The 57,671-nt window shown below is 56.0% G+C and carries 48 protein-coding genes and 2 riboswitches (2 of these 50 running past the window's edge); of the genes, 27 read left to right on the forward strand and 21 right to left on the reverse strand.

What is annotated here, in order from left to right; translation table 11 throughout:
- From LARV_RS12870 to LARV_RS12885, 4 genes are all read right to left on the reverse strand, one after another.
- Positions 1-941, reverse strand: partial view of a branched-chain amino acid ABC transporter substrate-binding protein gene (locus LARV_RS12870; protein ID WP_075074015.1) — the 5' portion only. 316 nt of this gene lie to the left of the window's left edge; the window shows 941 of its 1,257 coding nt (coding positions 1-941); its start codon is at positions 939-941; the stop codon falls past the left edge of the window.
- Between the two features lie 364 nt (positions 942-1,305).
- Positions 1,306-1,806, reverse strand: a complete 501-nt coding sequence (locus LARV_RS12875; protein WP_075074016.1) for an acetyl-CoA carboxylase biotin carboxyl carrier protein subunit — start codon at positions 1,804-1,806, stop codon at positions 1,306-1,308.
- A gap of 9 nt (positions 1,807-1,815) precedes the next feature.
- On the reverse strand, positions 1,816-3,330 hold the full coding sequence (locus tag LARV_RS12880; protein WP_075074017.1) for an acetyl-CoA carboxylase biotin carboxylase subunit: 1,515 nt from the start codon (positions 3,328-3,330) through the stop codon (positions 1,816-1,818).
- Positions 3,327-4,868: an acyl-CoA carboxylase subunit beta gene (locus LARV_RS12885; RefSeq protein WP_075075232.1), complete on the reverse strand. Its 1,542-nt coding sequence runs from the start codon at positions 4,866-4,868 to the stop codon at positions 3,327-3,329. The genes LARV_RS12880 and LARV_RS12885 overlap by 4 nt, the downstream gene beginning before the upstream one ends.
- A 278-nt stretch (positions 4,869-5,146) precedes the next feature.
- Here LARV_RS12885 and LARV_RS12890 point away from each other — a divergent pair, with 278 nt between their 5' ends.
- A complete protein-coding gene (locus LARV_RS12890) occupies positions 5,147-7,621 on the forward strand; it encodes a beta-glucosidase (RefSeq protein ID WP_075074018.1) in 2,475 nt (824 codons plus the stop codon).
- A gap of 25 nt (positions 7,622-7,646) precedes the next feature.
- On the opposite strand, the gene LARV_RS12895 is transcribed toward LARV_RS12890, so the two are convergent.
- The 3 genes from LARV_RS12895 to LARV_RS12905 form a co-directional block, all read right to left on the reverse strand.
- Positions 7,647-7,859 carry a heavy-metal-associated domain-containing protein gene (locus tag LARV_RS12895; RefSeq protein ID WP_075074019.1) on the reverse strand — a complete coding sequence of 71 codons (213 nt, stop codon included), beginning with the start codon at positions 7,857-7,859 and terminating at the stop codon, positions 7,647-7,649.
- A 10-nt stretch (positions 7,860-7,869) separates the two neighbouring features.
- A complete protein-coding gene (locus LARV_RS12900) occupies positions 7,870-8,940 on the reverse strand; it encodes an urease accessory protein UreH domain-containing protein (protein WP_083522545.1) in 1,071 nt (356 codons plus the stop codon).
- A gap of 157 nt (positions 8,941-9,097) precedes the next feature.
- Entirely contained in the window at positions 9,098-9,550 is a 453-nt protein-coding gene (locus tag LARV_RS12905; RefSeq protein WP_075074021.1) for a response regulator, read from the reverse strand.
- Between the two features lie 324 nt (positions 9,551-9,874).
- On the opposite strand from LARV_RS12905, the gene abc-f reads away from it, so the two are divergent.
- The 3 genes from abc-f to LARV_RS12925 all read left to right on the forward strand — a co-directional run bounded on the left by abc-f (position 9,875) and on the right by LARV_RS12925 (position 13,732).
- Entirely contained in the window at positions 9,875-11,515 is a 1,641-nt protein-coding gene (gene abc-f / locus LARV_RS12910) for a ribosomal protection-like ABC-F family protein (RefSeq protein ID WP_075074022.1), read from the forward strand.
- A 46-nt stretch (positions 11,516-11,561) separates the two neighbouring features.
- The gene (locus tag LARV_RS12915) at positions 11,562-12,536 is read left to right on the forward strand and encodes a tRNA dihydrouridine synthase (protein ID WP_075074023.1); all 975 of its coding nucleotides are present in this window, start codon (positions 11,562-11,564) and stop codon (positions 12,534-12,536) included.
- Positions 12,537-12,838: 302 nt separating this feature from the next.
- Positions 12,839-13,732: a fructosamine kinase family protein gene (locus LARV_RS12925; RefSeq protein WP_075074025.1), complete on the forward strand. Its 894-nt coding sequence runs from the start codon at positions 12,839-12,841 to the stop codon at positions 13,730-13,732.
- On the opposite strand, the gene LARV_RS12930 is transcribed toward LARV_RS12925, so the two are convergent.
- Entirely contained in the window at positions 13,729-14,103 is a 375-nt protein-coding gene (locus LARV_RS12930; RefSeq protein ID WP_075074026.1) for a carboxymuconolactone decarboxylase family protein, read from the reverse strand. The genes LARV_RS12925 and LARV_RS12930 overlap by 4 nt on opposite strands.
- Before the next feature lie 124 nt (positions 14,104-14,227).
- Complete coding sequence (locus LARV_RS12935; RefSeq protein ID WP_075074027.1) at positions 14,228-15,397, reverse strand: DUF362 domain-containing protein; 1,170 nt, start codon at positions 15,395-15,397, stop codon at positions 14,228-14,230.
- 111 nt (positions 15,398-15,508) lie between these two features.
- On the opposite strand from LARV_RS12935, the gene recD2 reads away from it, so the two are divergent.
- Positions 15,509-17,719 carry an SF1B family DNA helicase RecD2 gene (recD2, locus tag LARV_RS12940; protein ID WP_075074028.1) on the forward strand — a complete coding sequence of 737 codons (2,211 nt, stop codon included), beginning with the start codon at positions 15,509-15,511 and terminating at the stop codon, positions 17,717-17,719.
- Positions 17,720-17,726: 7 nt separating this feature from the next.
- A complete protein-coding gene (locus LARV_RS12945) occupies positions 17,727-18,650 on the forward strand; it encodes a carbohydrate kinase family protein (protein WP_075074029.1) in 924 nt (307 codons plus the stop codon).
- Here the strand turns inward: LARV_RS12945 and LARV_RS12950 are convergent, their stop codons facing one another.
- Together LARV_RS12950 and pcp are read right to left on the reverse strand one after the other, a co-directional pair.
- Positions 18,651-19,445: a YdcF family protein gene (locus tag LARV_RS12950; RefSeq protein WP_075074030.1), complete on the reverse strand. Its 795-nt coding sequence runs from the start codon at positions 19,443-19,445 to the stop codon at positions 18,651-18,653.
- Positions 19,446-19,451: 6 nt separating this feature from the next.
- The gene (pcp, locus tag LARV_RS12955) at positions 19,452-20,069 is read right to left on the reverse strand and encodes a pyroglutamyl-peptidase I (RefSeq protein ID WP_075074031.1); all 618 of its coding nucleotides are present in this window, start codon (positions 20,067-20,069) and stop codon (positions 19,452-19,454) included.
- Between the two features lie 114 nt (positions 20,070-20,183).
- On the opposite strand from pcp, the gene LARV_RS12960 reads away from it, so the two are divergent.
- The 3 genes from LARV_RS12960 to LARV_RS12970 all read left to right on the forward strand — a co-directional run bounded on the left by LARV_RS12960 (position 20,184) and on the right by LARV_RS12970 (position 22,176).
- The gene (locus LARV_RS12960; protein ID WP_075074032.1) at positions 20,184-20,528 is read left to right on the forward strand and encodes a PAS domain-containing protein; all 345 of its coding nucleotides are present in this window, start codon (positions 20,184-20,186) and stop codon (positions 20,526-20,528) included.
- Positions 20,529-20,542: 14 nt separating this feature from the next.
- Positions 20,543-21,034 (forward strand): peptidylprolyl isomerase, encoded by a 492-nt coding sequence (locus tag LARV_RS12965; protein WP_075074033.1) that lies wholly within the window; start codon positions 20,543-20,545, stop codon positions 21,032-21,034.
- Positions 21,035-21,171: 137 nt separating this feature from the next.
- On the forward strand, positions 21,172-22,176 hold the full coding sequence (locus LARV_RS12970) for an NAD-dependent epimerase/dehydratase family protein (protein WP_075074034.1): 1,005 nt from the start codon (positions 21,172-21,174) through the stop codon (positions 22,174-22,176).
- 52 nt (positions 22,177-22,228) lie between these two features.
- On the opposite strand, the gene LARV_RS12975 is transcribed toward LARV_RS12970, so the two are convergent.
- Positions 22,229-22,459 (reverse strand): PspC domain-containing protein, encoded by a 231-nt coding sequence (locus LARV_RS12975; RefSeq protein ID WP_075074035.1) that lies wholly within the window; start codon positions 22,457-22,459, stop codon positions 22,229-22,231.
- Between the two features lie 127 nt (positions 22,460-22,586).
- Here LARV_RS12975 and LARV_RS12980 point away from each other — a divergent pair, with 127 nt between their 5' ends.
- From LARV_RS12980 to LARV_RS12990, 3 genes are all read left to right on the forward strand, one after another.
- On the forward strand, positions 22,587-23,291 hold the full coding sequence (locus tag LARV_RS12980; RefSeq protein ID WP_075074036.1) for a sensor domain-containing protein: 705 nt from the start codon (positions 22,587-22,589) through the stop codon (positions 23,289-23,291).
- 140 nt (positions 23,292-23,431) lie between these two features.
- Complete coding sequence (locus tag LARV_RS12985) at positions 23,432-24,079, forward strand: sterol desaturase family protein (RefSeq protein ID WP_075074037.1); 648 nt, start codon at positions 23,432-23,434, stop codon at positions 24,077-24,079.
- Between the two features lie 35 nt (positions 24,080-24,114).
- Complete coding sequence (locus LARV_RS12990; RefSeq protein ID WP_075074038.1) at positions 24,115-24,411, forward strand: YciI family protein; 297 nt, start codon at positions 24,115-24,117, stop codon at positions 24,409-24,411.
- A 23-nt stretch (positions 24,412-24,434) separates the two neighbouring features.
- Here LARV_RS12990 and LARV_RS12995 read toward each other — a convergent pair whose 3' ends face one another.
- Positions 24,435-25,535, reverse strand: coding sequence for a glycosyltransferase family protein (locus LARV_RS12995; protein WP_152031793.1), 1,101 nt, complete (start codon positions 25,533-25,535; stop codon positions 24,435-24,437).
- A 65-nt stretch (positions 25,536-25,600) separates the two neighbouring features.
- Here LARV_RS12995 and LARV_RS13000 point away from each other — a divergent pair, with 65 nt between their 5' ends.
- Positions 25,601-26,737: a hypothetical protein gene (locus tag LARV_RS13000; RefSeq protein ID WP_075074039.1), complete on the forward strand. Its 1,137-nt coding sequence runs from the start codon at positions 25,601-25,603 to the stop codon at positions 26,735-26,737.
- Here LARV_RS13000 and LARV_RS13005 read toward each other — a convergent pair.
- Positions 26,652-27,350: a YigZ family protein gene (locus LARV_RS13005; protein ID WP_152031794.1), complete on the reverse strand. Its 699-nt coding sequence runs from the start codon at positions 27,348-27,350 to the stop codon at positions 26,652-26,654. The two genes, LARV_RS13000 and LARV_RS13005, sit on opposite strands and share 86 nt — an antisense overlap.
- 137 nt (positions 27,351-27,487) lie before the next feature.
- Here LARV_RS13005 and LARV_RS13010 point away from each other — a divergent pair, with 137 nt between their 5' ends.
- The 13 genes from LARV_RS13010 (at position 27,488) to LARV_RS13070 (ending at position 40,921) form a co-directional block, all read left to right on the forward strand.
- Positions 27,488-29,398, forward strand: coding sequence for a diguanylate cyclase (locus LARV_RS13010; protein ID WP_075074041.1), 1,911 nt, complete (start codon positions 27,488-27,490; stop codon positions 29,396-29,398).
- Positions 29,399-29,411: 13 nt separating this feature from the next.
- Entirely contained in the window at positions 29,412-30,338 is a 927-nt protein-coding gene (locus LARV_RS13015; RefSeq protein WP_083522549.1) for a DUF1028 domain-containing protein, read from the forward strand.
- 21 nt (positions 30,339-30,359) lie between these two features.
- Complete coding sequence (locus LARV_RS13020) at positions 30,360-31,556, forward strand: ATP-binding protein (protein ID WP_152031795.1); 1,197 nt, start codon at positions 30,360-30,362, stop codon at positions 31,554-31,556.
- A 35-nt stretch (positions 31,557-31,591) separates the two neighbouring features.
- A complete protein-coding gene (locus LARV_RS13025; RefSeq protein ID WP_075074044.1) occupies positions 31,592-31,879 on the forward strand; it encodes a DUF4342 domain-containing protein in 288 nt (95 codons plus the stop codon).
- A 78-nt stretch (positions 31,880-31,957) separates the two neighbouring features.
- Positions 31,958-33,109, forward strand: coding sequence for a radical SAM protein (locus tag LARV_RS13030; RefSeq protein WP_075075234.1), 1,152 nt, complete (start codon positions 31,958-31,960; stop codon positions 33,107-33,109).
- Between the two features lie 9 nt (positions 33,110-33,118).
- The gene (locus tag LARV_RS13035) at positions 33,119-33,601 is read left to right on the forward strand and encodes an aminoacyl-tRNA deacylase (protein ID WP_075074045.1); all 483 of its coding nucleotides are present in this window, start codon (positions 33,119-33,121) and stop codon (positions 33,599-33,601) included.
- Positions 33,602-33,667: 66 nt separating this feature from the next.
- Positions 33,668-34,036 (forward strand): rhodanese-like domain-containing protein, encoded by a 369-nt coding sequence (locus tag LARV_RS13040; RefSeq protein WP_075074046.1) that lies wholly within the window; start codon positions 33,668-33,670, stop codon positions 34,034-34,036.
- A 255-nt stretch (positions 34,037-34,291) separates the two neighbouring features.
- Positions 34,292-34,397: riboswitch (glycine riboswitch) on the forward strand.
- A 3-nt stretch (positions 34,398-34,400) separates the two neighbouring features.
- Positions 34,401-34,467, forward strand: a riboswitch (glycine riboswitch).
- Between the two features lie 59 nt (positions 34,468-34,526).
- A complete protein-coding gene (gene gcvH, locus LARV_RS13045; RefSeq protein WP_075074047.1) occupies positions 34,527-34,910 on the forward strand; it encodes a glycine cleavage system protein GcvH in 384 nt (127 codons plus the stop codon).
- 9 nt (positions 34,911-34,919) lie between these two features.
- Positions 34,920-36,266: an aminomethyl-transferring glycine dehydrogenase subunit GcvPA gene (gene gcvPA / locus LARV_RS13050; RefSeq protein WP_075074048.1), complete on the forward strand. Its 1,347-nt coding sequence runs from the start codon at positions 34,920-34,922 to the stop codon at positions 36,264-36,266.
- Entirely contained in the window at positions 36,259-37,722 is a 1,464-nt protein-coding gene (gcvPB, locus tag LARV_RS13055; RefSeq protein ID WP_075074049.1) for an aminomethyl-transferring glycine dehydrogenase subunit GcvPB, read from the forward strand. The genes gcvPA and gcvPB overlap by 8 nt, the downstream gene beginning before the upstream one ends.
- Before the next feature lie 146 nt (positions 37,723-37,868).
- The gene (locus tag LARV_RS20715) at positions 37,869-38,015 is read left to right on the forward strand and encodes a Flp family type IVb pilin (protein WP_075074050.1); all 147 of its coding nucleotides are present in this window, start codon (positions 37,869-37,871) and stop codon (positions 38,013-38,015) included.
- 293 nt (positions 38,016-38,308) lie between these two features.
- Positions 38,309-39,454, forward strand: a complete 1,146-nt coding sequence (locus LARV_RS13065) for a metallophosphoesterase (RefSeq protein WP_075074051.1) — start codon at positions 38,309-38,311, stop codon at positions 39,452-39,454.
- Between the two features lie 33 nt (positions 39,455-39,487).
- Positions 39,488-40,921 carry a leucyl aminopeptidase family protein gene (locus tag LARV_RS13070; protein ID WP_075074052.1) on the forward strand — a complete coding sequence of 478 codons (1,434 nt, stop codon included), beginning with the start codon at positions 39,488-39,490 and terminating at the stop codon, positions 40,919-40,921.
- 70 nt (positions 40,922-40,991) lie between these two features.
- On the opposite strand, the gene alaS is transcribed toward LARV_RS13070, so the two are convergent.
- The 7 genes from alaS to LARV_RS13105 all read right to left on the reverse strand — a co-directional run bounded on the left by alaS (position 40,992) and on the right by LARV_RS13105 (position 56,911).
- Complete coding sequence (gene alaS, locus LARV_RS13075; RefSeq protein ID WP_075074053.1) at positions 40,992-43,730, reverse strand: alanine--tRNA ligase; 2,739 nt, start codon at positions 43,728-43,730, stop codon at positions 40,992-40,994.
- 168 nt (positions 43,731-43,898) lie between these two features.
- Complete coding sequence (locus LARV_RS13080; protein ID WP_075074054.1) at positions 43,899-46,517, reverse strand: C25 family cysteine peptidase; 2,619 nt, start codon at positions 46,515-46,517, stop codon at positions 43,899-43,901.
- On the reverse strand, positions 46,508-51,934 hold the full coding sequence (locus LARV_RS13085; protein ID WP_075074055.1) for a tetratricopeptide repeat protein: 5,427 nt from the start codon (positions 51,932-51,934) through the stop codon (positions 46,508-46,510). The genes LARV_RS13080 and LARV_RS13085 overlap by 10 nt, the downstream gene beginning before the upstream one ends.
- 35 nt (positions 51,935-51,969) lie before the next feature.
- Positions 51,970-52,296: a hypothetical protein gene (locus tag LARV_RS13090; protein ID WP_075074056.1), complete on the reverse strand. Its 327-nt coding sequence runs from the start codon at positions 52,294-52,296 to the stop codon at positions 51,970-51,972.
- Positions 52,297-52,358: 62 nt separating this feature from the next.
- Entirely contained in the window at positions 52,359-53,540 is a 1,182-nt protein-coding gene (locus LARV_RS13095) for a sigma-54-dependent transcriptional regulator (protein ID WP_075074057.1), read from the reverse strand.
- Between the two features lie 2 nt (positions 53,541-53,542).
- Positions 53,543-55,498: a two-component system sensor histidine kinase NtrB gene (locus tag LARV_RS13100; protein ID WP_075074058.1), complete on the reverse strand. Its 1,956-nt coding sequence runs from the start codon at positions 55,496-55,498 to the stop codon at positions 53,543-53,545.
- Positions 55,499-55,513: 15 nt separating this feature from the next.
- On the reverse strand, positions 55,514-56,911 hold the full coding sequence (locus LARV_RS13105; protein ID WP_083522552.1) for an RNA polymerase factor sigma-54: 1,398 nt from the start codon (positions 56,909-56,911) through the stop codon (positions 55,514-55,516).
- A 113-nt stretch (positions 56,912-57,024) separates the two neighbouring features.
- Here LARV_RS13105 and trmFO point away from each other — a divergent pair, with 113 nt between their 5' ends.
- Positions 57,025-57,671: the beginning of a methylenetetrahydrofolate--tRNA-(uracil(54)-C(5))-methyltransferase (FADH(2)-oxidizing) TrmFO gene (gene trmFO, locus LARV_RS13110; RefSeq protein WP_075074060.1), read on the forward strand. Its footprint extends 709 nt past the window's final position; the window shows 647 of its 1,356 coding nt (coding positions 1-647); it begins with the start codon at positions 57,025-57,027; the stop codon falls past the right edge of the window.

Genomic DNA, 57,671 nt, shown 5'->3' on the forward strand with positions numbered 1-57,671 from the left:
TCAGCAGGCGCCAACGAAACGGCATAGGCGCCTTCGCCATTCGCACCGGTGCGATCCAGGAAATCCTGGCCATAGGTGCCGTCGCAACCAAAGAAGACTGCATTTTCCAACCCGGTCTGTTTCATCTGGTTGGCAATAATGGCGCCTTCCTGGGTATATCCACCGAAATATAACGCTTCTGGTTTGGTTGCTGCTACAGCCGCGAGCGGAGCGGTGTAATCAGTTTCCTTGGGCGTAATCGCAGAGAAGGATACAATCTCGCCGCCCAGGCCGGTAAACGTATCGCGAACGATTTCCGCCAGGCCCTTGCCATAATCGGAGCCATCATGCATGACGGCTAATTTTCGGATTCCAATTTTATCGTACAGGTATGTAGCAGCAGCTTTACCCTGAGTAGAATCCGTAAAGGCGATCCGGTTGAAGACCTTCGAGCCCATTTCGGTCAAAGGGGGATTGGTCGCCGAAGGCGATAGCATGGGCAAACCAATCTTTTCATAGATTGGCATTGCCGAGGCAGTGGCGCCAGAGTAAATGTGTCCTGCGATCGCCACCACGGTCGGGTCAGCCACCAGCTTGTTGGCAACCGCAGCTCCGCCTTCCGCGGTCCCGCCGTCATCCTCCGCAATGAGTTCGAACTTGAAGCCATTCAACTCACCGGCATCCGTGATCGCAATTTGCCCACCCTGCGAAATGTCGATGCCGAAGCTGGCATCGCCGCCGGTCATCGGGGCGCCCATGCCAATTTTGATCGTCTGGCCGGCCGGGATTTTGGCGCAGCCATAGGCATCCGTTGAACATTCGGCCGGTTCAGCGCTGGAACCGCTGGCCGCCGGTTGAGTGGATGTCGTTCCGGATGATGGATTGGAAATTGCCGCCGGGCTGCAACTGGCAATCAGCAGTACAAAAATCACCGCCGCAAAAACAAAAATTCGTTTCTTCATTCTCTCCTCCAATGGTTGTAGATCTTAAAATTACCAGATACAAGTAAGACCACATCGACCGATAAATTAAACATTTATCGAAGCACACCACCTCCTTCAAGAACAAATACAAAAAGACCGTCCTCTTTGGACGGCTTTTTTGTTTTTACCCTCGGTGTAAAGCTTGCTTGCTTTGCACTTTGACTTCCAACTGCCATCCAGCCTGAAATCGGTTCGCATAATACATGCGGAACCAAACCAGGAGAATGAAATTCGCACAAAGTGAAAGCAACATGTTCAGTTATCTACTTTCTGGGAATTCGTATGATTTTACTCAAATCATCTCATCTGTCAATAGAATATCATGATTTTGGGTAAATAGCAATTATTTCACAATTAATACCGGCAATATGGACATCATCCGATGGCCTTTTTCAACCTGGGTATTATCCTGGACGAAAACCGCCTCCACGACCCCGCTGAAGGGCGCCTTGATGTCCATTTGCATCTTCATCGACTCGAGCAGCAGAACGGTTTGCCCGGCCTTCACCTGTTCGCCGGGTTGCACGCATACCCGGATGACTTTGGCCGGCATGGGCGCTTTGATATCGCCCTGGTTCGCCGGAACAGCCTTGCGTGGGTTGCGCTGGTTTCGTTCGACCTGAATGCTGAAATACCGGCTGGCCATGGTTGCCAAAAATGCATCCTGCCCGCTGGCGCGGATATGCACCTCGCGCTGCGCCGAATCGGTTTGCAGCATGAAGTGGCCATTTTGATTGATCGGAGTGAGGCGGGCTTTGAACGGACGGCCGTTCACCCGAATCTGTTCACCCGCGACATCCACCTGATATTCTCGTTCACTGACTCTTACCAGATAAGTCGTCATTGCTACCTCCTAAGTTGGGTTGCCCATCTGTTCGCGCCATGCGGCGTATTTCCAATAATTCATGGATCCTGGATGATCCGCAGATTGCGTCTGGTTCCGGCCTTCCTGACTGGCTAGAATGGCGACAGCCATGGCCACATCCTGTTCGATGAATTCATTTTCGACGTTATGCGGGGGCGTGAAATGATCGAGATAGGTCGTATCGGTGCGACCGGATTTGAAACTGCTGCTGTCGACGATCTGCTGCAGGAATTCAAGATCGGTGGGCACGCCGCCGATTTGAAATTCGCTCAATGCGCGTTTCATCCGTGTGACCGCCCGGCTGCGGTTTTCATCCCAGACGATGACCTTTGCCAGCAGCGAGTCGTAATCCGCCGTGACCGGCATACCCAGATACAGGCTGGAATCCACGCGTACACCTTGCCCGGCCGGTAATAACAGATGCGAAACCTCGCCGGTGGCTGGCAGAAAACTCTGGGAAGCATCCTCGGCCAATACCCGGGCCTCGATGGCGCTGCCGCGAATCATCAGGCCGGAAGATGAAAGAGTCATCTTGCCGCTGGCCGCCAACAGCAGTTGCTCGCGCACCAGATCCACGCCCGTGACCATTTCCGTGACCGGATGTTCGACCTGAACCCGTGGATTGACTTCGATGAAATAGAATTCACCGTTCTTATCCAGCAAAAACTCCACCGTCCCCAATCCACGGTAATTCAACCGCCTGACCATCTTCAGGGCATTTTCATGAAACGCAAGGCGCAAGTTTTCAGGCAGGCGCGGCGCCGGGGCCTCCTCGATCAATTTCTGTCGGCGGCGCTGAATGGAACACTCGCGCTCCCCCAGGCAAACCACGTTTCCGGCGCCGTCCCCCAGGATTTGCACCTCGATATGTCGCGCGCCCTGGACAAGCGGCTCGAGGTATACAGCATCATTACCAAAAGCCGCCTGAGCTTCCATGCGCGCGGCCGCGATCATCGATTCAAGCTCGGTGGGGTTGTTGGCCAGTCGAATGCCGCGCCCACCGCCGCCGGCCACGGCCTTGATGAGCACCGGAAACACAACCTGACTGGCCATCTGGGGTTCGATCGGGCCGTGATCCAGGGGTTGGTCCGGACCTGGCAACACCGGCAAGCCGGCTTCGCGAGCAATCCGGCGAGCCGCCAGTTTGTCTCCGGTCAGGGCCACGGTCTCGGGTCGGGGTCCGATGAAAATCATGCCGGCGTCTTCGACGGCCCTGGCAAATTCGGAATTCTCAGACAGGAACCCATAACCCGGGTGAATGGCGCGCGCGCCGGTTTTCTTTGCGGCGGTCAGGACCGCGTCCATGTTCAAGTAACTGCTGGCGGCATCCGCCGGTCCGATGCAAACCGCCTCATCCGCATACCGGCTGTGGAGCGCCTGTTCGTCGGCCTCGCTGTACACCGCCACCGATGGCATGCCCAGTTCGCGGCAACTCCGCAGGACACGCAGGGCAATTTCGCCCCGATTGGCAACCAGGACTTTGAAATTCGCGGTTTCGTTCATAGCGGGATGTTCCCATGCTTGCGCTGCGGAACGCTCTGGCGTTTGGTTTGCAGCGATTCCAGGCCGGCCAGCAGACGAATCCGCGTTTCTTCAGGCAGGATGACATCATCCAGGTAACCGCGCGAGGCTGCCACGTACGGGTTGGCCAGTTCATCGCGATAAAGCCGGGTCTTTTCCAGGCGCGTGGCTTCGGGATTCTCGGCTGCCTCGATTTCTTTGCGGAACACAATCTGAACCGCGCCTTCTGGCCCCATGACGGCAATTTCGGCATTCGGCCAGGCAAAGTTGAGGTCGCTGCGCAGGTGTTTGGAGCTCATCACGATATAAGCGCCGCCGTAAGCCTTGCGCATGATCAGGGCCAGCTTCGGCACCGTGGCTTCGGCGTAAGCATAAATCATCTTCGCCCCGTGCCGGATGATACCGTTGTGCTCTTGCTCGGTGCCGGGCAGGAATCCGGGCGTATCGATCAGGGTGATCAGCGGAATATGATAAGCATCGCAAAAGCGAATAAAGCGCGCCCCCTTGTCGGAGGCATTGATATCCAGCACCCCCGCCAGAACGGCCGGCTGGTTGGCAACGATACCCACCGGAGCGCCGTTCAAGCGGGCGAAACCGACCACCAGGTTTCCGGCGTATTCCGGCTGCACTTCCAGGAAAGTCTCGCGGTCAAAGACCACATCGATCACATCGTGGATGTCATAGGGGCGGTTGGGCTCCTCGGGAACGATGTGTTCGATTTCCACCGTCAGGCGATTTGGATCGTCCTGAGTCTGCACCACGGGCGGCTGTTCCAAATTGTTGGAGGGCAGATACGATAGCAGCCAGCGCACCTGCTGTAAAAGCTGTTCTTCGTCCGGCGCGGTGAAATGGGCCACGCCGCTCTTGGAGTGGTGAACCGCCGCGCTGCCCAGCGTGTCGAAATCGACGTCTTCATGGGTCACCGCCCGCACCACCTCGGGCCCGGTGATGAACATGTACGCGTTTTTCTCGGTCATGAAGACGAAGTCTGTGATGCCCGGCGAATAGACGGCGCCGCCGGCGCAGGGTCCCAGGATCACGGATATCTGCGGGATCACGCCGCTGGCGCGGGTATTTCGGTAAAAAATTTCACCATACGCCGCCAGAGAATCGACGCCCTCCTGGATGCGCGCTCCGCCCGAATCGTTCATGCCGATCAGCGGCGCGCCGTTCTGGATGGCCAGGTCCATGACCTTGGTGATCTTCCGGCCGTGGCTTTCGCCGAGTGAACCGCCCAGAACCGTAAAATCCTGGGCATAGACATACACCAGCCGCCCATCGACTTTTCCCCAACCGGTGACCACCCCGTCGCCCAACGGATGGGATTTATCCATTCCCAGACCGGTTGCCCGGTGGGTCACAAAAACGTCCATCTCCTGAAACGTTCCCGGATCCAGGAGCAGATCGATTCGTTCTCGGGCGGTTTTCTTCCCACGCGAGTGTTGTTTTTCGATTTGAGCTTCACCGCCGCCCAATTTGGCTGCCTTACGTTTTGCTTCGAGGATGTTTTTTGCGCTCATTTTCCAATGGTCAATTCTGGGATCAACGAATAAGCGGTTCAGGATACCCATTTCCATGTTTTGATTCACCTACGCCGATCTTTCTGGTTCCTGAATGGCCGCTGTGATGTATAACACGCTGATCCCGTGATCGTTACAGGTCAATACCTGAAATCCCAACTGGATTCCAATACCAATAGTAAAATTTAATCGAATAGACCGTCAAAGACTCTCAACAATATTGAGATCGTCTATCATTTTCGATCAAGAAACTACTCCGCAGGTAAAGGACACCAATTATGAGTGACACGCCCACAAATAACGACCCGGATATCGAGGTCGAACGGCTATTACAGGCTTTGACGATGCAGGAAAAAATCCTCCTACTCTCCGGCCGGGATGCCTGGCGCACCGCCGCCATCCCTCGCCTGGGGATCGAATCGCTGACCATGACGGACGGGCCGCACGGGGTTCGGTCTGACCTCCCCGAAGCCGGACGGAAGGCAGGTTTTACGACGGTGTTTCCAACCGGCGTGTCGATGGCAGCTTCCTGGAATCCAGATTTGATCGAGGAAGTCGGCGTTGTTTTGGGCGAAGAAACCCTGGCCATGGACTGTGATATTTTGTTGGGACCCTGCGTGAACATCGTTCGCCATCCGCTGGCCGGTCGGAATTTCGAGTCCTATTCCGAAGACCCCTACCTGTCCGGAGAAATCGGGGTTGCCTACGTGAAGGGTGTTCAAAGCCAGGGCGCGGGCGTTTCGCTCAAGCATTTTGCCGCCAATAATCAGGAAATCGAACGCATGCGCGGCAATTCGATCGTCGACGAACGAACCCTGCGCGAAATCTACCTGCCCCAATTCGAGAGTGTTGTCAAAAAGGCCCAACCCTGGACGGTGATGTGTTCCTATAACCGCCTGAACGGCGAATATGCCAGTCAGAACCGGCATCTGCTGAGCGATATCTTGAAAGGGGAATGGGGTTATCCGGGACCGGTGATTTCGGATTGGGGTGCGGTGCACGCCACGGCTGCGCCGCTCAATGCCGGCCTGGACCTGGAGATGCCCGGTCCGGCAAAATGGTTGGGCGCACTCCTGTCCGAAGCCGTGGTTACCTGGCAGGTGGATGAAAAGGCCATCGATCAGGCCGTTCGCCGCATCCTGCGGCTGGTCGTCAAACGCCGGGCTAATCCCAGGGCAAAATCCGCCGCCAACACCCCCGAGCATCAAGCCGTCGCCCGTCGCCTCGCCGAAGAAGCCGCCACCCTGCTGAAGAACGACCGGGCGCTGCTGCCGCTGGATCGCAATCGCATCCATCGCCTGGCCGTGATCGGGCCGAATGCGGCCGAATGCCGCATCGGCGGCGGCGGGAGCTCGTTCGCCATTCCACCCTACCGGGTCAGCCCGCTGGAAGGGTTGAAGAACCTTTTGGGCGATTCGGTGGAGATCCTTTACGAAAAAGGCTGCGACAACGCCATCGCCATCCCGGTGGTTCTGCCGGATTATCTGCACACCCCGGATGGCAGCTCGACCGGTTTGTTGGGTGAGTTCTTCACCAACCTGGACCTGAAAGGCGCGCCGGCCCTTTCGCGTCCTTATCCGCTGGCCTCATTCTGGTGGTACGGTTCATCACCCGCTGAAAACATTCCATTGGAGCGTTTTGCCGTGCGGTGGACCGGAACCTTAAGCGTTCCGGAAGGCGGTCATTATCGAATCCAACTCTATAACTCGGCCAGAGCGCGCCTGTACATCGATGAACGGCTGATCCTCGAGACGCACGCGGACGAATTCGACCTGCTGACCAATGCCTTCGCCAGCCAGACTGCAAGTCTTGATCTGGTCGCAGGCCAGAAGTCCAACCTGCGCATCGAATTCATCAAAGACAGCCGCGAGCCGTTCGCAAACGTGCAACTGCGCCTGGCGCGTTACTACCGGCCCGATGAAGACCAGCGCATGACCAAAGCAGTCACATTGGCGCGCCAGTGCGACGCGGCTGTCATTTTTGCAGGCTATCCCGAGCAGCATGAGCAGGAAGGCGGCGACCGCCCCGATCTGGAATTGACCGGCCCGCAAACCGAGCTGATCCGCACCGTTGCCGCGGCTAACCCGAACACAGTGGTCGTGCTCAACAGCGGCTCGCCGGTTACCATGCTCTGGCTGGATGATGTTTCGGCCGTACTTCAGGCCTATTATCCCGGCATGGAGGGCGGAAATGCTGTTGCCAGGATTCTCTTTGGCGATGTCAATCCATCCGGGAAGCTCAGCGTCACCTACCCCCGACGGCTGGAAGATACGCCGGCTTACGATAATTACCCGGGCAGGCGTGAGGTCCGCTACGGAGAAGGCATCTTCGTCGGTTACCGGTATTACGACCAACGCGACATCGAACCCCTATTCCCCTTCGGGCACGGCCTGTCTTATACCGAATTCGAATATCTGGATGCCAATATTGACTATACGAAGGGTCGGTTCCCGATATCCGTCCGCGCAACCATCAAGAACATCGGCAAATGCGCCGGCAAGGAGGTCGTGCAGGTCTACGTGGCCGATCTTCAGGCTTCGCTGCCCCGGCCGCCCAAGGAACTTAAGGGATTTCGCAAAATCGAATTGCAGCCCGGACAAACCCGCGCGGTGGAATTCGAACTCGATGAGCGCGCCTTCTCGTTCTACGATCCGGTGCAAAAGCAGTGGCGCTGGGAACCCGGTGAATTCGAAATTCTCCTCGGCTCCTCGTCGCGAGATATTCGCCAACGGTGTCGCCTGACACTGGAATGATCGACCCGCCGGTCGACCGGTATTTTCAGGCTGGCGCCAACGGATACCCCAGGTCTTTTGCCGCCTGGAGGATCCGGGCTTCGCTTACCAGGCGTTCGTCGAATTCGATTTCCAGGGTCTGCTGGTGATAACTGGCATAGATCTGTTGAATCCCGGATAAATCGTCCTCCAGCCCTTCCAGGACCATTTTGCAATTCGGGCAGTGCATGTCCGGAACGCGATATTTTCTCTTCTCCATGGAAAATCCTTTATTGAAAAACGATCTCACCCGTATACATGCCCATCGAGCAGGTAAAAGTCAATTTACCCGCTTTTTGGGGTGGAATTTCCACGATCTCCGTGCCCGACGCCGGCAGAAGCTTGGCGATCTCCAAAGCCGGGATGGTGAACGCGCGCGCACAACTGTGGACGTCATCGGTCACCAGCTCCAATCGAATGGGCACTCCCGCCTGGGCGTAGATGATGTTGGGTGAATAGCGCGAATTTTCCACATGAATTTGCACCACCGCGCTCTCATTCCCCCCGACCAGACTGGCCTGTTGGGCCGAATTCGGCGAGATCAAACGCGTGATCGAGACCGGGGAACCAAGCAGGTTCAACCCGCTGTCCATCGATATCAATCCCAGGGCCAGCACCAAAACAGCCGTCAGAGTGAGGAAACCGCGCTCCAACCGGGTTCCCAGCCGGGTGAATAGATAAGCCAGGACGAAGAACACCGGGGATGTGCCCAGGGTAAAGGCGAACATCAGCAGCGCGCCCTGCACCGGATGCCCCGCGCCCAACGCCAGGGCCATGATCGCCTGAGTGACGCCGCAGGGGATGAAAACCGTCAAAAGGCCCAGAAAAGCCGGGGTGACGAAATCGTCCCGGCTGTTGCGCGCCGTTCGCCGGATGAAACGCGTGATGAAAGAGGGCGGTTCGAAAGAAAAATAGCGGAAGATCGGATGGACGTTCAACATGCGCAGCGCATTGCCCAGCATGAAAGCGCCAATTGCCAGTTGAAACCAGCCGCGCACCGTCGGGGTCAACTGGAATGCTGAACCAACCCACCCCAGCAGAAAACCGACGCCCGTGTACACTGCCAGTTTGGCAAGCAGAAAAATCAGGATGGCCGCCGCGGACCGCCCGTTTTGGATCGATCCATCCCGAGCGCCCTCCGTCTGGCGTCCTTTTTTGCCAGCCTTGCTTGCGATCGAGCGCTCGACGTCCTTTTCCACCTGACGAGCAATGGAGGAAGTCAATAATCCACCCTGCACGGCCAGGCAACTCAATCCGCCGGTTGTCAAACCCGTAATAAACGCAGCCAAATAGTCAACCACACTGTCCTCTGGATAGCAATAATTTGACTATGTTACTCGAATTACGAATCAAATACAAGGGATGATGATCATTCCTTTGTAATCCGATTCTGAGTCTGCATATTACGAAACTTCTACCGGGCTAATTTTGGAAAAATCTGGGTTTTGAGTCTAGAGTCTATGAATTGGGTTCGATGGGAATGTTGGGTAATTTTGACCAGGGCGGCGTGCCCTCTCCGGCCAATTCCTGCTCGAGTTTCTTGATAGCGGCCAATAACTGTTGCGGGGGTTCGCTCTTGCACATAAAAGCATCCGCTCCGGCTCGGAGCGCAGCGGATTTTACTTCCGGCGAGGTGCTAAGGACCATGACTTTTGCCTTTGGGGCAATGGCTTTCAATGCGACCATGACCTTATCCAGGCGTTGATGATCGGTGCTCATCGGGGTAATCCGCATGCCTGGCAGACCCCAATCCACCAGGATGACCCTGGGGTTAGCCGATCGAGCCCGGTTGATCAATTCGATGGCGCTGGCGGCTTCAGCCACAACGATCCAGGTCGTTGAATCTTCTTCGAGAAGCAAACGTAGAGCCGCTCGAACCTCGGGATGAGAATCTGCTATCATGATGCGCATAGGTTCTACCAGTATATCAGGATTTGATTTTCCGACCCTCGCAAACGAGGGGTTATATAGGATAAATATTACCCCATCCAATTCGAAAATTGCAATGAACCGGAATCATTTTTTCGCTACCCTTCAAATCTGATTGAAAATCCTCGAAGAACTTTGCTCCGGGTAATAATTATGGTAAGATTGCGGCAAGTAATCAGAGATCGGAAATTCGATGACAGATAACACTCTCTAATTTTCACGTTTTTGGGAAACAGCAAGCCTGTTTTGATTCTTCAGGCCGAGGGCTGTCGCCCTCGGTTTTCGTTTTTTTCCATTAGAGGTGTTATGCTTTCAATTCACCATATTTCGAAATCCTTTGGGATCGAAAAGATCCTCGATGACATCACTTTCAATATAAACGCCGGCGAGTGTTGGGGCCTGATCGGGCCGAACGGCTGCGGAAAATCGACGCTCCTGCGCATTCTGGCGGCGGAAGAGAAAGCCGACCAGGGCAGCTTTGCCTTTTCACCCCTTTCGCTGCGGGTGGGTTACCTTTCACAGAGTCTGAAATTCGAAGCCGGCGATACGTTGCAAAATTTCCTGACGCGCATGCAAGGCGATCTTCCCCGGCTCGAGGCATGTCTGGAAGAAGTTGCCGCCGCCTTGGCGGCCGCCCCTTCCGACCGCCATCTGCAGGAAACCTACGATCGAACGCTGGCCGACCTTTCGCGCGCATCCCGGAACGCCGGCAAAAGCCAGGCCGCACTGGCTGCCCTGGGATTGGACGAGCTGCCGTTCGATCTGCCCCTCTCCGCACTCAGCGGCGGGCAAAAGACGCGCCTCGCGCTGGCGGGCATTCTGATCTCCAATCCGCAGTTGCTCCTGCTGGATGAACCCACCAATCATCTGGACCTGGATATGCTTGCCTGGTTGGAGAACTGGTTGAGCGAGTTTACCGGCGGCGTGCTGATCGTTTCACACGATCGCGCCTTCCTGGACCAGGTCGCCAGCGGAATCCTGGAGATGGACCCAACCAGCCATCACCTCAAAGCGTATCCGGGAAATTACAGCGCTTACCTGGACCAAAAAGCCAGTGAAATCGACCACCAGTGGCAGGAGTATGCCGACCAGCAGACCGAAATCACTCGCCTGAAGCAAAGCGCGGCTCACATGCGCGGGATCGCGAAATTCCGCAAAGGCGGCAAAGCCGACTCGGGAGACAAATTCGCAAAAGGGTTCTTTGCCAACCGCGGCCTGGAAACCGTCCGCCGCGCGAAGAGCATTGAGGCGCGTATCGAAAAATTGCTGACCGAGGACCGGGTCGATAAACCGGCCCGCACCTGGCAGATGAAAATCGATTTCGAGAGCGCGCCGTCCAGCGGCCGGCACGTGCTTGCCATCGAAGAGGCCAGGATCGGTTATCCGGGCAACACCCTACTCGAAGGGCTCAACCTGCACATTCGGTTTGGCGAACGGGTCGCGCTGGTGGGGCCGAACGGCTCGGGGAAAACCACGCTGATGCGCGTCATCACCGGCAAACTCGAGCCCTTGAGCGGGACCGTCCGCCTGGGCAGCAATGTGCGTCTGGGGTACATGGCCCAGGAACAGGAGGAACTCGATCGGGAAAAGAACGCGCTCGAAATCCTAGATGAAACCACGCACTGGAACCAGACCGAGATCCGATCGTTCCTTTCCAAGTACCTCCTGAAAGGCGACGATGTCTACATCCCGGCTGGTCGGCTGTCGTTCGGCGAGCGCTCACGCCTTTCGTTGGCCTGTCTGGTGGCGCAGGGCAATAATTTCTTATTGCTGGATGAACCCCTCAACCATCTGGATATCCCATCCCGGGCCAGGTTCGAGGAGGCGCTTTCGTCTTTCGAGGGCACCATTTTGACCGTCGCTCACGATCGTTATTTCATCGAGGGTTATGCCACGAAGATCTGGGAGATGGTTCCACCCGGCATCCGCGAGACCGACTTGCGTTGATCTCAGGACCTTTGCGGATGGCGCAGGCTTATGTTAAGATAGTCCTATGACCTTATTGGAACGAACGGCGGAAAACAAAACCGCCTTCACCATCCGGGATATCCCCGTGCACGGCGACCTGGTGCTTTCGCCCATGGACGGCGTTTCAGATGCGCCTTTCCGAGAGTTGACCCGGTCGCTGGGTTCGGCGCTGAGTTATACCGAGTTCATCAACGCCATCGACATTCTGAACGGTTACCCCTACCTGGAGGAACACCTGTATTTCTCCGAACAGGAGCGCCCGGTAGTCTACCAGATCTTCGATGACGACCCGGAACGGCTGGTGAAGGCAGCTCACCGTCTGCGCGAGCGCTGCCCGGATATCATCGATGTCAATATGGGCTGTTCGGCGCGCTGCGTCTCCGGGCGCGGTGCCGGAGCAGCCCTGCTGCGCACGCCCGAAAAGATCGCGCGTATCTTCTCCACGCTGACGCGTGAACTGGATATCCCCATTACCGGAAAGATCCGGTTGGGTTGGGATGCAACCAGCCGCAATTATCTGGAGATCGCCCACATCATCGAGGACAACGGCGGCGCGTTGATCGCCGTTCACGCCCGCACCAAAGAACAGGGCTATAACGGTGAAGTGGATTGGGATGCGATCGGCGAGATCAAGCAGGCCATCCGCATCCCGGTGCTGGGCAACGGGGACGTGAAAACCGTCGCGGATATCGAACGCATCCAGGCTCAAACCGGCTGCGATGGCGTGATGATCGGGCGGGCAGCCATCGGCAATCCCTGGATTTTTTCACGGCTGGAACGCAACCAGGTGCCGCCTGCCCTGGTTCGAACCACCCTGCGCCGCCACCTGGACGCCAATATCGAGTTCTACGGCGTCGATCGCGGCCTGACCCTGTTTCGCAAGCATCTGAAACGCTATCTGGCGCCCTATGATGTTCCGCGATCTGTCCTGGGCGCAATGTTGACCTCGACAGACCCCGCCATGGTCTGGTCCCTGCTGGATCAGATCCTGCCCGGTTAAATCATCGTCTGTACGAGCGGCTGTTCCATAACCAGCCTGAACCAATCGGTTCCGAAAATGATCGATAACGCCAGGATGATAAAAATCACGAACAGGACCAACCCGCAGCCGCAGCCCAAGCAGGATCCGCTTTTAAGTCCAAAAGTCCTTTGTAGCCAATCGAAAATCCAGTTTAAAAGGGTCAATTTCAATAAACCGCTCAAACACCCAGGCCGTTCATCCATGTGTCGCTCCTTGGTGACTTATTTTTCTATATATTTATTTACGCGAAATCCGGGAGTTTGTTGCGAAGGTAACACCTGATGACCCAGCCCACACTGCCCATCCTGGTCGATGTGCTCAATTTGCTCTCCCAAATCGGGGACGCAACCCGGATCACCGGAATATCGCCGCTCAGCGGAGGTTGCATCCACCGCGTGTATCGGATCGCGACCGAAAAACGCGCTTACCTGGTCAAATGGAACCCCAATCCGTTGCCGGATATCTTCGAAGTCGAGGCCCAGGGATTGGGACTCCTCGCGGGCACCGGTGCGGTTCGCGTCCCGCAGGTTCTGGCCGTTCACCATCAGCCGGATTTCATTTTATTGGAATGGATTCAATCCGATATGGATCCTCCGGAATGGGATCAGGAACAGCTCGGCAGTCAGCTAGCCATGCTGCACCGCCATCCGGCCGGGGAATCCTACGGTCTGGATCGCGACAACTACATCGGTGCCAACATGCAGGTCAACGCCTGGCGAACAAGTTGGCGGGCATTTTTCCGCGACTGCCGGCTTGTTCCGCAGATGAAAATGGCCGTGAAAACCGGCGCCCTGTCCGGTGCGCCGCTTCACAAGCTCGAATGGCTCATCGATCACCTCGATCGCTGGATCGACGATCGGGCCTGCCGGCCTTCACTGTTGCATGGCGACCTGTGGTCCGGCAACGTCATTCCCGGTCCGGGCGGGCAACCCGTGTTGATCGATCCGGCGGTTTATTACGGCGAACGGGAAGCCGAACTGGCATTTACCGAACTGTTCGGCGGTTTTTCCCGCCGTTTCTACCAGGCATATCACAGCATCTGGCCGATCGACCCTGCTTATTCGGCACGTCGCGACCTGTACAACCTCTATCACCTGCTCAATCATCTGAACTTATTCGGCCCGGCCTATGCCGGATCGGTCCGGGCGACCATCGAGCATTATTCTGACCGCTAGTCCGGCTGCCGGACGCTTCCACCATTCTTTTCGGCGCGGGCCAGGTCCAGCGATTCGACGGCATGGCGCAGGTGCGGGACCACAATGCTCCCGCCCACAATCAGGCCGACATTGAGAGCATCGTAGATCTCTTCGTCTTTCCAGCCCGCGTCCACGCACTGCACGATATGGTAATCAATGCAATCGTTACAGCGCAGAACCGTCGAAGCCACCAGCCCCAACAACTCCTTCGTTTTTGCATCCAGTGCGCCATTCTCATAGGCCCGGGTATCCAGGTTGAAAAAGCGCTTGATGCCCAGGTGATCGATTTTAGCGATGCGGTCATTCATACGCAGCCGATAAGATTTGAACTCTTCCAGCCGGTTTGCCATTTCTCCTCCAGGTTTTGCACTGCAAAGCACATGAACGTTTATATTTCATGACTATGCGCAGTTTTAAATTGAAAAAAGCTGCTCGCCTGGCCCTATTTGAAGGGATCGAGCAGCTTCGATCGGGCTAATTGCTCTTGGCGCTGATGTAACCCAGCGACGCGGGCGCGATCTTTTCGACCGGAAGTACATCCACCAGCTCATACTCCCGGCTGCCCAGGCCCAGGGCTGCGCCGTATTCGACGACCTTGTAGGGATCCTTGAGCGTGCCGTGCAGCCACTGCAAAGGATGGCCTTCGTGCGAATAGATTTCCATTGAGGTGGGCACATTCTCTTCGATCAGCGGCGTTTTAGCGGTCACATCCAACACAGCCTGATCGAGCGCCACGATATCGTCCGAACCGAAAATGCCCGCGTCCGGCAGGACCGGCATGCTGGTAAAGCCAAAGCAATCGCACACCGGCGTGATTTGGGTTGCCAGAACCAGATGGACCATCTTTTCCGGCGCGAAGGTCGACATCGTTATCGAGGTGCTGATCGCCATGGCTTCCTGGAAGGCATCGAAGTTTACCGCATCGATCTTCAGGCTGCCCTCGGGCGCCACCTGCAGACAACGCCCGCAATTGTTACACTCATCGAAATGCAAATGCAGTTCTGTGGGGTCGAATTTATCCTCGACGATGCCGTTGTGCGGGCAGGCTTCCAGGATGCGTTTGCGCGTGTCCGAATCCGGGCAGCGCTCCGCAAACCAGTAGCGGTCGAAGTGCACGGTATCGTGCATCTGGCCTCGCGTCTCGCCGACCATGCACCCCAGCGCCAGATTCTTGAAGGCGCCGCCGTACGAACACGCCGGATGGCCTTTGGCGTGCGCGAAATTAACCAGGAAAGACGCCTCTTCGATCAACCCGGCCACTTTCCAGGTTTTGATATTCTTGAATGGATGTTCATGGGCATAAAAATGGCGTTCGGACAGCCCGGCAGACGGGTATATCGGACAACCCAACACTTCGGTAGTATAGCCTCGGGTTTCGGCGCCGGCCACGTCCCAGTCCACGTCCACGGCGAACGGTTTTCCACCGCCCTCCCGGATAGCCTGGACGACCTTTCGCAGGAAAACCGGATGAATCATCGAGTACCCGATATGGTTACCGGTGTGAATCTTTAATGCAACCGTTTCACCTTTGACGCGTTCGCGCAAATGGAGCCGGTCGATGATCAAATCCAGTTTCGCCGGCAAGGTCTCTTCTGCAACCAGGCGCGCCTGCCTGGCGGAGCCAAAATATACGCTGCTGCTCATCCATCACCTCTTTCAGAATCTTTATCCTCTATGGGTAATTTCATAATTATATACCCCGACCTTGTCTCTTCTGGAGAACCATCGAGATTGTCATCAGGTATAATCCCTAAAGTGAACAACGAATCCGCCCTCCAGCCCAACCTTCCATACGAAACGCTCGCCGGAATTTTGGAAAGAATCACATTCCAAAACGACGAAACCGGCTACACGATCGCCCGGCTCAGGCAGCCCGGCCAGAATGGGGAGATCACGGTAGTCGGCAATCTGCTCGGCATGAACGTCGGCGAATCAGTCAACCTGCACGGCCTGTGGACGCTGCACCCACAATACGGGCGCCAATTCGAGGTGCGCTATTTCACCATCGAGGCGCCCACAACCCTGGATGGCATTCGCCGCTACCTGGGCAGTGGACTGATTCGCGGTGTGGGCTCATCCACCGCGGCCCTCATCGTGAATGCCTTTGGCCTGGAGTCGCTCAAGGTGTTGGATGAGACTCCGGAACGCCTGCGGGAATTACCCGGCGTCGGCAAGAAGCGCGCGGCTCAAATTCTGGCCGGTTGGGAAGAACAGCGCCAGATCAAGGCCATCATGTTCTTTTTACAATCCCAGGGAGTCAGCGCCAGCCTGGCCGGAAAGATCTACAAAGCCTACGGCGACGCCGCCATCGGCATCGTGCGCGCCAATCCCTACCAGCTCATGACCGATATTTACGGCATCGGTTTCAAAACCGCCGACCAGATCGCCCGCCAGACCGGTGTTCCCACCAATTCGGCTCAAAGAATCCGCGCGGGGCTGCTATACGCGTTGGATACGCTATCCAACGCAGGTCATTGTTTCGCGCTTCGCGAACAGCTCACCGCGGAGACCGCCCGCCTGCTCGATCTCGAGCCTGCTCTTTGCCAGGCGCAGATCCAAGCCCTCCTCGACCGCGATGAACTTGTCCAGGATGGCGATGCGCTCTACCTGAAGTCGCTTTATCAGGCCGAGAGCCGCGTGGCCTGGCAGTTGGCGCGCCTGGCGGGTACGCCGGCCGACCGGTTGAGCAACTTCGCCAGCGCCGATTGGTCCGCCATCGACGCCGCCATGGACGAATATTCCTCGATTCACCTATCGCAGGAACAAAAGAACGCCGTTCGAATGGCGTTGATGCAAAAAGTGAGCATCATCACCGGCGGACCCGGCACCGGGAAGAGCACCATCACCCGCAACATCATCGAACTGGCCCTGGCTGCCAGACTCAGCGTGCTTCTGGCGGCGCCAACCGGCCGGGCCGCAAAACGCCTGAGCGAAACCACCGGTCTCGAAGCCCGTACCATCCACCGTTTGTTGGAATACACGCCGGCTGCGGGAAATCAATTCTCGCGAAATGCACAAAACCCGCTGGACGCCGATCTGATCATCGTCGACGAAATGTCGATGGTGGATATCGCACTGATGCGCCACCTTGTGGACGCCATCGGCGAAGGGACCCACCTGGTCCTTGTCGGTGACGTCGACCAGTTGCCCTCGGTTGGGCCTGGAAACGTGTTACGAGATTGCATCCATTCCGGCGTCCTGCCGGTCAGCCGCCTGACCACGATCTATCGTCAGGCGGACGACAGCTACATCATCGTCAACGCCCACCACATCAACCAGGGCGAGGCGCCTGAGTTTTCGAAAAAATCCAGCGATTTCTTTCTGTTCGCCGAAGAAGATCCCAAAAAGGCCGCCGACTGGGTAATCGACCTCGTCTCGGAACGCATCGCAAAGAATTTTGGCTTCGATGCGAACAGGGATATCCAGGTGCTCACGCCTATGCACCGCGGCGAAGCCGGCGTGACCGAACTCAACCAGCGCCTGCAGGCAACCCTCAACCCACCCGCCGCTCGCAAAATCGAACTGAAGCACGGCGCGCGCGTCTTTCGTGAAGGCGATCGCGTCATGCAGATTCACAACGATTACGACCGCCAGGTTTTCAACGGCGATATCGGCCAATTGCAGAAAATCGATCTGGTCGGCCCGACGCTGAGCGTCAATTTCGACGGGCGCCTGGTCGATTACGACCAGACTCAACTGGATGATCTGCTGCATGCCTATGCCATCAGTATCCACAAGGCGCAGGGATCCGAATTCCCGGTCGTGGTCATTCCAATCCTGATGCAGCATTACATGATGCTGCAGCGCAATCTGCTGTACACGGCCGTAACGCGCGCCAGGAAGCTGGTGGTGCTGGTTGGCAGCCGCAACGCCATCGCGACCGCGGTGAACAACCAGCGCGTACGCCAGCGCAACACCCGACTGACCGAACGCCTGACCGCCCTGTTCTCGTCAGCCACCCGATAAGAATCTTATGAACAAACCCATTCTCGTTTCCGGCCTGATCAATATCGAAACCGCCCTGCGCATTTCCAGTTTTCCGCTGGAATACTTCTCGGTCACCTATCCATTTTTTGGCATTTCCTCCAGCGTTTCAGGCGTGGGCTATAACATCGCCAAGGCGCTGACCGTGTTGGGAGACCGGGTGCGTTTCCTTTCGATCATCGGGCAGGATATCGCCGCTCAACAGGTGCGCGCCAGGTTGATCGAAGAAAACATTGCCTGGAAATACGTGCTGAATCAGTCCGGACAGACCGCTCAATCCGTGATCCTATTCGATGAGAGCGGCCGGCGCCAGATCCACACCGACCTGAAGAACATCCAGGAATTGACCTATCCACTGGACCTGTTCGACCAGGCCGTTGAAGATGCGGATATCTGCGCGTTGTGCAACATCAATTATTCGCGTCCGCTTTTGCAGCGTGCCAAATCCGCCGGCCGCCGGGTGGCGACCGATGTCCACACCATCTCCGATCTGGAGGATGAGTACAACCGCGACTTTATGCAGGCCGCGGATATTCTTTTTCAAAGTGATGAGCGGCTACCGGTCTCGCCGGAGGACTGGGTTTGCCGGATCTGGAACCGCTATCCGGCGGAAATCGTCGTGGTCGGTCTGGGCAAACAGGGAGCCCTGCTTGGCCTCCGAAATGACCATGCGTTGGTGCGCATTCCCGCCGTCCGAACCCGGCCGATCGTCAACACCATCGGCGCTGGGGACGCACTTTTTTCCAGCTTCCTGCATGGTTTTAACCAGGGCGTTCTCCCGTTCGAAGCGTTACAAAAAGCCGTGGTTTTCGCATCTTATAAAATCGGCGTGACCTCCGCCTCGGACGGTTTCCTCACGGCGCAGGCACTGGAGGCGTGCTGCGCTGAGATACATTCTGCCGGCGCAGCCTGATTACAACCAGCCTTGCAGGTGGTACATCAGGATGCCAATGTATTCCTTCATCACATTGGTAGTCAGACCCAGGCTGCTGCTGTTGGGAATGAAGGAAATCAGCTTGGCCTGCCAATCGCCGCCGGTGAGGTTCTGCCAGCCCTGCCGCGTGACCGTATAATCGACCGGCGCGGGAATCACCCGGATGCCCTCGTGTTCGAACAGCGCGACCGACCGCGGCATGTGCGCCGCCGATGTCACCAATACGATCTCGGTGATACCGGCCTCTTTGAGCATTTCGGCGCTGTAAACCGCATCCTCATGCGTGTTCTGGGAACGGTTTTGCAGCCACAGGGCGCTCTCGGGGATGCCCATTTCACGCAACAGGACCGCCATATCCTCGGCGGGTGTACCGCTGTCGCCGTCCTGCCAGGTGATGCTGCCGCCGCTCAACAGGAGCACCGGCGCCACTCCCTCGCGGTATAACTTCGCCGCGTACAAAATCCGGTCGCCGGCTGCGTTGACCTCCACGTCCGGACGGGGGTACTGCTGCGATTCGGTCCCGCCGCCCAATACCACGATTGCTTTTACCAACGGCAGCTTTTCGGGCGGCAGATAGCGCCATTCCAGCGTCTGCGCCAGGCCGTAAGCCACCCAGCGGTTCGAGGCCAGGTACAGGATCACCAGCCCGGATACGATCAACGCTGCCCGCAGGCGTTTGTGACGATTCAAAATCAACGCCAGAACCAGCAGCAGGCAGGTCAGGCCGAGCGGGTATACGAACAGGGGTAATAATTTGGATAAGAATACAAACATGGTTTTTTAGAGTGTTTTTGCGATGACTTCCAGCGCCAATCGAATGGCTCGAAGGCTGGTTTCGTAACTCATCGACGCAAACGGCGCCGGCGCCAGGGCAACCTGTTCGGGCAGCGCCGGCAGGTGGATGAAACCGAGCGGAATCGGGATTTCCTGGCGGGCAACGGAATGCCGGCCCATGTAGAAGACCTGGTTGCAAAGGAATGCCCCCGCGCTCAGAGACAGTTCGGCCGGGATGCCGGCGGCCAGAATGGCCGCGTAGATTTCCCGCACCGGCAGGCTGGAAAAATAAGCCGCCGGGCCGTCCTGGAGAATGGGCAAATCTTGGATTTGTTCGCCCAGGTTATCCGGAATCCGGTAATCCATCAGGTTGATGGCAATGCGTTCGATCGAAATCGATGTCCGCCGGTCCGCTTCGCCCAGGCAAAGGACGGCATCCGGGTGGTAATCGGCGATTGCCGCGAGCAAAGCCTCGGGTCCATGGATACGGTCGACTGGCAGGATCTGAGAAACGACCCGGCATTCGCTCATCCTCTCACCGTTTACCGCCGATGCGACCTGCTGGGATGGATTGACGGCACTGCCGCCGAAGGGTTCGAACCCGGTTACCAGGATGGTTTTCAAGGATGGTTCCTCCTCCGCAATTATAACGCCAACGCGACCGACGCCGGCGTTTGCTATTCCAACCAGCGCCTAAAACCGCTATAATTTGGACATACTACCAAACAAGGAGCTTCCATGACCTATCCTGCCTGGATCGAAGGCTTCCCGGGTTCGATCACCGTTTGTGACCGGGAAGGCATCGTTCTGTTCATGAATGCCCAGGCGCAAAGCGTTTTTGCCGCCGAGGGCGGCGCCGCGTTAATCGGTTCGAACCTGCTCGACTGCCATCCCCAGGCAGCGCGCAGCAAACTGGTCGAGATGATGAAAAACCAGCAGGCCAATGTCTATACCATCGAAAAGAAAGGTCAGAAGAAGCTGATCTACCAGACGCCCTGGTATGATAACGGCCAGTACGCCGGTTTTGTCGAATTGTCGCTCGTAATCCCATCCGAAATGCCCCATTTTATCCGCCAAGGCTGAAAGGAATAAACGCAATGGCTTCAAAACAATGGAAAAACCCGCCAGAAATGGCCATCGATACAACCAAGAATTATCGGGTATCGATGACAACCAACCGCGGCATCATTACCCTGGACCTGTATCCCAAACACGCGCCTAAAACCGTGAATAATTTTGTTTTCCTGGTCCGTGAAGGTTTCTACGACGGCGTGAGTTTCCATCGCGTCATCGCCAACTTCGTCATCCAGGGTGGAGACCCCACCGGCACCGGAATGGGCGGCCCGGGCTATCGCTTCGAAGACGAGGTGAAGAACAACCCACTCAAGCATGAAACCGGCGTCATCTCCATGGCTAATGCCGGCCCAAACACCAATGGCAGCCAGTTCTTCATCACCCATTCGCCGCAGCCGCATTTAGACGGCAAACATACCGTTTTCGGTAAGGTAACCTCCGGAATGGATGTGGTCAATGCCATTCGCCAGGGGGATGTGATGCAGACGGTGACGGTCGAAGAGATCGAGGCCTGATGTTCAAAACGCCGCTTCGGAATTTCGGAGCGGCGTTTTTATTACTTTCTAGAAAACATCCTATAATAAATAAATATCGTTAGCTTTGATTTTTGGGTACAGCCTGGTCAGGGGGAAAATCAAGAAAGGATGGCTCCATGCGGATTCTAATTCTTGGCGGCACGGTATTCCTGGGCAGGGCGCTCGTGGATGTTGCCCTCGAGCAGGGACATGAGATCACCCTTTTCAACCGCGGGCGAACCAACCCGAATCTCTTTCCCGGGATCGAGAAACGGTACGGCACCCGGGATGGCGATCTGGTTGAGCTGGAGGGCGGGCATTGGGATGCCGTTCTGGATACCAGCGGTTATGTACCTGCGGTCGTGCGCAAATCCGCCCATCTGCTCGCCCGTCAGACGGACCATTACGTTTTCATCTCCACGCTTTCCGTTTATGCCGATGTTTCCGAACCGGATATCGATGAGAACGCGCCCGTGGCGCGTTTGGCCGATGAAAGCGTCTCGGAAGTCAACGGCGATACCTACGGCCCATTAAAGGCAGCCTGTGAACGCGAGGTCATTGAATCCATGCTGGACCGGGCTTTGATCGTCCGGCCGGGTTTGATCGTCGGTCCATACGACCAGAGCGATCGTTTCACGTATTGGGCGCACCGGTTGGCTCGCGGCGGTGAGATTTTGGCGCCCGGCCGCCCAGACCGGGAGATTCAATACATCGATGTCCGCGATCTGGCCGAGTGGCTGGTACGCATGGTCGAAAACCAGGTCACCGGCGTGTTCAATGCCGTCGGACCCGCGGTCCCCTTAACGATGAAACAGTTACTCGAAGCCGGCCGGAAAGCCCTGAACAAACACTCGGTACTCACCTGGGTCGAGGATGAATTTTTACTCAAGAAGCATGTCGATCCCTGGATCGATCTGCCGTTGTGGCTCCCGGATTCCGACCATGAATCCAACGGGCTGTTCCGGATCAACGCTCGCAAGGCCTGGAACGCAGGTCTGGTCTTTCGCCCCGTCGAAGAAACCTTCAAGGCCACCAGTGATTGGGATGCCGGCCGCCCGGGCAACCACGACTGGAAAGCCGGCCTGTCCATCGACCGTGAAAATGACATTCTGCGATCCTGGCACCTTACGCAGCAAACGTGATCGTCAAAAGCGCCCCTGGATCCAGGGGCGCTTTTGATTTTTCGAGCATGAATTATTGAGCAGGCGGCAAAGGCGAAGATGGCGGCACGTCAAGCGGTTCTTCCGGCACCACCAACAGCATCACAAAATAGGCCAGGATGGTCGCCGGGAATGGAAAGGTAATAATGGCCACCACCACGCGAATAATCGTGGGATCGATATCCAGGAATTTTCCCAACCCACCACACACACCACCGATCATCCGGTCGGTTCGCGATCGATATAAACGTTTTTGTTCTGACATCATTTTTTCTCCTTCTTGATCTGGCATATTCAGTATACGCAAAGCCCTGGAAAATGTTGCGCGGATGTCGCGCAACTATCTTCGGGATTTCGCGTATATGATGTAGATTTCCATGATGAGGTTTACCATGAATGACTTCGATGATTTTATCAAGAACTATTTTGGGGTGATCGTCCGCCCACAGACATACCTGAATATGCTTTACTTGTTCCTCAGCTTCCCGCTTGGAATTTTCTACTTCGTCTTCCTGGTCACCGGACTAAGCCTGGGTTTTCCTTTGATCATTCTCTGGGTTGGCATCTTGATTTTGGCGGCTGTTTTTGCGGCCTCCTGGGGGCTGACGGCTTTCGAACGCGGGCTGGCGATTTCCATCCTGCACGTAAGAATTCCGCCTATGGCCAGACCCACGCAGCCTTCGGCCGGTTTCTGGCAGCGAATCAGGGAATACCTGACCAATCCGGTCACCTGGAAAGGAATGCTGTATCTATTTTGCAGATTCCCCCTGGGAATCATCAACTTCACCCTGGCCGTAACGTTTCTTGCGATCATACTTGGGTGTGTTGCCGCTCCTTTTACTTACTCCATAGCCACTTATGACTTCGGATTTATGGTTGTCAATTCCCTCTCGGATGCGCTGCTGGTCATGATTTTGGGTTTGGTTCTGGCGCCGGCAGGGTTGCACCTGCTCAACTTTGTGACGCGCATTCAGGGCGAGTTCGCGCGGGTGATGTTGGGACAGGCCAGTTTTGAAGAGAATTCGCCGGCCGCGCCGGCTGCTTCCCAGACCGTGGACCAACCAGCCGCGCCGGAGAATGGGCCTACACAATCGTAGCGCATCCCGCCAAACGCAATGTTAACTCAACAGCCTCTGCATTTTCCATCGCAGAGGCTGTTCTTTTTGTTATCCATGCTATACTGGACATAATTCATAAACTAAACCTCATATCGATGCCCATGGATGGAGATCCGATCATGACCACCAGCACTCATTTACCGATCGATCATAGCGATGTGCCGATTCGACTCTTTACGTCTGATTTCCTGGAGTTCTTCACCCACATCAGCCCAATCACGGTTCTGGTAATCTGGCTCCCGGTCGGATTATATTTTCTGGTGAAAGCAATTCTGAACTTACCCAACGGCGCCTCAGCCGTTTATATCCCGCTGCTCTTTCTTCTGGGACTCTTCCTGTGGACCTTCTCCGAATATACGCTGCACCGTTTTGTGTTTCATTACCGGCCAAAGAATGCGTTTCAGGAAAGGATCGTTTTCCTGTTTCACGGCATCCATCATGCCCAGCCGCAATGCAAGACCCGGCTGGTCATGCCGCCCATTGTCAGCATCCCTTTGGCGGCTTCGTTTTATGGACTCTTCGTGCTGATCTTCTCGGTCATCCTGGGTCTGCCACACTGGGTGGCGCCAATTTTTTCAGGATTCATTCTGGGTTATCTGGCTTACGATATGACGCACTACGCCACGCATCATTTTGGGATGCGATCCGGATATCTTAAGTTCCTGAAGCGTTATCATATGCAGCATCATTACAAGACTCCCGACCAACGCTTTGGAGTGACCTCTCCGATCTGGGATTCGGTTTTCAAAACGCGCCCAAACGACTAAAATGGAATCCATATTTTTTTAATGAGGAGCCGTCTGTGAAATACTTCCTGGGAGAAATTCATTATCTTGTTCCGAATGAACAGTTGGATCAATTCGTCAGCCTGCACCGCGCCTTCCTGCAGACCGGGTACGATCAAGACATTCTGCTCATTTCCGGGCCCAAGGTCCCCCGCACCGGCGCCTACCTGGTCGCGCGCAGCGAAAGCCTGGACGACCTGCTGGCGTTCTTCGCGAATGACCCTTACCAGCTCAATCACCTGGCAAGCTATACCTTTCAGGAATTCAACCCGGTAAAATTCCACCCCTGCATTCAGGATTGGATCCAATCCTGATCTGTTCGTCGGTGACATCCCTGCTATGATAAGAAATTTAGCCTGACCAGGTCGTTGGAGATCTGGTCAGCGCCATTTTCGCCATCCCGCGTTACACCCGAAATTTCCAGCAGCTCGCCGATGCGCCGCTGCCAGGCGCCGTTTTCGAATTGGGCCTGTTCGATCTCGAAACCCGGAATATGGGCGCGGATGAATTCCGTCAGCGGAGGCGATTCCCGGAAATCCTGGCGGGAGACATAAGCAAACGGGACGCCCGCCCAGTAGACTTCAGCGATCGTGCTGTAGCCAACCTTACCCAGAACCGCGTCGCTGGCCGCCACCAGATCCGGGTGAAAATAAGCATGCTCGTGGGGAAGCAGTATTAAATTAGCGGTGCGTTGCTCCGCATCCGAGCCGCCTGGAACGACGAAGGTGATCTTCGGGTAGGCCGATTTCAGCGCGTCCACATCCAGGCGGTCGGGAATGCCACCCATGGTGATCAGCACGGCTTTTTGGTCGAGCCCGATACCCAGCCGTTTACGCGTCTCGGCGCGGCCGGCGCGCGGTTTGCGGCTGACCGGCCGGGTTACAAGATCCGCGGGTGAGGACTCGCAGAAAGGCTGCGTGCGAACGTGCCGGCTGGCGCTTTGAAACACCGCCGCCAGGTAATCGATAAAGGGCTGAAATGGACGCCTGTATGCAGGATAACCTGCGTAGATCCAATCCCAGGTAAAATTTTCGATCAAAACTGAAGGCAGGCCGGCCTTTTTGGCCACCGCCAGCCCCAACGGTGCGATATCACAAAGCACCAGTTTGCAGCCGGAGGATCGAACGCCGTCCACCAACGCCTGAAGCTGCGCCTCTGAAAATGGCAGAAATTTTCCCAATTCGCGCAGCGTGGCGTCCACATCCTCCCGCAGGGCTGATTTTTGCACCAATCCGATGTCGCAGCGCATCGAATGATAAGTCCAGTTCGAATTTGAAATATTCCGGAAGAACCATTCGGGTACGGTCGTAAAGAGATGAAAATGGACATCGGGACGCAGGGTTTGGATCGCTTCGATCACGGCTGAAGCGCGCGCCGCATGTCCAAAGCCGTGCGGGGAGATAAAATAGGCGATCGAAATTTGGCTTTCTCTGCTCAAAGAATGGATCGGTTTCAAAAGAAAAGTCCTGCTATGCTAAAATGATGGCGATAGGAGTTGATAAGATGATTGCCAAGCGACCTCATATCCGGAGCAGCGTTCGCCGGCCGGACTCTGAACAATTGATCCTGCTTTCACTGGTCAGTTTTGCATCGACCGTAATTATAACCCGCCTGTTTCTCGAATTGACCGGTTACCCCCAGCTCGGAAACAGCGAACTCCACATTGCGCATGTACTGTGGGGCGGATTGCTTTTGTTCATTGCCGCGCTCCTGCCTTTGATTTTTCTAAACCAATGGGTCTTCACACTCACGGCCATTTTCGGCGGTGTCGGAGTAGGGCTGTTCATCGACGAGGTCGGGAAATTCATCACCCAGACCAATAATTATTTCTATCCGCCCGCTGCGCCCATCATCTATGGCTTCTTTCTGCTGACGGTTCTGGTGTATTTTCAAATTCGCAGGAACCCCAGGACCACTTCACCTCGCGTGCGCATGTATTACGCTTTGCATACCATGGCCGAGGTCCTGGATAATGACCTGGACGCGAACGAGGAAAGGACCCTGACAACGGACCTGACCTGGGTGGCGCAGCAGGTGCAGGATCCTCAACTGGCCCAGATGGCCCGTGCCATCCTGGAATATATCCAAAGCGATCAAACCGTGGTGGTCGATCGCCAGCCGACGGTTTTCGAACGTGTCAAATACACGGTTCTAAAATTTCTGGATGGTCTCTTTACAAAAAGAATAACCAGGATTGTACTGGTTGTCATGCTTGGGATCATGAGCCTTGCCGCAATCGTCGAGGTTGTTTATCTCCTTGTCTTCCGCTTTGGCTTGAATATCCATATACCCATCCCGCTGTTTCTGACACTTGGAGAATATTCGGCCCAATTTCATATCCGCTGGTTCCTGTATCGAGTGGCATTGCAGGCCGCAATAGGGATTCTCAGCCTGATCGGTCTGGTTTTGATCTTCCGGGGAGATGAAAAACACGGGCTCTTCTGGGCCCAGGTCAGCCTGATCATCAGCCTGACGGGGCTGAATCTGATCGTTTTCTATATCGATCAATTCTCCGCAGTGATCAACACATTTTATCAGTTCGCGATTGTGCTGCTCATTTCTTCCTACCGACGCCGCTTTCTGGTAAACCAGTCGAAGGATCGTCCTTTGATATCTCTGGAAAAATCACATCCGGATTGACCTCGAGGATCTCGGTTGGAATGCCGCCGCGGCAGAAATCGCGGAGGTCGCTTTGAAATTCTGTCACGCGATCCGTCATGAAGCGAGCGGTCATCCAGATGTTGGCCTGAAAATCCTCGTCCAGAATGACCCCCTCGTAGTCTTTGACCAGGCGGCGAATTCCTCCGAGCTGGGAATATTCCAATTCGAACATCAAGGTCGTCGTCGATACTTTTTGCGCCCTGGGCAGAACCTCCAACGCTTTCTGAGTCGCCTCGGTGTACGCCCTGACCAACCCGCCCGTACCCAATTTGGTGCCCCCAAAATAACGCACAACCACCCCGACGATGTCGCCCAGCCCCGAGCCTGTCAGGACGGTCAGGACCGGGCGACCTGCCGTACCGGAAGGTTCACCGTCGTCCGTGCAATGGGTGATCACATTCTGACCATGTCCAACGATGAATGCCGGTACGTGGTGGGTTGCGTCCGGATAATCGCTCTTTATCCGGCTGATGAACGCGCGCGCTTCATCAACGGATGGCGCCGCCGATACGCAGGCAATGAACCTGGAATTGACGACCTGAATTTCAACCCGGACTTCGCCTGCCGGAACCATTCGCCTTTTTTCTGCCAAACCAGCCTCTCCGAAAAACCAATCCTTGACGGATTCGGTATTGGATTAAATAAGTTACACCAAAAATCATTATAATGTAGCTTACGATTTTCAAATGAATTGTCAGGATATCGACGATTGAATAATTGGAGCCAATTATGGATTTACCGGTTGATCTCTTCCGCCCCGATTTTCAGCATGGTCCGATTCCTTACTTTTACCGGTCGACATCGGATCTCGAAAAGGGACTGAGGCATTTCATTCACCGCGGTATGGAACATCGCCAAAAAATCCTTTGCCTTCCGCCGCAAGCTGAGCTCCAGGCGCAATTCGATTCGCCTTTGCTGATCCGATCCATGGAAAATCTAGGGCTGACCGATCATCAGTTTGAATGGATACCCGACTCTGTCGAATGGGCAACCACCGGGCCATTCGATGCCGGAGTGTTGAAGGAATGGTTTCTGAGCCAACAGACTACCGCCGTCGCGAATGGGTATGCCGGTATTCGGGTCTGGCTCGACTTGACCCGGACGCTTTGCACTCAAACACAGATCGAACCCCTTCTGAATTGGCTCGAGACGTTCTCATCTCAACCGATTGCAGATGTACCGCTCTATTGTGCCTATGCTGACAACCAGATACCTCCGCGGACCATCCTTCAACTGCTGGCCGCACATCGAACTTTACACTTCGGGAATCAACTTCTGATCAATCCTTATCATGGCCTGACCCTGTCTGCGGATTCCGCTCCTTCTGCCGAGACGGTATCCAGGATCATCTCCAACCTTCAAGGATTGATTTCTTTCACCTCGAACCCCAGGCCGGAGCAACCGCGCCCGGATGCCATCCTGCGCGATGCGCCATATGGCATAGTCACCCTGGGAATCGATGGCTCGATTCGGACCGCGAACCCGAAAGCGTTAACGATTCTTGGCTACACGCAAGAAACCGATCTCAATTCCACACTTTTCATCGACCTGTTTTCTCCGGAGGATCGTTTCGAAGTCAGCCGCGTTCTTTCCGACCCGCGTTCGAAAAGTCATACCGATCTCGCGGTCGAATGCAAAATCCTTCGCAGGGATGGAATATCCATCCCGATTGAATTAAGGGTCAGTCAGATCGAACTGCCAGAACCCGATGGAGCTCATCTGGCCTGTTATTTTCACGATATCACCCACCATTATGAAATCGAACAGGCCCTGCGGGCCAGCGAACAACGCTATCGCTTCCTGGTCGAAAATCAAGGCGAGGGCGTGGTGATGATCGACGCGGATGGGAAGATCGATTACATCAATGCCGCCGGTGGAAATCTGTTGGGAGGAATCCCGGAATTCTTCATTGGGCAACGGATAACGAATTTCATCCCCGACTCGCAGATGAACCACTATCGATTGCAGCATGGAAATCGCCGGAAAGGCGTATCGACATCCTTTGAAATCGCGGTCCGCTCGTTTGACAATATCGAACGGGACATTCTGGTTACAGCCACTCCGCGCTATTCCCCGGGCGGTAATTACAACGGCACGCTGGCAATATTTCGGGATATCACCGAACGCAAACAGCTCGAAGAAAAGCTGCGCTATCAGAGTACCCACGATATGATGACCGGCTTATTCAATCGGACCTATTTTGACGACGCTGTCGAACTTTACGACCCGTTGAATGCGCTTTCGACCAGCATCATCATCGTGGACGTCGACGGATTGAAAGAAGTCAACGACCAAAATGGCCACAAGGCGGGTGACTTGTTAATCAAGAAAGTCGCTAAAATATTAAAGGCATCTTTTCGCATCGACGATGTCATCGCTCGAATTGGCGGGGACGAATTCGCCATTTTGCTTCATGAAACGGATGAAAGCCAATTGCGGCAGGCGATCATTCGCCTGCGCCGCAACCTGGAGGAGGCCAACGCCAACCTGCCGCTGGAACAGCAGGTCAGTTTTTCCATCGGCGGCGCCACCACCTCGCCGACCCTGGATATTTCTCAAACCCTGATGCTGGCCGACATGCGCATGTACCGCCAAAAACGCCGCAAAAAAGCCAGTCACGGCAGCCAGTTGGTGGAATGATATTGGGAGTTCCATGACCCACCGTTTTCCTTTCGCACACACTTTTTCGATCGTCGCCCGTGACCCATCGACCGGCCAAATGGGAGCGGCCATTCAGTCTCACTGGTTCTCGGTGGGTAGCCTGGTCATCTGGGGCGAAGCCGGCGTTGGCGTGGTCGCGACCCAGGCGATGGTCGACCCGAGTTACGGCAACCTGGGGCTGGAATTGATGCGCGCCGGTCGCCCGGCCACCCGGGCCCTGGTCGGGCTGCTGGCTGCGGATGAAGGCAGGGATCTGCGCCAGGTGGCGATGCTGGATTGTCATGCGGATGTGGCCGTCCATACCGGCAGCCGCTGCATTCAGGATGCCGGCCATGAAACCGGCGACGCATTTTCCGTTCAGGCCAACATGATGGCCAATCCTTCCATCTGGCCGGCCATGGCGAAGGCGTACCGCGAATCGAGCGGCACGTTGACCGCCCGCCTGCTGGAGGCGTTGGAAGCCGGACAGGCTGCCGGCGGCGATATCCGTGGAAAACAATCGGCCGCCATTCTGGTGGTCGCGCCAACCTCGACTGGCCGCCCCTGGGCCGACCGCTTGATCGATCTTCGCGTTGAAGACCATCCGGACCCAATCCTCGACTTAAAGCGCCTGGTTCAACTTCACGACGCATACGAATGGATGAATACCGGCGACCAAAAGCTCGGCGAGGGGGATATCGATGCCGCCCTGGCCGCATATCAACGGGCCGCCGGCCTGGCGCCCACCATCTCCGAACTGCCCTTCTGGCAGGCGGTCACTTTGATAGAATTAAAGCGCGTCGATGAAGCGCTGCCCATCCTAAAGGATATTTTCAGCCTGGAACCTGCCTGGCGAACCTTGTTTCAGCGCCTGCCCGCTGCGGGTTTACTCAACACCGATTCAGCGACGCTCGCCAGAGTTCTGGCGTCGACTCGATAATGTTCACGGAGCAATTTTCAGGTGGATAGCCCCTTCTCCCCCATCGAAGTCATGCAAAAAGCATTCCCCGGCCTGGGACCGAATGAAGCCGCCCGGATCGTCCAGAATGGGACTTTGATGACCGTGAGTGAAAATACGGTCCTCTGCCATGAGGGAAAATATGAAACGACTTTTTATCTCATCCTGCAGGGAAGCGCGCTGGTAACCAAGGTCATCAACGAAACCGAAACGCGCATTCTAAAGCACCTTTCTGCGGGCGATTTTTTTGGCGAGATGGCGATCATCCACAACGCGCCCCGGGCAGCCACCGTTTCCACTCTCACACCGACGACGGTTCTTGCGTTGGAGAAAGAAGCTTTTTCGGATATCCTCGAGACCAGCTCCAGCATCTCATTGGCCATGGTGCGTGAAGTCAGCAGCCGCTTGCGGCAAAATGACGAAATGGCCATCGAGGACCTGCGCCTGAAGGCCAGTGAGCTGGCTTCTGCTTACAACCAATTGGCTGAACTGGAGATCGCCCGCAATGAATTCTTGACCATCCTGGCCCATGAATTACGAACGCCGCTCATGGCCGCCAACGGCTATCTGCAAATTGCGCAAAGCGGCATGTTGAAAGACGACGAGTTGAAATCGGCGATCGATACCATCTCCCATCATGTGCAGGACATCACTTCACTCGTCAATAACCTGCTTTTCCTGCAAGAGATGAAGCTGATCCTGCCCGATTTTCAAAATGTCGACCTGGCCGGAATCGTGTCCAATGCTTGCGAAGCGTACCGCCAGACCGCCCTGAAAAACGGGTGTGAAATCAAATTGACGGCGCCGGAGGAAAAGCTGATTGTGCGCGCTTCTTCCAAGAGTCTGGAACGCGCTTTTTCCGCCATTCTGGATAACGCCGTTAAATTCAGCCCGGATGGCGGGTTGGTGCAGGTCGAAGTGGACCGTGACGAAACGAATTGCCGGGTCAGGATCATCGATCATGGCGTAGGCATTCCGGCTGAAGCCTTACCCCATATTTACGACCGTTTCTTCCATACAGACCAAATCGGCGACAAACTGTTCCGTGGTATAGGTCTGGGACTATCCATTGCACGAGAGGTCATTCAGCAGCATGGCGGTAAAATTGAAGTCAGCTCCGTCGAAGGAGCCGGCAGTCAATTTACAATCCATCTACCCATCCTCACAGAAAACAACGTGGCTAACGTTCCGGATCGGTGATTGGGTCTCAGTTTTGTGAAATTAAGGAGTCCAAAATGGGCGCAGAAGATGTTCATTATGAAGAATACAAGGTCGACGGCGAAGCCGTGGTAGCAAAGGTCAAGGAACTGGTTCATGAGGGTAACATTCGCCGCATCGTCATCAAGAACGAGCAGGGCCAGACCCTCATCGAGGTTCCGTTGACACTGGGCGTGGTCGGCGTTGTGTTGCTGCCGGTGTGGGCCGCCATCGGAGCCATTGCTGCTTTGGCAGTCAAACTCACGATTGTCGTGGAACGGGTGGATACGCCACCCAGCAATCCCAATATTCCGCCTGCAGCATAGGGTTTCAGAAAAATACCCGGCGCCTGACCGGGTATTTTTGTACTTGAAATAATAACACATTTGTTCTATAATCTGGTTATGGATACAGGTCAAAAGATCGGCCTCTTAACCGAACACATGGCGTTGGAACCCGATGGTGACAGCCCACTTTACGCCCCGCCTGCGTGCGATCTCCACAACCCAAGTGATGCCGGCGTCATCTATGGCGCTGCGGCCGGCGGCAGACGGGTGAAATTATTGAAAACGCTGCTGACCTCGGCATGTGAACGGGATTGCTACTACTGTCCGTTTCGGGCCGGCCGGAATTTTCAGCGCGAAACGATGCAGCCAGATGAACTGAGCGCATCTTTCTCTCACATGGTTCGGGCGGGCCAGGTCGAAGGGCTCTTTCTCAGTTCAGCGCTCGCCGGCGGCGGCGTGAAAACGCAGGACCGGTTGATCGCAACAGCCGAGATCCTGCGGCAGAAACACGGTTTTCATGGTTATCTGCACCTGAAGATCATGCCCGGCGCAGAAAAGGAGCAGGTCCTAAGGGCCATGCAGTTAGCCGACCGCGTCTCGATCAATCTCGAGGCGCCAAACGAAAAACGGCTGGGATATCTGGCGCCACATAAGAATTTCTGGGAGGAATTGTTCACCCGGCTGCGTTGGGTGGAGGATGTTCGCCGCAGCCTGCCGGGCGAGCAGGCCTGGAAAGGACACTGGCCATCCGTTACCACGCAATTTGTGGTGGGAGCCGCGGGCGAGAATGATCTGGAATTACTGACCACATCCGAATACCTCTTCCGCCAATTTCACCTCGCCCGAACCTACTATTCGGCCTTCAATCCGATTCCCGACACCCCTTTGCAGGACCATATCCCCGAAAATCCGGTGCGCCAACAGCGTCTCTACCAGGCTTCTTTTTTACTGCGCGATTATGGATTTTGCCTCGAAGATTTGCCTTTCGAGCAGACCGGCTTTCTCCCCCTGACAATCGACCCCAAAAGAGCCTGGGCTGAACAAAACCTGAGCGAACAACCCATAGACATCAACCGGGCTGACCGGGCGCAACTTCTGCGCGTCCCCGGCATTGGGCCAAAAACAGCGGATCACCTGCTCTCGGAGCGTCATCGGAATCCGCTCCATACCGTGAGCGATTTGGCGCGTCTGGGAATTCCCGTCCAGAAAAGTACGCCGTTCATTCTGCTGGATGGGAAAAGGCCTGCCCACCAGATGTCCTTATGGTAAGATTCAGGCATGCCATTCATTGAGTCGTTGGATACACCCGCGATCCATTTTCTTTTACAGGCCGGGGTGGCATTTAAAATCTTTCACCATTTATCCAAAATCCAATCCTTGCGACAAGCCGCTGAAGAACGCGGTCAGGCTACTGACCAGATTGTTCGCAGCATTCTGTTTCGCCTGTCAACCGGCGATTTTGTGATGGTCCTGATGGCCGGCGAAAGCCAGATCTCCTGGAAATCTTTGCGGGCCTACCTCGGTGAAAGACGGCTGACCCTCGCGGCGCCTCAGGATGTGCTCGAACAGACCGGTTATGAAATCGGCGCGGTCACACCCTTTGGCTTGCCCCGCAGCCTGCGAATTCTGGCTAATCCATCCGTATTTGTTTACCCTGAAATATCGCTTGGCTCGGGCAAGAAAGGATACGCCATCCTGATTCAGCCTGGTTTACTAAAAACTTTGATCGAAAACCTGGAAATTGCGCCGTTAACCGAGTAATTTTCATCCTGCTCTTATCTCTTTTTATTACCATTGACATCATCTACGTGTTTTTGAGGTTTGTGAATGGCACAACCGAAAAAGAGTAATTCCAACGATAATTCCGCTCCGTTGATTCTGATGGCAGCGGGATTGGTCTTGATCATTATTGTGCTGATCTGGCAGTTGTATAAATCGCAATCCAATAATTACAATCACAGCATGCTGCTTCCGACCGCCACAAGTGAAATCCCTTACCCGGAGGTAACCCGGGTAAGTCTGAAAGACGCGCACATCGCGTTTGATGAGAAAACCGCCGTTTTTGTGGATGTCCGGTCCGCATCGACATATGATCAAGGCCACATTCCGGGCGCGATCAACCTGCCGCTCGATCAGTTGGAAGCCAGTATTTCCCAACTCTCGCCGAAAAGCTGGATCATCCCGTACTGTACCTGACTCCATGAACAATCCAGTGCTCGTGCAGCGCAATTATTGATCGAAGCCGGGTTTACCGATGTCACTCCCCTGTTAGGTGGATATGGCGCCTGGACGACGAAAGGTTATCCGACCGAACCTTAACAAACCCAACCTCTCAGGCCGAAATTTTCGGTTTTCTGGTATAATTTTTTTGGTGTTAACTTTTTGACATCATTGGTTCCACTTTCATTCAAGGAGCCGAAGCTTTTCCAGAACGTCGTAGTTCAACTAAATATTGCAGACAGAGAAGAGATCGGCAAGCACCGACACCGAAGGGGCAAGCGTATGGAATGGCATTCCACACGTGAATCTCTCAGGTACACAAGACCCTGTCACATGCAGACTCTGGAAAGTCGCAAGACACCGAAGGGGCAAACCCATTGGGCGAATCTCTCAGGTTATCAACAGAGGGCACGCATTTTCTTAATGCGTGCCTTTTTCTATCCACCTAATCTTGTCGGAGGAAAACATGAATATCCCGAATAACTTGAAGTACACCAGCACGGATGAGTGGGTAAAAGTCGATGGAAACATCGCCACAGTTGGTATCACGGATCATGCACAGGAACAGCTCTCGGATGTCGTCTTCGTGGAAGTGACCGTGAGCGTCGGCGAAAAAGTCGCCAAGAAAACCACTATTGCCACCGTCGAATCGGTAAAAGCCGCCGCGGATGTCAACATGCCAGTTACTGGCAAAGTCATCGCCATTAATGAAGACCTTCCTCAGACTCCCGAACTGGTCAACAGCGACCCCTACGGCAAAGCCTGGATGATCAAAGTTGAAATCGAAAACCCGGCTGAATTGGATGCCTTGATGGATGCAGCAGGGTATGAGAAGCACGTTCAGGAGTAAAACAAAAGCATGTTCACGCCACATACGGATGCTGAACGCGAGGAAATGCTGCGCGTCATTGGCGTCGGCAGACTGGACGACCTGTTTGCGGATGTCCCGGCAGCGCATCGTTTCCCGACATTGAATTTACCGCCGGCGTTCACGGAAATGGAAGCCCGCATGCAGATGGAAGAGTTGGCAGGTGCCAACGAAACCGCGCATGATCTGATTTGTTTCCTCGGCGCCGGCGCGTACTATCATTACATACCCGCCGTTGTAGATGCCATCATACGCCGCGGTGAATTTTTGACGGCTTACACTCCTTACCAGCCCGAGATTTCACAGGGCACGCTCCAGGCAATCTTCGAATATCAGAGCATGATTGCCAACCTCACCGGGATGGAAGTCAGCAACGCCTCGCATTACGATGGCGCCACTGCGGCGGCCGAAGCCGCTGTGATGGCTTACCATCACTTCCGCGGAAAACGCGCTCGCTTCGTCCTGTCTCCCAGCCTCAACCCGCAATACCGCGATGTCATCAAGACCTATATGGCGGGTTACGAACAGGTTGAGTTTGCCGGATGCGATTCCAACCCGTTCGGTGATTTGAGCGACCTGGCTGGATGCCTGGATGGCAATACCGCCTTGTTAATTGTCCAGTACCCCGACTTTCTCGGTCGCATCTACGATTTCACCGATCTGATCGAAAAAGCCCACCAGGCCGGCGCGCTAGTTGCGGTCACGGCCAACCCGATCGCCCTGGGCATCCTCAAGACCCCGGGAGCCATGGGCGCGGACATCGTTGTCGGTGAAGGCCAACCGCTGGGGATCCCGCTTTCCTACGGCGGACCCTACCTGGGCTACTTCGCAACCAAGAAAGAGTTCGTGCGCAAAATTGCCGGCCGCCTGGTCGGTGAAACCGCAGACGCGGAAGGCCGGCGCGGATACGTGCTGACCCTGACCGCGCGCGAGCAGCATATTCGCCGTGAAAAAGCCACGTCGAATATCTGCTCCAACCAGGGATTGATGGCGCTGGCTGCCACTGTTTATATGAGCGAAGTCGGAAAGAGCGGCCTGAAGCAGGTTTCCAATCTGTGCTACCAGAAGGCGCATTACGCCGCAGCCCAGATCGGCAAAGTCGCCGGTTATGAAGTACTGACCGGCACGCCGTTCTTCCATGAATTTGTGGTCAAGTGCCCGAAGTCCGTCGAAGAAATCAACCTGCACCTGCTCGATCACGGGATCCTGGGCGGATACGATCTTGGAAAAGATTTCCCGGCCCTGGAAAACCATATGCTGATCGCTGTCACCGAGATGGTCAGCAAGGATGACATCGATGCGCTGTGCGAAGTTCTGGAGGAGGTGAAGCATGGCTGAGCCTACGATCTATGAGATCTCGTCTCCAGGGCGCGTCGGTTTCCGCTTCCCGGCCTGCGATGTCCCTGAAACAGCGCTTCCCACCGGGCTGGTTCGCGAAGACCTCCCGATGCCGGAAGTCGCCGAATTGGATGTCGTCCGGCATTTCACCAACCTGTCGCACCTGAACTACTCGATCGATTCGGGCATCTATCCGTTGGGGTCTTGCACGATGAAGTACAACCCCAAGATCAATGAGGATGTCGCCCGTCTGCCCGGTTTCGCCTACTCGCATCCCCTGCAGCCGGTCGAGACCGTTCAGGGCAACCTGGCCATGATGTACGAACTGCAGCAGTGGTTGTGCGAAATCAGCGGCATGGCCGGTGTGACGTTGCAGCCCTCGGCCGGCGCCCAGGGTGAATTTACGGGTGTGTCCATCATCCGCGCCTATCACCTCTCGCGCGGCGATGCCAAACGGACCAAGATCATCATCCCCGATTCGGCTCACGGCACCAATCCGGCCACATCCTCGATGAACGGCTTCGAAGTCGTCGGCGTCTCGACCGACGCCAACGGCAACGTCGACCTCGATTCGCTCAAGTCCGTTTTGGACGATACGGTCGCCGGTTTGATGCTGACCAACCCCAACACGCTGGGGCTGTTCGATCAAAATGTCGAAGAAGTGGTTCGTCTGGTGCATGAAGCCGGCGGTCTGGTCTACGGCGACGGCGCCAATTTGAACGCGTTGCTCGGCATCGTCCGCCCGGGCGACGTCGGATTCGACGTCATGCACTTCAACCTGCACAAGACCTTCTCCACACCCCACGGCGGCGGCGGACCCGGATCTGGGCCGGTGGGCGTTGCCAAACACCTGCTCGATTTCCTGCCCACCCCGGTTGTTGGAATCATCGAAGAAGGTGACGAAGAGCTGCCTCCTCTGTATGGGTTCGATACGCCGAAGCAAACCATCGGCCGCGTCAAGGCCTTCCACGGGCAGTTCGGCATGATCGTCCGCGCCTATAACTACATCAGCATGCATGGCCCGGATGGATTGCGCGATATTGCCGAATGCGCGGTCCTGAATGCCAATTACCTGCTGGCCCGCCTGCGCGATACCTATCACGTTCCGTACGGCCGGCATTGCATGCATGAATTCGTCATGGAAGGACAGTTGGATGGCGCGCCGGATGTACACGCACTGGATATCGCCAAACGCATGATGGATTACGGCATTCATCCGCCAACGAACTACTTCCCGCTGATCGTCCATGAAGCCCTGATGATCGAACCCACCGAGACCGAGAGCAAACAAACCCTGGATCACCTTACGGATGTGTTGATCAAAATCGCTGGAGAAGCGCGCACCAATCCCGAGTTGCTGCACGCTGCCCCGCACAACACCCCGGTTGGGCGTCTGGATGAAGTTCGCGCAGCCAAGGAACTTGTTTTGTGCTGCTGGCTTCCGGAAAAAATCTAAATTCAATCCATTCTTAGCCTTTACTGAAAGCTGCCGCTAGACACGGCAGCTTTCAGTTTTGTTAATCATAAATATTGACTTTTACCGACTTTATTCCATAATCTATCTATCAATCCAATATTCATTACAGAAAGGGGGTGAGTTCGGTGTATTTCTATCCCGCTGAGCGAGGACAGGGGCTGGTCGAATATGCTTTGATTCTTGTTCTTGTTGCTGTTGTCGTGATTGTTATTCTGGCTTTGCTCGGTCCAGCAATCGGAAACATCTTCAGCAATGTCATCAATCTGATCTGAAGCACATCCAACCCAACTGTACGTGTCCTCCAAGGGCCAGATGGTTTTTGCCATCTGGCCAGTTTTTTTATCGATTCAAGAAAATAAGTTGACAAGTGTTTTGGAATAAGGTATACCCTAAAAACCAGGGTGAACCCTAAAAACCAGGGTGAACCCTAAAAACCAGGGTGAACCCTAAAAACCAGGGTAGACCCTGAGCTGCATACCCCGATGGAAATATCTGTCTCAAAGGCAGAGCATATTCAAGTAAGTTAATCCGTGAACCCGGTTTCAGGCTGAAAACGATTCGTTGAATGGATAATCGAGAATTTAAAGCACGCGATTTTTCCAAATTTCATAATTTCCCGGGCACAGCCAACAACGATCTGGATGTCATCCTGCACGGTTTCGAAAAGATTCAGGATGTTCCCACTTTCTTGTTTGGCCTTTTCTTGATGGCGCTCGCATTTGCTTTTTCCAGGTTCAACTGGCAATTCGCCTTGCTCCTGTGGGGATTCTTCCTTTCCGACTGGCTGCTCCTGGAATTATTGCCGCGCTTCGATAAATCCTTCGGTCCGGCCAAACCCCCGGTCTTTCTTTTATCCGTCGGACGAAGCCTGGCTGCCCTGCTGCCCTGGCCCTTCAACCTTGCCTTCCAGGTCCTGGGTACTTTGTTGGTCATTTACGGCTTCTGGATCGAACCTCACCACATCCGGGTGACCCACCAGACCCTGGTTTCAGCGAAACTGAAGCCTGCCTCGAAGTTCAAAGTGCTTCACCTGGGCGACCTGCATATCGAACGCATCACCGGCCGCGAAAAGCAGCTCGCCGCCCTCATCAAAGAACTCGCGCCGGATCTCATCCTGTTTTCCGGCGATTTTCTCAATCTGTCCTACCTCAATGACCCGATATCGCAACGAGATGCCCGTAAGGTCCTGCAGGAGTGGAGCGCTCCGCTGGGCGTGTTCGCCGTATCCGGCAGTCCGGCGGTCGATCTGGATGGTTCGGTCCCCATTTTATTGAAGGACCTCCCCATCCACTGGTTGGACGGGGAGTGTGCAAAACTACCGATCGGCGATGATTCGATCCAGATTGCCGGCCTGACTTGCTCGCACAAGCCCTTTGTGGATTTTCCGGTTCTCCAAAAAATCGTGGCGGTGAATCCACCCGAATTTACGATATTGCTTTATCACAGTCCCGATCTCGCCCCGAACGCAGCCGATCTGGGAATCGATTTACAGCTTTCCGGGCACACGCACGGCGGGCAGGTCCGGATTCCAGGGTTCGGGGCACTGTTTACCGCTTCTCTTTACGGACGCCGTTTCCAATCCGGTCGCTATGCCATCCGGAATCTCGTGCTTTACGTGACACGCGGGATCGGGATGGAAGGCGCCGGCGCCCCTCGGGTGCGCTTCTTATGCCCACCTGAAATTATTCTCTGGGAGATCACAGGGGCCTGACCCTGTCTCATCACAATCGATATGGAGGGTACTTTGACTACATCTTTTGTCGAACCTGTTGTCTCGATTAAATTCGAAATCAGTTCGGCGGCTCTTTCCGAAAAAGAGCTTCATCTCGTTTTCAAGACCTCACCCGATAAACCTGCCCTCGGCGAAGCCGGAGCCAAGGCCGGGGCTACAACCCTGATCGACCCGTCCACGGTCTTGGTCTCACTGGGAAAAGCCGGTAAACTTTCGCCTGAGTCGTTCCGTCAGGCTGGCGGGGGTCTGGCAAAATGGATTGCCCAGAATCAGGTCGTCCGGATCCACCTGGATGTGGCCAGCCTGAACAGCCTGGGCATTGCCGGGGATGTCCCCGCCCTGCTGGAAGGCCTGTTGCTGGGTTCTTTCCGGTTCGATCGCTATAAGAAAGCCGATGAAATTCCGGTCTGCGTGGTCGTTTTGCACAGCCAGCAGGCAGCCGTTCTCGAAAAAATCGTCGAACGCAGCGAGAAGATGTGCGCGGCCGTCAACATGGCCCGCGATTGGGAACATGAACCGGCCAACGTCATCGATCCAATCACCCTGGCCGAACGGGCTCAGGCGCTGGCCAGCCAGTACGGTTTGCGCTGCACGGTGCTGGACGATCAACAGCTCGAATCGATGGGCGCAGGCGCCATCGTGGCCGTCGGACGCGGCAGCGCCACCCCGGCCCGTTTGATCATCCTCGAATACGCGGGCAACAATCCGCCGGCTGGCGCCAAACCCGTCGTCCTGGTCGGTAAAGCGCTGACCTTCGATTCGGGCGGCTATTCGCTCAAGGATCGCGAAAACATTCTGACCATGAAATACGACAAATGCGGCGGTGTGGATGTGATCGCGACGCTGCGCGCGGCAGCCGAACTCAAGATTCAGACCCCAATCGTGGGTGTGATCGGTGCTGCCGAAAACATGGTCTCGGGCGACGCTTATCTCCCGGACGATATCCTGGTTTCGCTATCCGGGAAGACCATCGAGATCATCTCGACGGATGCCGAAGGCCGCCTGGTTCTGGCCGATTCGCTGACCTACGCTCAACAGAAATTCCAACCCCGGGCGATCATCGATCTGGCCACCCTGACCGGAGGCGTGGTCATGTCTCTGGGCCACAACCGCGCCGGTTTGATGGGCAACGACGACCAGCTTGCCCAGCAGCTCTTCAACGCCGGCGAGCAAACTTATGAAAGGCTGTGGCGTTTCCCGTTGGATGATGAATACGCCGACCTGCTCAAGGGCGATGACGCGGATATCAAAAACAGCGGCGGCCGCGAAGCTCACGCCATTCAGGGCGGCATGTTCCTGAAGGAATTCATCGTCGCCGGCAACCCCTGGGCGCACCTGGATATCGCCGGTACGGCCGATACTGCCAAGGAACTGCCCTACTGCCCGAAAGGCGCAACCGGTTTTGGCATTCGCCTGTTGATCCAGTACCTCGAGAACCTGGACTGAGTCGGTTCCAAAAAACAATAAAAACACCCTCCTGATCACAGGAGGGTGTTATTTCATATCTACACGAAATTTATTCCACCAGTTTTGCCTTGACGAATGGCCCAACCTGGTCGATGGCTTCGTTCAGCTTCGAGGCATCCTTGCCGCCAGCCTGAGCCAGCGTTGGGCGGCCGCCGCCACTGCCGCCGATGACCTGCGCCGCGACTTTCACCAGGTCGCCGGCTTTCAAACCGCGCTGGACGAGGTCATCGGTCACTGCGGCGATCAGCACCGGACGATTTTCAGGCGCAGACCCCAGCACCACCACGCCGGAGCTGAATTTCTCGCGGAAGCGGTCGCACATCTGGCGGAGGGTATCGATATCCGCGTTGGCCAGCACCGCTGCCAAAACCGGGATACCCTCGATGTGGGGTACGGATTCGAGCTTGCGTTCGAATTCGAGGGCCACCAGTTCCTGGCGCAGCTTCCCCAGTTGCTTGTGGGCCTTATCCAGGTCGTCGACCAAAACCTGGGCCTTGGCGGGCGCTTCATCGGCCGAGGTGGTCATCAAACCGGCGATTTCCTTCAGCGCCTTGAAACGCCGCTGGACCAGTTCATAAGCCGCCTGTCCGGTGACCGCTTCGATACGCCGCACCCCGGCGGCCGCGCTGCCCTCGCTGGTGATCAGGAAGAGCCCGATATCAGCGGTCTCATGCACGTGCGTACCGCCGCACAATTCATACGAGAAGACGTCCTGATTTCCGATGGAAATCGTGCGCACCGATTCGCCGTACTTCTCACCAAACAGGGCCATGGCGCCTTCCGAGATGGCCTGCTGCAGCGGTTTGACCATCGTCGTCAAACGGTGATTTTCGAGAATCGCGCGGTTGACCAGGGCTTCGATCTGCTCGAGCTGTTCCGGCGTAACCGCTTCGGGATGGGTAAAATCGAAGCGCAGCCGGTCGGGCGCCACCAGCGAGCCCGCCTGGCGGGCATGGTCGCCGAGGATCTTGCGCAGTTCAGCGTGCAGCAGGTGGGTTGCCGTGTGATTGCGCATGATCGCCTTGCGTCGATCCAGGTCGACGCTGGCAATGGCGGCGTCCCCGACCCGTGGAGTGCCCTTCACGACTACGCCGCTGTGCACGACCACACCCGCGGCGGGTTTGCGCATATCATCCACCCGAATTTCCCAGCGCGGTTCTTCGACCGAAACGATCGTCCCGTGATCCGAGACCTGGCCACCGGCTTCGACATAGAAACAGGTCTTCGGCAACAGCACCTCGACGGTATCACCCGGTTGGACCGCATCCACGCTTTCACCATCGTGGAAGAAGGCCGCCACCGGAGCTTCGACCTCGAATCCGCTGTAGGGATCGTATTGCACGCCCTTTTTACTCAGCTTTCCTCCGCCGATGAGCTCTTCTAAAGCGGTGCGGTAGACATCCACATCCTCGCCGCCCATGGATCCGAAGACCTTGCCGGCGCTGGAGGCTAGACGATGTTCGTCCATGGCCCTGCGAAAACCTTCCTCGTCCACATCCATGCCCTGTTCGCGGGCCACATCGCGGGTCAGTTCCAGGGGCAGGCCAAGCGTGGCATACAGATCGAATGCCTTATGGCCGTCCAGCACGGTTTGGCCGGAGGCCGTCATTTCAGCCAGCAGATCGTTCAGGTGGCTCATGCCGGCGTCCACTGTGCGCTGGAAGCGCTGCTCCTCGCGCGTCAAATTGGTGAGGATCGTGGCCCGGTTGCGGCGCAGTTCAGGATAAGCCGCGCCGTAATTCTCGACGACAACATCGGCCACCTTGGCCAGGAAGGGTCCGGTCAGGCCCAATTTGGTGCCAAAGCGCGCGGCGCGCCGGATGATCATACGGCACACATAATTCCGTCCGGTATTGCCCGGCACAACTCCGTCGGCGATTAAAAAGGTCGCGGCGCGGCTGTGATCGGCAACCACGCGGTAAGGGGTTATGTTGGCGTCCCGTTCGGCTTCGGTTTGGCCGGCCAGGGTACGCACGGTTTCCATCAACGGCAGCAGCAGATCGGTCCGGTAGTTCGAGCTGACGCCCTGCATGACCGAAACAATGCGTTCCAGGCCCATACCCGTATCGACATGCGTCGCCGGCAGTGGTTCGAACTGGGTGACCGACAGGCGGTTGTACTGGATGAAAACCAGGTTCCACAATTCCAGGTAACGCGAGCAATCGCCGTTCACCCGGCACACATGCCCCGGAACGCCCTGTTTGTTACAAAATTCGGGCCCGCGATCAATGTGAATTTCACTACACGGGCCGCAGGGGCCGGTCTCGGCCATTTCCCAGAAATTCTCTTTGCGTCCGAAGGGCAGCACGTGAGTCGGGTCGATGCCCGGCTGTTTGCACCAGTTTTCGGCCGCTTCTTCATCGGTGGGCAAATCACCCTTGTCGTCTTGGAAATAGGTCGTCCAGAGTTTGCTTTTATCGAGGCCAAAGACATCCGTGAGCAACTGCCAGGCCCAGGTAATGGCTTCCTTTTTATAATAATCGCCGAACGACCAGTTGCCCAGCATCTCGAAAAAGGTGTGGTGCGTGTCATCCCGACCGACATCATCCAGATCGTTGTGCTTGCCAGCCACACGCATGCACTTCTGTGAATCGACCGCGCGGGTGTACGGCCGGTGGTCTGTTCCCAGGAAGACATCCTTGAATTGAACCATACCGGCGTTGGTGAACAGTAAAGTCTGGTCACCGCCCGGAACCAACGAAGAGGATGGAACCACCGTATGTCCGTGTTCGGTAAAAAAATCGATGAATGCCTGGCGGATTTCCGCACCGGTCATGTTCTTGTCCATTAGCGCCACTCCCTGTACGATATACATCGCCTGATCGAACCCGCTGAAGCAGGCGTAAGTATAAATTATACGCCCGCTAATCTCAGGAATCAATGAACCCGCTCAAAAAACGAATGTCCCCTTTCCGGGGTGGAAAGGGGACATCGAACCTGATCATTCAGGAGGATATCAACGCGATACGGCCAGTTTGATGACCTTGCCGTGTTCATCCAGCGTCACCCGGGCATACTGGGTATGCTCCCGGCGCGCCGCCGGAATGGTTTTGGTGATGGTCACGACATAGTGGTTCAACTCTGGCAGAGCCTTTTTCCGTCCTTTGGCCACGCTACCCGTATTCGCCGCCTGGGGATTCGCTTCGGGTTTCAACAGGCAAACCTGCACCTGCGAATTCTCCAGTCCCGGCAGGTAGGACTCCACGGTTTTCTTCACTGATGTGATCCACTCGGATCGGATCGTCTCAGGTCCATCCGCGGGCATGGATTGATCACTGACCGTCTTGATGGAAATTCCAATTTTCATGCGCAGCGCCTGCTTCGACTGCCGGACAGCCAGTTCTGCGGACGCCAGGGGATCGCCGTAAAGGACGAAGGAAAGCAATGTCTTCTGATCCTCGCCATCCAGGTAACCTTGCCGCCGGTTCATCTCGCGAATCATGTTGATCTTGGCCAGCATTAAAGCCTCACCTGCCGTATAGCCTTCCTTCAACGACTTCCAGAACAACTGGCCGAGCAAATCGGCGCCCACCAGCGGCGTGTTAACCGAGCCATACGAGATGCTGGTCGATCCCACCATCCCGAGCACTCCGATCGAGAGAAATTTGAGGGCAATCGATTGGGCTTCGGTTTTTCCGGCGACATGCCCACCGTAACAGGCTTCGCTGAAAACAACGCTGGGAGCGCGTCCGTTGCGCTGCAAATCAGCGGCCGTCAACGCGACAGGATAATCCGGCCCACTGCCGGCATCGCCGAGATCGCGTTGGCCGTACCATTCGGCAGAGTCAATCACACCATGCAGATTGTAGTAATTCAGGCGCGCGGAGGTGACCTTCTTGGGGTTGATACTGCCGGCAATCTCGGGTGGAGAGATATGTACATCGGTGGCCTGGGCTACCGGGCGGAACACCGCCACGGAGGAGCGCCGCCAGGCAGCCGCCGAATAACCAAATCCGTTGTTTTTGGAGCGCAGGGCGCGCCGGTTGCGCCAGGATTGCCAGGTGCGGTAGAAGATCGATTTCTTCCAGCCCTGGGTGGCTACGGCGCGCTGCTCGTGGAAACGCAGGTTCTGCCGGATCTGCTGCAACAGCAGGCCCGCGTCTGTTCCGCTCTCGCCGGGCAGGCGCCCCACCAGCCATTCGGCAACGAAGTAATTGCCATCCGTCGACGCGTATGGATTGTCCGAAAGCACTTCGCTGTCCTGATCCTCGGTTGGATTGGGCAGCTTATGGAAGGGCACGATCTGCTCGCCGCCGATGATCATCAGCGCGCCAATCCGCTCGCCGCGATGCGCCAGCGCCTTGTCCAAATCGCCCAATGATAATTTGATCTTCCAGGGATCGTTGTTCTCCAGCGCAGTGATTCCGTATCTGGCCGTACAGACCGGGTCGTCTGGCAAGTACGCCAGAGCGCCCCAACCCTGACGCCGGCGGACGACCTCCGCCAGGTGATCCATCTCAGAGATCAACACCTGCGCGGATTGCTGGCCGTATTGGGCGATCAGGCCGGTGCGTGACGACAACACCACATAGACCGGAAAACGCCCGTCCGATTGGCCAATGGCCGGTTTCTTGAGCTTCTTGGCCAGCTTCTCGAACTCACTCTGGATGGCATTCAGATCCTGCCCGTCGCGAACGCCGGCTGTTTTCGTCTCGGGCGGCATTTTTGGCATGGTTTCGCTGACAGCCGCCGGGGTTTCGGACTGAGGCATTTCGACGATTTCCTCAGGCAGTGAAGTCATTGGCGGTTCGACCGTCTGCGTTTTTTCCGGCAGATGATTCATCCCCAGGCGCGAAGCGACATCGGCCGGGATGGGCGAATCGAAGCGAATGGTCAACTCGCCAGGCCACAGCGGCTGGTAGGCATGTTGGTTGCCCATCCAACGCCGGGCAACCAGACCGGCCGAATCGCGCGTGACGCACTCATGCAGCAGCGCGACGGCCGAAGCTTCGTCGCCGCTTTCCATCAACATCTCAGCCGTCACATACTGGAATGCCAGACAATCGGGCCAGCGTTCGTGATACATATCGGCCAACTGGCGCACCGCCAGCCAATCCTGTTGAACCCGGTTGATTTTGAGGTGCAGAAGATCGACCAAAGGCAGCCCGGAATCGACGATCAGCGCCTGGTGGATCAACTCTTCCGCTGCCTGGGTTTCCTGGCGTTCAAGCCTGACCAGACTCTCACGCGCCGGTTTACTCCATTCCGGCAGACGTACATTACGCGGGCTTGGGCCTCCCAGGGCATACACCGCTCCCCACCATTGAGCCATCTGTTCGTCGCTGGCTTCGCCTTTCAGATCGATCAGCGCCTGATAGGCCTCCCGATCCTCGGGGTCGATCTGGATGACTTTCTCCAGGGTCGTCCGCGCCTGCGCAGTTTTTCCGTCCGCCAGCAATGCCAATCCCAGCAAACGGTTGACTTCCAAATCTCCGGGATACGCCACCAGCCAGGTCATCGCGGCCTGACGGGCAAATTTGACCGCGTTGACCTCGATTCCAACTTTCAACAGCCGGACCAGCTCAGATCGCGTCATCAATGAAGGATAGAAATCTTCCTGATACCCTAATGCCATGCCTGAGCCTCCTGAGAGTGTTGGACGAGATTCAATGCAATCACGGCGCCGAGCTGACGGCGGATGTTCAAATCATTGGGCGCCAGTTCTGCTGCCTTACGCAGCATTTTTTCAGCGGAAGAATAATCCTTTGCATCCCGTAAAGCCGCGGCAGCCAGGACGTAGGCCCGCGTGTCGGTCGGGGCCACCCGGATGGCCTGTTGGAAGGCCACAATGGCCTTTTCCTGTTCGCGGCGTTCCTGGTAGACTTTCCCCAGTTCCAGATAACCCTCGACTTCCACCGGACTGAGCTGAACGGCTTCGGTCAGGTGATAGACGGCCTGGTCCAATTGTCCGCCGGCTGCCTTGATTTGTCCCATCAGTAATTGCAGGTTGGCCTGATTGGGTTCGTAGCGCAGCGCGTGTTGCGCGGATTTTTCAGCCCCGGCCGAATCGCCGCATTCGTACTGGACTGTCGCCAGAATGGCCAGAAGCTTGACGCTGTTCGGGAATTTCTTTAGCGCCTCTTTGGCTGCCGGCAGGGCCGCAGCCGAACCATACACTTGGCGAATCAGTTCGAGACGCTCGACCTGGAGGACCAGTTCTTGAGTCAATAGACCCGAAGCCTGTTCCAGCGCCGCCAGGGCTTCCTGCAATTTGCCCCGTTTTTCCAGCAGGTGGACGTTGAAGATCACCACCTCGGGAATGGTACTGCCGTGTTTGAGCGCCTGATCGCTGATCGATTGCGCTTCGGTCAGATTACCCATCTGGATGAGGATTTCCCCCTGCATCAACAGCGCCTGAAGCGCGTCGGGGTCGACTGCGGCTGCGCGCTGGGCGCACTGCAAAGCGCGCTCGAAGTGCCCGGCGCGCAGATGCGCTTCGGCAAGCACCAGCCAGCATTGCGGATTGTTTGCGTCCTGACGGCTGGCGGTTTCGAGCACGTCGATCGCCTTGCCATAATTCCGGGTTTCCAGGAAGACAACCCCCAGATTGAACGTGTATCCGGCCTGCTCGGGCTGCAGAGTGTGCGCCGCCTCCCAATGTTGAATGGCTGCGGCTGGATCGCCCAATGCCTGGCTCAGTCGAGCCAGTTCGGCCTGCCAGATGGGCTCATCCGGCCAGATTTGAATGGCCGATTGCCAGGCTTCCATTTCTTCCGCGGGTTGGTCGTTCTTGGATAACAAAACGGCGCGGAGGGCGTGGAAAAGCGGCTGTCGCGGTTCCAATTCGACTGCCTGTTGCGCGAAGGCCATTGCTTTTTCGGCGTCTTTGGACATCAGATAAACCGCGGCCTGAGCATAAACCTCGGGCTGGTCACCGGCCTGTTCAACCGCCTGGAGGACAGCGGAGGTATTTCCACCCTGGGCGATGCCGATCACCAGAGCCGCCTTGTCGGTTGGCGGGTGCCCTTCGGTCAAAGTATGCTTGAATTGGCCCGCGTTCGATGGGAGAACCAGTTTCCCGATCTGACGCAACTCGGAGATCTTGGGCGACCCGCTGAACTGGCTCGCTGCCAATAAGGCATTTTCGAAAGCTTCGATCTGCCCCGCTTTGACGTTCGGATTATGGGTCGTCGCATGGACGCCATCGCACAAACGGGTGGCCTTGCTGCGTTGGACCAGCAGGCTGGCGAATTGATAATGCCCGACCGCCTCGCGGGCGTAGTTCTCGCGTCCGGTTTCAAGGTAGCGGTTGGCCGCATCCCAGCGATACAGATCCCGGGCGACCTCTCCCAACCAGATCGGTGCGTATTCCAGCAGATCGAGATGATAGACCGTTCGGCTCGAATCCGAAGCGATGGGTTCAGCTTTTTCCAACGAAGTTTTCACCTCGTCGAATAGTTCTCCAGCCGCCGCATATTCACCGTTTCGGGCCAATAAACGGGCCTGAATGGCCTTCATGCGGGGCTGGACTGCGCCTTTTTCAAGGATTGGATTGACAATCCCTGAAACATCGTCCTCGTTTCCATCCTCGAGTAATAATTCGCAGCGCAGCGCCTGAAGAGTCTGCCAGCAGGCTTCAGCATCATCGTGAAGCAGGGTCTCGGTAAAAGCCGGTTTTTCGATGGCGGTCAGCTCAAGGACGTGATCGAATTGGAGTTGAGAATAGGCCAACCCGGCCATCAATAAACGGATCGAAAGATCGTCCGGCAGGATGTCCAGGGCTTTTTCGGCGAAGAAAAGCGCGCCCGAGATATCGCCCTGTTTTTTCAACAAAACCGCTGATCGCGAATAAATCGCGGCCGGGTTGAAAATGGCGTTATCGGCCGTGAACAGGCTGCTGTTCTGGCGTGGCGGCTGCTTTTCCGAAATCGACTTGCTTTCCATCAAACGGGCCGCTTTCTCCAGGCAGGCCAACGCGGCCTGCGTGCGAGTCTGCTGAGCCAATAAATCCGCCTGAAGAACATGCAGGCGGATATTTTGATCATCCACCTTGACTGCCTTTTCGGCGTAGACCATCGCGCCCTGGAAATCGTTATCACGCTGGCTCAAGAAAGCCAGATCGCATAACAGGCCCGCCGATGGCGCATCCGTTGTGGCTTCGATTTTCTTCATGCAGGCCAGCGCGTGCGAATAATCTTCCAATTTCAGGTGAAAACTGGCCGCCTGGCGCAACTCTGTCTCGGAAACGTTCGATAATTGTTCAAGCTCGGCCAGCATTTTTTCGGCAGTCTCAGGTTGGTTCGCCGCCAGCGCGAACTGGGCCCGTTTCAACCACAAGCCGCTCCGTTCCGGCGAAAGCTGAACTGCGGTTTCCAACGCACGCTGAGCTTCATCCAGATTCCCCAGGCGTTCCATGATATTCGAATACCAGACGAGGTTATCCACCTGATCCGGTTCCATTTGCAGAGCCCGGCCGGCAGCGCGCGCAGTCTCCTGAGCCAGGTTCGACTTCAAATAAGTCTCCGCCAGCAGATGCATCACGCCCAGATCTTCCGGATTCTTTTGCAGAACCTCCTGCAGACAGGCCAGCGCGGTATCCAGTTCATTTGCGGCTAATGCGGCCGCGCCAAATCCAGCCTGCACCCGATTATGAAGGCTTTCATCTTTTACTCCACACTCGTCCAGCAATTGTTGGTAAGCATCGAAAGCGGCTTGGGTCTGACCCCGTAAGCGCAGAAGATCTGCCATCCACATCCGGGCGGTAAAATCGGTCGGTGAAATCGCCAGAATCTTTTGCAAAACCTGCGTCAGGCGCTGCAACAGGAGCGGATCGTAATCCGCCGGCATGGCCGCATAGAGCTGCTCTGGAGTTTGCAAATACATCTGCACATAGAATTGCAACCACTCGATTTCCGGCTTTTCAGCCTTGACGGCAATCTCCAGTGATTCCAGCGCCTTCTGGCGGTTTCCAAGATCCTGGAGAGTCAGAGCTTCCAGATAAGCCAGTTGCGCATTCTTGGGCCAGCGCTGGCGGGCTTCCGACAAAATCTTCGCGGCCTCGGCGTGATGCCCCAACTGGCGCAGTGTCTTCGCCAGTTCGGTGGTTACCGAAGGCACCTCCGGGGATAGCCGGGCTGCCTGGCGCAGGTAAGGCAGTGCATCCGTCAGATAGCCCTGATCGAGCAACATACGGGCCAGTTGGAAATGGACTTCCGAGGAATCCGGCACGGCCAGGATTGCAGCCCGCAGAGTGTCCAGGGCGCGCTGGGTATCGCCTTTCTTCTGCTGGGCTTCGGACAGTGCCAACCATGTGCGCGGAGAATCGGCACACAGGAGGGTCGCCCGGCTGAGGTGGCTCACCGCATCGTCCACTTTGCCTTGGCGCAACAACGCCTGCCCCTTGAGCGTGTGCGCGATTCCATGTTCAGGCTGGGCTGCCAGAATTTGATCGCAGGAATTCACCGCCAATTCGGCTTCTCCGGCCTGAATGGCGCAGTTCGCCAGCGCAAGTTGATCTTCGAGGCCGGCGTTTTCAGTATTTTCAAGGATGAACTGGCGCTGCTCCAGGGACTTCGTCCATTGATTCTGGTCTTCCAACCGGTGAGCCAACTCACGCCTGAATTGCATATTCTGGGGTTGAAGCATGACCATTGTTTCCACATCGGCGGTCGCCTGATCATACTCGCCCTGTTTCTCTTCGATCAAGGCTGCGATTTGCAGCAAATCCGGATCGTTGGGGCGCTTCTGCAAGAATGCATCTGCGCACCGGGTAGCTTCCGGGAGCAGATCCAGGCCAACCAGCGTATTGAGCGCTTGAGCCAGGCTTCCATCCAGTTCGAATGTCTGCCATGAAGCATTCTTCCGTTCCGAAAGCCATTCTTCAACCGCCCGGCTGGCCGTCTGGCGCGCCAACTCGGTATTATCTCCGGCCGCCATCTGACGAGCCAGGTACAGCGCAGAAAGAAATTCTGGTTCCCAGCCGGTGGATGGGATTTTCACATCCAACAATCCCGTCTGATGCAAAATAGATGCACCGCGTTCGATCAGCTTTGGATCCTGGCTGATCTTGTAGGCCTTTTCCACTTTAGCGACCGCGACATCGGTCTTTTGGTCTTGAGCGTCCAGGACGGCGTTTTGGATCTGAACCCCTGCCAGGCAATAAGCCAGGAGCGTCTGCGCCTTTTCGAGCATGCCGGCGGCCTGCAGGGATGCTCCGGCGCACTGATAGATCACGGCAGCCTGCTGGTATATCGCGGCCTGGTCAAGGACCGCCTGGTAAGGCGCCTGAGAAGGAATGTATTGTATTTTCAACCCATCGAAAACGGTCTGGTTGTCCGCCAGCAGCATTCTGGCGATTTTTCCGGCCAGAGCCTCCCGCCCTACAGATTGGAGTCTTGCTAGCCAGGCAGACTGGACCGCCAGCGGTGCGTCGATGATCAGGCCGGTCAGCTTCCGAGCCTGTTCATCCTCGCCGGCCGGGTTACTCAAAAGGATATGAAGGCACCAACCCATGCCCACCACCGGGTTCTTATCCAGAAGCGCCTTGAGAATTTCATCCCGATCCGGAATCAGGGTATAGAGGCAGGCCAGCGCGCTTTCCCAAATCCCGGCCATTCGTTCCTGACCGAGGCCGCTCTTGATCAACAGGTCATCCGTCAAACCGGTCCAGGAACGGGTTTTCCGGCGTCGTTCGCGCAATGCCAGTGCCAACAGCCCGGCTTCCTTCAGATCGGCCGGCTCGCGGCCGGTACGCAGCGTTTCTTCGAATACAGCCAGTGCGCGCCGCTGCAGGTTGCCATCCAGCACCGTCAGCGGCTCCCGGCGTAAACTGTCTGCGTTCAGATCGGTCTCGAGTGCAAACAAAGCCAGATTGGCGGGACACCACGGTTCAACGGTTTGTTTTTCCGCCTGACGTTGCGCGTACTGTTCCAAATCCAATTGCGGCAGGATCTTCCACACCAACGGGTCGTGCCGCAGCGCGATCAGCGTTTCGGGAATGCTTTTTGAATCGCAGCTATTTTTGAGCGAAGATAAGACGGCTTTGGTTTGCATGGATGCCCCTTGCAGTAGATTTACGTGTGAACCGATTAATGAAGCTGAACGACCAGGCCGTAAGCCGCTGCCATCATGCAAAAGCTGACCAGGATCAGAAAAACACCCACGCCGGCCGAGGTTTTAACCAGCGAATTCAGGGCTTCGATGAGGGACGAAGCGTTCCCAACCAGGCCGGCAACGTCTTCAGCGATCCCTTTTTGTGCCAAACGAGCGGTTTGATTCGCGATGGTCTTGATTTCTTTGCCTACGACGCGGGAAATCAGGACATAAATGCCAATCGCCAGAACGACGACCGCCAAAGCCAGCAGACAGCCGGCCATGGTCAAAATAAAATCGTTGAATGACATTGAAAAAAACATCCCCGCCTCCTTGAGAAATTCTCTGAGGACGAGGATGCAAGTAGTGTGCCAGGGTGATCGGATCAGTCGCTTGCCGCGGTCTTCGAGACTTCCGAAGGTAGATCGGCCAATTCGATGGTCTCTCCGTCGCAGAACAGCATGGCCCGTTCAATGGCGTTGCTCAACTCGCGAATATTCCCCGGCCAATCGTAGGCTGTCAGGGCCGCCAGCGCCCGGGGAGATATGTTGGTCACATTGCAACCCTGCCGCCCGTTGTACTGGCGAATGAAGAATCCAACCAATTCAGGGATGTCGATTTTTCGTTCGCGTAATGGCGGCACATGAAGATCGACCACCTTGAGTCGGTAGAAAAGGTCTTCGCGGAATTGGCCCTCTTTTATCAAAGTGGCCAATGGTCGGTTGGAAGCGGCCACAATTTGTACATCGATTTTGATCATCGCTGTGCCGCCCACCCGCCGGAAGGCGCGCTCTTCGAGCGCCCGCAGGAGTTTGGCCTGAATGTCCACTGGCATCGAGGCAATTTCATCCAGGAAAAGAACGCCCCCGTCGGCCACTTCCATCAGGCCGGTCTTGCGTTTTTCAGCGCCCGTGAAAGCGCCGGCTTCGAAGCCAAAAAGCTCTGCCTCGAGCATGGTATTCTGAATGGCGGCGCAGTTGATGGCTATGAAAGGTTTACCCGCGCGCGGGCCGTTGGCATGAATGAATTTGGCCAGCACTTCCTTGCCGCTGCCCGTATCGCCGGTGATCAACACGGAAACCGATTTTTCAGCGGCTTTTTGGGCCTGCGTCAATACTTCGTGCATGATCGGGCTCTTTCCGACGATGAATTGATTCTTCTGCTGCTGCGATTTCCGTAAATGAGCCAGTTCGCGGCGCAGAGCCACCACCTCGCCGGCGCGTTCGATCGATTTTTCAAGTTGATTCAATTGGATAGGCTTGGTGAGAAAATCATGAGCACCGTTCTTCATCGCATCGACCGCCATATCGATGTCGCCGTAAGCGGTGATCAGGATGATCGGCGGGCGCAGCGGCATGGCTGCCGTCTCATAAAGCAGATTGGGGCCGTACCCATCCGGTAATTGCACATCCAGTAAAACCACATCCGCATCGCCGCGCTGCAAACTGGCGCGTCCTTCGGCCAGGGTGGCCGCGCCGATGACCGCATACCCTTTTGCAGTCAGAAATAGCCCGATGTTTTCCCGGGCGTTGTCTTCATCATCTATGATCAGAACGGTCATTCCCATGATTAGACATCCTCGCTGGCAGGTAGATTTACAAAAAACATTGTACCACCGGGAAAAGTATTCACCGTAATGCTGCCGCGATGTGCTGTAACGATGCGTTTGGTAATGGCCAGGCCCAGGCCGGTGCCCTGGGATTTGGTGGTTACAAAAGGCTCGAAGATGTGCTCACGCACGTGTTCGGGGATTCCAGGTCCGTCATCCGAAACTGTGACCTGGATTTGCGGGCGGTTCCCGACGGCCGTGCCCTGTGAAACCTTGACGGCGATGGTCCCATTTCCGCGTGTTCCCAGCACGTCCACCGCGTTGCTGATCAGGTTTGTAAAGACCTGTTCGAGCATGCGCGCGTCACCGTAGACTTCCGGGTGCTCGAGATCGGTTTGATAGAAGGCTTTGACGTTCACGCGGGTCATGCGCGGCCGCCAACGATCCAGAATCCGTTGGAGCAAGAAACCGACGTCCATCATCTCGAACTTTGGCTCAATCGTGCGCGAGAAGGTCAACACGGATTCCATGAGGTGATTTAACCGCTGGCAGTCGTTTTCCATGCGGTTCATCACCTCCAGGTTCGGATCGTCCGCCGAAAGCCGGCTGGTGATCAACTGGATGCCCGTCGAAATGTTGTTGATCGGGTTGCGCACTTCATGCGCAAAGATGGCCGTGAATTCGCCCAGCAGAGCGCGATGCTCCAACTGCTGGCTGTGCAGGCGGATCTCTTCATGCTCGCTGACGTCGTTGATGATGATGGCGATCGCCAGCGGGCGTTCATCCCGCACGATTGGCAGGACCTGGATATGGGCCGGGAAGGATTGGCCATTTCGGCGGTTCAATGAAACGCCGCTGATATTATGCGTGGGTTGTCCCTGGCGGGCATTTTGCAGGGCGGGGATGATTCTTTCCGAACCGATCAACACATTCTCGACCGGCTGCCCCCTGACTTCCCAATCCCCATACCCCAGCAGCCACTCGGCGGCCGGATTGATGTCACTCACGATCATCTCAGGGGTTACCAACACAATTCCTTCCTGGACGGATTCAACGATAGAGGATTGAATCGATAATCCCTGTTCGAGCGCCAGGTTCTTTTGACGCAGCTCCTCGACCAATAGAAAATAATTATGCGCGGAGGTTAAGAATGCGGCAAACAACCGAAGAATTTGGGGCAGCCGCTGCATCGCCTGTTTCGAGCGATCACCGACAACAATCAATCCCACCTGCGCCCTGGCGTTACCCAAAGGACAGGTTCCCAGATAAGAAAGATTTTGCATCCGGGCCGAGATATGCAATTCGGTCTGGACGCGTTTCCCCTGAATCCAGACCTGGGCATCGCCCAGGCGAATGAGGTCGGAGGATGGAATCCGGTCCGGTAATGTGACGCCGTTTTCAATCGTCGAGATTTTTCTTAATTCTGGCACATTGCAATCGGCATGATAGATAGAGACAACCTCAGCCGCCAAAAGCGTCTTCAGCGTGCCGGTTGTCCAGTTTACAGCTTCTTCGAAATTATCCATCTCATTGAGAGATGCAATTTCTGTAATCGCCTTCAACCACAGGGCCTGGTTGCGGATATCGGTCTGATAATAGTCCTCGAGTGGTATCAGTTCCAGAATGGCCAGTTGATTGGAGCCCTCGATAGGTTGGATTTGCCCCATGACGGTTTGCGGCGGTCGGCTGTTGCGCATTATGGTAACTTCCACCGAGTTTCTCGCTTGCAGTTTTCCCAGACCATCGTCGGGCAGAATGGCATCCACGGACCGTCCAGACACATCCATCAAAGGGAAAGCCGATATTTTCATGAACGCGCTGTTTGCGGCCAGGATCAGGCGCGAATCGACATCCACAACGAGCGTCGGCACATCGAGATGGTTCAATAACCCCCAGAATAAGTTTTGCGCTTCAGCTTCCAGTTGCTTGGCCGGCCAGGATACTTTGCGTGGATTCAGGGGGAGAGTCGGTGTCATAAGATTAAGGTCGGATTAGTTTGCGTGACGTAAATGCGCAGGCAGGATGCCTTCCATGGCGCGGTATTTGGCGACCGTGCGCCGCGCAACATTAAACCCGCGTTCGGCCAGCAGCTCTGCCAGCTCCGAATCGCTGAGTGGGCGGGTTTCCTGATCGATAAAATCGCGCAGGATCGTGCGGACATTCAGACTGCGGTCGAAGAAGGAAGAGAGCGGAATGATGCGCCGGTTGGGAAGTTGAACGCATTTACCCGAAACCGCGCGGGAAATGGTGGATTCGTGAACTTCCAATTCCTCCGACAATCTGGCCCGCGTGAAGGGCTTGAGAAATTTCTCTCCCATTAGAATGTAGTCCCGCTGCAGCATGACCAGGCGATACATCATGCGTTGCATGGTGTGGTTGCGCTGCTGCAGGCATTTTACGAACAGCGACGCCCGTTCCAGATCGCTGCGCATGTTGTCCCGTGTGTCCGCGTCCGTCTGTTGTAAGGCTTGCTTGAACATCGGGCTGACCCGCAGCACGCCCGAAAGCGGCATGATGATTTCCACTACCAGTGCTTTATGCACATCCCCGTTCAAATGGCTGATGATGATATCCGGTTGGTGGTAAACCTGCTCGGTGGATTCCGAAGGCAGGCGCACATCTCCCCAGTGAGATCGCGCCGGGAATGGATTCAAGTTCTCAGCGATGAAATGGGCCGCCTGCTGCACCCGGGTCAGGCTGGCGCCGAGTTGTCTGGCCAGTTCATTCAATTGGTGCCGGCTGAGGAGATCCATCCCTTCCGAGACGATTTTCCAGGCCAACTCTGGTACATTTTGCTGTTCCTGTAACACATCGAGTTGAACCAGCAACGCTTCGGTCGGATTTCTCGAGCCGACGCCGACCGGATCCGCGCGCTGGATCATGCTCTTTACCGCTTCCACCTGCTGCAGGCTGACATGCAGGTAGTGGGAAATTTCAACCAGACTGATCGTCAGGAACCCATCTTCATTCAGGTGAGTCAGCAAATAAGCCGCGATGCTGCGTTGTGAAGAGTCGAGATCGGCCGCGATTTGCTTCAACACATAGGTGGGCAGATCATCCGTCATGGGCGAAACGGGCTCATCCGGATAATCTTCCGGACTGCGATCGGAATGGGAATAGAAATCATCGCGCGGCGATATGAAGACAACGGGCTCTTCGATCGAGTCCACCGTCGGCCGGCTGCAAATCGGGCAGATGCCACCACTTTCCAGCGGTCGGCGGCAGACCGGGCAGCGCCGCTCTTCCACCAGTTCCAAAGCTGGATTGGCGGCAAGCTCAGACTCGATTTGCTGTTGTAATTCTTCGCCAGTCAGGCTCAACAGTGCCATCGTCTGTGCCAGATGTGCTGTGGTTGCAGGTCGTATGGTGTGAAACTGACCTTGAAACATATTGACCCCTTATCGTAAGAGTATAGCCGGTAAGCGGTATAGGTGCAAGTTCCATGCCAGAGGAATTTTCATACAAAATGGTAGAATTAGACATTCTATCGTTAGGATACTGCATGAGCGATCTGATCATCGTTGGCGGCGGCCTGGCCGGTTGTGAAGCGGCCTGGCAGGCGGCTCAACGTGGAATTAAAGTATTTTTATATGAAATGCGCCCAAATGTCATGACCGGCGCGCATCGAACGGCGCAGCTTGCCGAGCTGGTGTGTTCGAATTCGCTGGGCTCGAGTCTCTTGGACCGTCCTTCCGGCCTGTTGAAGGAAGAACTCCGGCGGATGGGCTCGCTGCTGGTGGATTGCGCCGATCGGGCAGCTCTCCCGGCCGGCGGCGCGCTGGCGGTCGATCGCGAGGTTTTTGCGTCCCTGGTCACCCGGGCTATCGAAAGCCACCCCAACATCCGGATCATCCGCGAAGAAATCACATCCATTCCAAACCAGCCGGCCATCATTGCCTCCGGGCCGCTTACCTCCGCGAATTTGATTACGAGCATTCAACAATTGACGGGCGAAGACCACCTGTTCTTCTTCGACGCCATTGCTCCGGTCGTCCAGGCGGAGTCGGTCGATATGCAAATTGCCTACCGGGGTTCGCGCTACAAGGTCGGCAGCGCTGAAGCCGGCGATTATATCAATTGCCCGATGAGCGAGGATGAATACCACGCCTTTGTCGACCAACTCCTCGCGGCCGATCGCATCCAACTTCG

It is taken from the genome of Longilinea arvoryzae, from assembly GCF_001050235.1.
GTDB lineage: Bacteria > Chloroflexota > Anaerolineae > Anaerolineales > Anaerolineaceae > Longilinea > Longilinea arvoryzae.

Coding starts and splice junctions, on each gene's coding strand:
- LARV_RS12975 (WP_075074035.1), bottom strand. CDS start 22,459: ATGTCAGAACAAAAACGTTTATATCGATCGCGAACCGACCGGATGATC.
- abc-f (WP_075074022.1), top strand. CDS start 9,875: ATGCTTTCAATTCACCATATTTCGAAATCCTTTGGGATCGAAAAGATC.
- LARV_RS12875 (WP_075074016.1), bottom strand. CDS start 1,806: ATGACGACTTATCTGGTAAGAGTCAGTGAACGAGAATATCAGGTGGAT.
- LARV_RS12915 (WP_075074023.1), top strand. CDS start 11,562: ATGACCTTATTGGAACGAACGGCGGAAAACAAAACCGCCTTCACCATC.
- LARV_RS12945 (WP_075074029.1), top strand. CDS start 17,727: ATGAACAAACCCATTCTCGTTTCCGGCCTGATCAATATCGAAACCGCC.
- LARV_RS13080 (WP_075074054.1), bottom strand. CDS start 46,517: ATGGCATTAGGGTATCAGGAAGATTTCTATCCTTCATTGATGACGCGA.
- LARV_RS13000 (WP_075074039.1), top strand. CDS start 25,601: ATGATTGCCAAGCGACCTCATATCCGGAGCAGCGTTCGCCGGCCGGAC.
- LARV_RS12880 (WP_075074017.1), bottom strand. CDS start 3,330: ATGAACGAAACCGCGAATTTCAAAGTCCTGGTTGCCAATCGGGGCGAA.
- LARV_RS12935 (WP_075074027.1), bottom strand. CDS start 15,397: ATGAGCAGCAGCGTATATTTTGGCTCCGCCAGGCAGGCGCGCCTGGTT.
- LARV_RS13030 (WP_075075234.1), top strand. CDS start 31,958: ATGGATACAGGTCAAAAGATCGGCCTCTTAACCGAACACATGGCGTTG.
- LARV_RS13095 (WP_075074057.1), bottom strand. CDS start 53,540: ATGGGAATGACCGTTCTGATCATAGATGATGAAGACAACGCCCGGGAA.
- LARV_RS12960 (WP_075074032.1), top strand. CDS start 20,184: ATGACCTATCCTGCCTGGATCGAAGGCTTCCCGGGTTCGATCACCGTT.
- LARV_RS13015 (WP_083522549.1), top strand. CDS start 29,412: ATGACCCACCGTTTTCCTTTCGCACACACTTTTTCGATCGTCGCCCGT.
- LARV_RS12930 (WP_075074026.1), bottom strand. CDS start 14,103: ATGGCAAACCGGCTGGAAGAGTTCAAATCTTATCGGCTGCGTATGAAT.
- LARV_RS12890 (WP_075074018.1), top strand. CDS start 5,147: ATGAGTGACACGCCCACAAATAACGACCCGGATATCGAGGTCGAACGG.
- LARV_RS12950 (WP_075074030.1), bottom strand. CDS start 19,445: ATGTTTGTATTCTTATCCAAATTATTACCCCTGTTCGTATACCCGCTC.
- LARV_RS13065 (WP_075074051.1), top strand. CDS start 38,309: ATGGATAATCGAGAATTTAAAGCACGCGATTTTTCCAAATTTCATAAT.
- gcvPA (WP_075074048.1), top strand. CDS start 34,920: ATGTTCACGCCACATACGGATGCTGAACGCGAGGAAATGCTGCGCGTC.
- LARV_RS13040 (WP_075074046.1), top strand. CDS start 33,668: ATGGCACAACCGAAAAAGAGTAATTCCAACGATAATTCCGCTCCGTTG.
- LARV_RS12980 (WP_075074036.1), top strand. CDS start 22,587: ATGAATGACTTCGATGATTTTATCAAGAACTATTTTGGGGTGATCGTC.
- LARV_RS12925 (WP_075074025.1), top strand. CDS start 12,839: ATGACCCAGCCCACACTGCCCATCCTGGTCGATGTGCTCAATTTGCTC.
- LARV_RS12905 (WP_075074021.1), bottom strand. CDS start 9,550: ATGCGCATCATGATAGCAGATTCTCATCCCGAGGTTCGAGCGGCTCTA.
- LARV_RS13090 (WP_075074056.1), bottom strand. CDS start 52,296: ATGTTTTTTTCAATGTCATTCAACGATTTTATTTTGACCATGGCCGGC.
- LARV_RS13035 (WP_075074045.1), top strand. CDS start 33,119: ATGCCATTCATTGAGTCGTTGGATACACCCGCGATCCATTTTCTTTTA.
- gcvH (WP_075074047.1), top strand. CDS start 34,527: ATGAATATCCCGAATAACTTGAAGTACACCAGCACGGATGAGTGGGTA.
- LARV_RS13100 (WP_075074058.1), bottom strand. CDS start 55,498: ATGACACCGACTCTCCCCCTGAATCCACGCAAAGTATCCTGGCCGGCC.
- LARV_RS12895 (WP_075074019.1), bottom strand. CDS start 7,859: ATGGAGAAGAGAAAATATCGCGTTCCGGACATGCACTGCCCGAATTGC.
- LARV_RS12970 (WP_075074034.1), top strand. CDS start 21,172: ATGCGGATTCTAATTCTTGGCGGCACGGTATTCCTGGGCAGGGCGCTC.
- LARV_RS12885 (WP_075075232.1), bottom strand. CDS start 4,868: ATGAGCGCAAAAAACATCCTCGAAGCAAAACGTAAGGCAGCCAAATTG.
- gcvPB (WP_075074049.1), top strand. CDS start 36,259: ATGGCTGAGCCTACGATCTATGAGATCTCGTCTCCAGGGCGCGTCGGT.
- alaS (WP_075074053.1), bottom strand. CDS start 43,730: ATGGACAAGAACATGACCGGTGCGGAAATCCGCCAGGCATTCATCGAT.
- LARV_RS13105 (WP_083522552.1), bottom strand. CDS start 56,911: ATGTTTCAAGGTCAGTTTCACACCATACGACCTGCAACCACAGCACAT.
- LARV_RS13010 (WP_075074041.1), top strand. CDS start 27,488: ATGGATTTACCGGTTGATCTCTTCCGCCCCGATTTTCAGCATGGTCCG.
- LARV_RS12985 (WP_075074037.1), top strand. CDS start 23,432: ATGACCACCAGCACTCATTTACCGATCGATCATAGCGATGTGCCGATT.
- LARV_RS12965 (WP_075074033.1), top strand. CDS start 20,543: ATGGCTTCAAAACAATGGAAAAACCCGCCAGAAATGGCCATCGATACA.
- LARV_RS13085 (WP_075074055.1), bottom strand. CDS start 51,934: ATGCAAACCAAAGCCGTCTTATCTTCGCTCAAAAATAGCTGCGATTCA.
- LARV_RS13025 (WP_075074044.1), top strand. CDS start 31,592: ATGGGCGCAGAAGATGTTCATTATGAAGAATACAAGGTCGACGGCGAA.